This is a genomic window from Streptomyces sp. NPDC006512 (assembly GCF_040611935.1).
Lineage (GTDB): Bacteria > Actinomycetota > Actinomycetes > Streptomycetales > Streptomycetaceae > Streptomyces.
This window is the reverse complement of sequence record NZ_JBEXPG010000031.1, coordinates 1-57148: the sequence shown is the minus strand read 5'-3', so window position 1 is coordinate 57148 and position 57148 is coordinate 1. Positions and strand designations below refer to the sequence as shown.

General features: G+C 73.4%; 49 protein-coding genes (1 of these 49 cut by a window edge). 19 read left to right on the top strand and 30 right to left on the bottom strand.

Going from position 1 to position 57148, the window contains the following annotated elements; translation table 11 throughout:
* From ABZZ17_RS22380 to ABZZ17_RS22360, 5 genes are all read left to right on the top strand, one after another.
* A protein-coding gene (locus tag ABZZ17_RS22380) for a substrate-binding domain-containing protein (protein ID WP_356878059.1) crosses the window boundary here: on the top strand, positions 1-1029 show its 3' portion. It extends 84 nt beyond the left edge of the window; 1029 of the gene's 1113 nt are visible here — the last part of the coding sequence; the start codon falls outside the window, past its left edge; its stop codon occupies positions 1027-1029.
* Between the two features lie 229 nt (positions 1030-1258).
* Positions 1259-2047, top strand: coding sequence for an ATP-binding cassette domain-containing protein (locus ABZZ17_RS22375; RefSeq protein ID WP_356878058.1), 789 nt, complete (start codon positions 1259-1261; stop codon positions 2045-2047).
* Between the two features lie 50 nt (positions 2048-2097).
* Positions 2098-3354, top strand: coding sequence for a sugar ABC transporter permease (locus ABZZ17_RS22370; protein ID WP_356878090.1), 1257 nt, complete (start codon positions 2098-2100; stop codon positions 3352-3354).
* A 252-nt stretch (positions 3355-3606) separates the two neighbouring features.
* A complete protein-coding gene (gene dxs / locus ABZZ17_RS22365) occupies positions 3607-5523 on the top strand; it encodes a 1-deoxy-D-xylulose-5-phosphate synthase (protein WP_356878057.1) in 1917 nt (638 codons plus the stop codon).
* A 108-nt stretch (positions 5524-5631) separates the two neighbouring features.
* Positions 5632-7128: an amino acid permease gene (locus tag ABZZ17_RS22360; protein WP_356878056.1), complete on the top strand. Its 1497-nt coding sequence runs from the start codon at positions 5632-5634 to the stop codon at positions 7126-7128.
* Positions 7129-7171: 43 nt separating this feature from the next.
* Here ABZZ17_RS22360 and ABZZ17_RS22355 read toward each other — a convergent pair whose 3' ends face one another.
* Positions 7172-8320, bottom strand: coding sequence for an LCP family protein (locus ABZZ17_RS22355; protein ID WP_356878055.1), 1149 nt, complete (start codon positions 8318-8320; stop codon positions 7172-7174).
* A gap of 133 nt (positions 8321-8453) precedes the next feature.
* Here ABZZ17_RS22355 and ABZZ17_RS22350 point away from each other — a divergent pair, with 133 nt between their 5' ends.
* On the top strand, positions 8454-9596 hold the full coding sequence (locus ABZZ17_RS22350; protein WP_356878054.1) for a hypothetical protein: 1143 nt from the start codon (positions 8454-8456) through the stop codon (positions 9594-9596).
* On the opposite strand, the gene ABZZ17_RS22345 is transcribed toward ABZZ17_RS22350, so the two are convergent.
* The 4 genes from ABZZ17_RS22345 to ABZZ17_RS22330 are packed head-to-tail and all read right to left on the bottom strand — an operon-like array spanning position 9570 to position 13638.
* Entirely contained in the window at positions 9570-10631 is a 1062-nt protein-coding gene (locus tag ABZZ17_RS22345; protein WP_356878053.1) for a hypothetical protein, read from the bottom strand. The two genes, ABZZ17_RS22350 and ABZZ17_RS22345, sit on opposite strands and share 27 nt — an antisense overlap.
* Positions 10628-11548: an N-acetylneuraminate synthase family protein gene (locus tag ABZZ17_RS22340; protein WP_356878052.1), complete on the bottom strand. Its 921-nt coding sequence runs from the start codon at positions 11546-11548 to the stop codon at positions 10628-10630. Before ABZZ17_RS22340 ends, ABZZ17_RS22345 begins: the two co-directional genes overlap by 4 nt.
* 3 nt (positions 11549-11551) lie before the next feature.
* Positions 11552-12316, bottom strand: coding sequence for an acylneuraminate cytidylyltransferase family protein (locus ABZZ17_RS22335; RefSeq protein ID WP_356878051.1), 765 nt, complete (start codon positions 12314-12316; stop codon positions 11552-11554).
* 47 nt (positions 12317-12363) lie between these two features.
* Positions 12364-13638, bottom strand: a complete 1275-nt coding sequence (locus ABZZ17_RS22330; RefSeq protein ID WP_356878050.1) for a DUF6716 putative glycosyltransferase — start codon at positions 13636-13638, stop codon at positions 12364-12366.
* 308 nt (positions 13639-13946) lie between these two features.
* Between ABZZ17_RS22330 and ABZZ17_RS22325 the strand changes: the two genes are divergently transcribed.
* Positions 13947-14924 carry a glycosyltransferase family 2 protein gene (locus tag ABZZ17_RS22325; RefSeq protein WP_356878049.1) on the top strand — a complete coding sequence of 326 codons (978 nt, stop codon included), beginning with the start codon at positions 13947-13949 and terminating at the stop codon, positions 14922-14924.
* Positions 14921-16660 carry a polysialyltransferase family glycosyltransferase gene (locus tag ABZZ17_RS22320; RefSeq protein WP_356878048.1) on the top strand — a complete coding sequence of 580 codons (1740 nt, stop codon included), beginning with the start codon at positions 14921-14923 and terminating at the stop codon, positions 16658-16660. The genes ABZZ17_RS22325 and ABZZ17_RS22320 overlap by 4 nt, the downstream gene beginning before the upstream one ends.
* Before the next feature lie 75 nt (positions 16661-16735).
* Here ABZZ17_RS22320 and ABZZ17_RS22315 read toward each other — a convergent pair whose 3' ends face one another.
* The 6 genes from ABZZ17_RS22315 to ABZZ17_RS22290 all read right to left on the bottom strand — a co-directional run bounded on the left by ABZZ17_RS22315 (position 16736) and on the right by ABZZ17_RS22290 (position 24137).
* Positions 16736-18865 (bottom strand): 3-hydroxyacyl-CoA dehydrogenase NAD-binding domain-containing protein, encoded by a 2130-nt coding sequence (locus ABZZ17_RS22315; RefSeq protein WP_356878047.1) that lies wholly within the window; start codon positions 18863-18865, stop codon positions 16736-16738.
* Entirely contained in the window at positions 18862-20088 is a 1227-nt protein-coding gene (locus tag ABZZ17_RS22310) for an acetyl-CoA C-acyltransferase (RefSeq protein WP_356878046.1), read from the bottom strand. The genes ABZZ17_RS22315 and ABZZ17_RS22310 overlap by 4 nt, the downstream gene beginning before the upstream one ends.
* A 137-nt stretch (positions 20089-20225) precedes the next feature.
* Entirely contained in the window at positions 20226-20966 is a 741-nt protein-coding gene (locus ABZZ17_RS22305) for a ferritin-like domain-containing protein (protein ID WP_356878045.1), read from the bottom strand.
* A 158-nt stretch (positions 20967-21124) separates the two neighbouring features.
* The gene (locus tag ABZZ17_RS22300) at positions 21125-22405 is read right to left on the bottom strand and encodes a ribonuclease D (RefSeq protein ID WP_356878044.1); all 1281 of its coding nucleotides are present in this window, start codon (positions 22403-22405) and stop codon (positions 21125-21127) included.
* Between the two features lie 136 nt (positions 22406-22541).
* Positions 22542-23204: a response regulator transcription factor gene (locus ABZZ17_RS22295; RefSeq protein WP_007267191.1), complete on the bottom strand. Its 663-nt coding sequence runs from the start codon at positions 23202-23204 to the stop codon at positions 22542-22544.
* Between the two features lie 276 nt (positions 23205-23480).
* A complete protein-coding gene (locus ABZZ17_RS22290; protein ID WP_356878043.1) occupies positions 23481-24137 on the bottom strand; it encodes a DUF3000 domain-containing protein in 657 nt (218 codons plus the stop codon).
* A gap of 91 nt (positions 24138-24228) precedes the next feature.
* Between ABZZ17_RS22290 and hemE the strand changes: the two genes are divergently transcribed.
* Complete coding sequence (gene hemE / locus ABZZ17_RS22285; protein WP_356878042.1) at positions 24229-25293, top strand: uroporphyrinogen decarboxylase; 1065 nt, start codon at positions 24229-24231, stop codon at positions 25291-25293.
* A gap of 93 nt (positions 25294-25386) precedes the next feature.
* Here the strand turns inward: hemE and ABZZ17_RS22280 are convergent, their stop codons facing one another.
* Both ABZZ17_RS22280 and ABZZ17_RS22275 read right to left on the bottom strand, forming a co-directional pair.
* Entirely contained in the window at positions 25387-26766 is a 1380-nt protein-coding gene (locus tag ABZZ17_RS22280; RefSeq protein ID WP_356878041.1) for an FAD-dependent oxidoreductase, read from the bottom strand.
* A 69-nt stretch (positions 26767-26835) separates the two neighbouring features.
* On the bottom strand, positions 26836-27852 hold the full coding sequence (locus ABZZ17_RS22275) for a DUF4349 domain-containing protein (protein WP_356878040.1): 1017 nt from the start codon (positions 27850-27852) through the stop codon (positions 26836-26838).
* A gap of 140 nt (positions 27853-27992) precedes the next feature.
* Here ABZZ17_RS22275 and hemG point away from each other — a divergent pair, with 140 nt between their 5' ends.
* Positions 27993-29441, top strand: coding sequence for a protoporphyrinogen oxidase (hemG, locus tag ABZZ17_RS22270; RefSeq protein ID WP_356878039.1), 1449 nt, complete (start codon positions 27993-27995; stop codon positions 29439-29441).
* A 23-nt stretch (positions 29442-29464) separates the two neighbouring features.
* Positions 29465-30178 (top strand): hydrogen peroxide-dependent heme synthase, encoded by a 714-nt coding sequence (gene hemQ, locus ABZZ17_RS22265; protein ID WP_356878038.1) that lies wholly within the window; start codon positions 29465-29467, stop codon positions 30176-30178.
* Between the two features lie 98 nt (positions 30179-30276).
* Here the strand turns inward: hemQ and ABZZ17_RS22260 are convergent, their stop codons facing one another.
* The 5 genes from ABZZ17_RS22260 to ABZZ17_RS22240 form a co-directional block, all read right to left on the bottom strand.
* A complete protein-coding gene (locus ABZZ17_RS22260) occupies positions 30277-32025 on the bottom strand; it encodes an alpha/beta fold hydrolase (RefSeq protein ID WP_356878037.1) in 1749 nt (582 codons plus the stop codon).
* Between the two features lie 142 nt (positions 32026-32167).
* Positions 32168-32908: a TIGR04222 domain-containing membrane protein gene (locus ABZZ17_RS22255; RefSeq protein WP_356878036.1), complete on the bottom strand. Its 741-nt coding sequence runs from the start codon at positions 32906-32908 to the stop codon at positions 32168-32170.
* Positions 32909-32997: 89 nt separating this feature from the next.
* Positions 32998-34032: a TIGR04222 domain-containing membrane protein gene (locus ABZZ17_RS22250; protein WP_356878035.1), complete on the bottom strand. Its 1035-nt coding sequence runs from the start codon at positions 34030-34032 to the stop codon at positions 32998-33000.
* Positions 34029-35393 carry a DUF692 domain-containing protein gene (locus ABZZ17_RS22245; protein WP_356878034.1) on the bottom strand — a complete coding sequence of 455 codons (1365 nt, stop codon included), beginning with the start codon at positions 35391-35393 and terminating at the stop codon, positions 34029-34031. Before ABZZ17_RS22245 ends, ABZZ17_RS22250 begins: the two co-directional genes overlap by 4 nt.
* A gap of 132 nt (positions 35394-35525) precedes the next feature.
* A complete protein-coding gene (locus tag ABZZ17_RS22240; RefSeq protein WP_356878033.1) occupies positions 35526-36311 on the bottom strand; it encodes an aminoacyl-tRNA hydrolase in 786 nt (261 codons plus the stop codon).
* Positions 36312-36382: 71 nt separating this feature from the next.
* On the opposite strand from ABZZ17_RS22240, the gene ABZZ17_RS22235 reads away from it, so the two are divergent.
* Entirely contained in the window at positions 36383-37057 is a 675-nt protein-coding gene (locus tag ABZZ17_RS22235; protein WP_356878032.1) for an AIM24 family protein, read from the top strand.
* A gap of 54 nt (positions 37058-37111) precedes the next feature.
* Positions 37112-37303, top strand: a complete 192-nt coding sequence (locus ABZZ17_RS22230; protein WP_356878031.1) for a hypothetical protein — start codon at positions 37112-37114, stop codon at positions 37301-37303.
* A gap of 18 nt (positions 37304-37321) precedes the next feature.
* Here the strand turns inward: ABZZ17_RS22230 and ABZZ17_RS22225 are convergent, their stop codons facing one another.
* Together ABZZ17_RS22225 and ABZZ17_RS22220 are read right to left on the bottom strand one after the other, a co-directional pair.
* Positions 37322-38221, bottom strand: coding sequence for a polysaccharide deacetylase family protein (locus ABZZ17_RS22225; RefSeq protein WP_356878030.1), 900 nt, complete (start codon positions 38219-38221; stop codon positions 37322-37324).
* 17 nt (positions 38222-38238) lie between these two features.
* Positions 38239-39060 (bottom strand): polyphosphate kinase 2 family protein, encoded by an 822-nt coding sequence (locus ABZZ17_RS22220; protein WP_356878089.1) that lies wholly within the window; start codon positions 39058-39060, stop codon positions 38239-38241.
* 314 nt (positions 39061-39374) lie between these two features.
* On the opposite strand from ABZZ17_RS22220, the gene ABZZ17_RS22215 reads away from it, so the two are divergent.
* A complete protein-coding gene (locus tag ABZZ17_RS22215; protein ID WP_356878029.1) occupies positions 39375-42101 on the top strand; it encodes a hypothetical protein in 2727 nt (908 codons plus the stop codon).
* An 11-nt stretch (positions 42102-42112) separates the two neighbouring features.
* On the top strand, positions 42113-42973 hold the full coding sequence (locus tag ABZZ17_RS22210) for an immunity 49 family protein (protein ID WP_356878028.1): 861 nt from the start codon (positions 42113-42115) through the stop codon (positions 42971-42973).
* A 25-nt stretch (positions 42974-42998) separates the two neighbouring features.
* On the opposite strand, the gene ABZZ17_RS22205 is transcribed toward ABZZ17_RS22210, so the two are convergent.
* The 3 genes from ABZZ17_RS22205 to zapE form a co-directional block, all read right to left on the bottom strand.
* Positions 42999-44339, bottom strand: a complete 1341-nt coding sequence (locus ABZZ17_RS22205) for an alkaline phosphatase PhoX (RefSeq protein ID WP_356878027.1) — start codon at positions 44337-44339, stop codon at positions 42999-43001.
* A gap of 157 nt (positions 44340-44496) precedes the next feature.
* Positions 44497-44922, bottom strand: a complete 426-nt coding sequence (locus ABZZ17_RS22200) for an OsmC family protein (protein WP_356878026.1) — start codon at positions 44920-44922, stop codon at positions 44497-44499.
* A gap of 61 nt (positions 44923-44983) precedes the next feature.
* Positions 44984-46087: a cell division protein ZapE gene (zapE, locus tag ABZZ17_RS22195; RefSeq protein WP_356878025.1), complete on the bottom strand. Its 1104-nt coding sequence runs from the start codon at positions 46085-46087 to the stop codon at positions 44984-44986.
* A gap of 36 nt (positions 46088-46123) precedes the next feature.
* Between zapE and ABZZ17_RS22190 the strand changes: the two genes are divergently transcribed.
* The 4 genes from ABZZ17_RS22190 (at position 46124) to msrB (ending at position 49417) form a co-directional block, all read left to right on the top strand.
* Positions 46124-46906 carry a pyrimidine reductase family protein gene (locus tag ABZZ17_RS22190; protein WP_356878024.1) on the top strand — a complete coding sequence of 261 codons (783 nt, stop codon included), beginning with the start codon at positions 46124-46126 and terminating at the stop codon, positions 46904-46906.
* 149 nt (positions 46907-47055) lie between these two features.
* On the top strand, positions 47056-47523 hold the full coding sequence (locus ABZZ17_RS22185) for an indole-3-glycerol phosphate synthase (RefSeq protein ID WP_356878023.1): 468 nt from the start codon (positions 47056-47058) through the stop codon (positions 47521-47523).
* A gap of 67 nt (positions 47524-47590) precedes the next feature.
* Positions 47591-48985 (top strand): UDP-N-acetylmuramate--L-alanine ligase, encoded by a 1395-nt coding sequence (gene murC / locus ABZZ17_RS22180; RefSeq protein WP_356878022.1) that lies wholly within the window; start codon positions 47591-47593, stop codon positions 48983-48985.
* Between the two features lie 15 nt (positions 48986-49000).
* Positions 49001-49417: a peptide-methionine (R)-S-oxide reductase MsrB gene (gene msrB / locus ABZZ17_RS22175; RefSeq protein ID WP_356878021.1), complete on the top strand. Its 417-nt coding sequence runs from the start codon at positions 49001-49003 to the stop codon at positions 49415-49417.
* Here msrB and ABZZ17_RS22170 read toward each other — a convergent pair.
* The 7 genes from ABZZ17_RS22170 to ABZZ17_RS22140 all read right to left on the bottom strand — a co-directional run.
* Positions 49389-50300, bottom strand: a complete 912-nt coding sequence (locus tag ABZZ17_RS22170) for an NAD-dependent epimerase/dehydratase family protein (RefSeq protein WP_356878088.1) — start codon at positions 50298-50300, stop codon at positions 49389-49391. The two genes, msrB and ABZZ17_RS22170, sit on opposite strands and share 29 nt — an antisense overlap.
* A gap of 2 nt (positions 50301-50302) precedes the next feature.
* Complete coding sequence (locus ABZZ17_RS22165) at positions 50303-51409, bottom strand: cytochrome P450 (protein WP_356878020.1); 1107 nt, start codon at positions 51407-51409, stop codon at positions 50303-50305.
* Positions 51406-52203 (bottom strand): glycosyltransferase family 2 protein, encoded by a 798-nt coding sequence (locus ABZZ17_RS22160; protein WP_356878019.1) that lies wholly within the window; start codon positions 52201-52203, stop codon positions 51406-51408. Before ABZZ17_RS22160 ends, ABZZ17_RS22165 begins: the two co-directional genes overlap by 4 nt.
* Entirely contained in the window at positions 52200-53726 is a 1527-nt protein-coding gene (locus tag ABZZ17_RS22155; protein ID WP_356878018.1) for a class I adenylate-forming enzyme family protein, read from the bottom strand. Before ABZZ17_RS22155 ends, ABZZ17_RS22160 begins: the two co-directional genes overlap by 4 nt.
* Entirely contained in the window at positions 53726-54469 is a 744-nt protein-coding gene (locus tag ABZZ17_RS22150) for a glycosyltransferase family 2 protein (RefSeq protein ID WP_356878017.1), read from the bottom strand. Before ABZZ17_RS22150 ends, ABZZ17_RS22155 begins: the two co-directional genes overlap by 1 nt.
* Complete coding sequence (locus ABZZ17_RS22145; RefSeq protein WP_356878016.1) at positions 54466-55488, bottom strand: 3-oxoacyl-[acyl-carrier-protein] synthase III C-terminal domain-containing protein; 1023 nt, start codon at positions 55486-55488, stop codon at positions 54466-54468. Before ABZZ17_RS22145 ends, ABZZ17_RS22150 begins: the two co-directional genes overlap by 4 nt.
* A 170-nt stretch (positions 55489-55658) precedes the next feature.
* Positions 55659-57148, bottom strand: a 1490-nt coding sequence (locus tag ABZZ17_RS22140; RefSeq protein WP_356878015.1) for a GTPase-associated protein 1-related protein, incomplete at its 5' end; no start/stop codon positions are given.

The window sequence follows — 57148 nt, the reverse complement described above, 5'->3', positions numbered from 1 at the left end:
GAGGCCGGGGACGCCCCGAAGGACTCGGGAGCCGCCAAGGGTGACGCCATCAAGGTCGGCCTGCTCCTGCCGGAGAACCAGACCGCGCGCTACGAGAAGTTCGACAAGCCGCTGATCGAGAAGAAGGTTGCCGACCTCACCGGCGGCAAGGCCGAGGTGGTCTACGCCAACGCCAAGCAGGACGCGACCACGCAGAACTCCCAGGTCGACACGATGATCACCAACAAGGTGGACGTCCTGATCCTCGACGCGGTGGACGCCAAGGCCATCGCGGGCTCGGTCAAGAAGGCCAAGGACGCGGGCATCCCGGTCGTCGCCTACGACCGCCTGGCCGAGGGCCCGATCGACGCGTACACCTCCTTCGACAACGAAGAGGTCGGCAAGGTCCAGGGCAAGGCGCTGCTGGAGGCGCTGGGCGACAAGGCCAAGGACGGCCAGATCGTCATGATGAACGGTTCGGTCACCGACCCGAACGCCAAACTGTTCAAGCAGGGCGCGCACTCCGTGCTCGACGGCAAGGTGAACATCGGCAAGGAGTACGACACCGTCGAGTGGAAGCCCGAGAACGCGAACACCAACATGGCGGGCGCCCTCTCCGCGCTCGGCAAGGACAAGGTGATCGGCGTCTACTCGGCGAACGACGGCATGGCCGGCGGCATCATCACCGCCCTCAAGGCGGCCGGCCTGTCCCCGCTGCCCCCCGTGACCGGCCAGGACGCCGAACTCGCCGGTGTGCAGCGCATCGTGTCGGGCGAGCAGTTCATGAGCGTCTACAAGCCGTACGCCCCGGAGGCCACGGCCGCCGCGGAGATGGCCGTCGCCCTCGCCAAGGGCGAGAAGATCGACGGGATCATCAACCAGAAGGTCGACAGCCCGACCCTCAAGGGCGTCCCGTCCGTGCTGATCCCGGTCGTCTCGCTGACCAAGGCGAACATCAAGGACACCGTCGTCAAGGACGGCGTCTACACGGTCGAAGAGATCTGCACCGAGAAGTACGCGGCCGCCTGCGCCACCCTCGGCCTCAAGTAGGCCCCGTCGCCTCCGCTCCGGCCGAGGCGGCCCCCGCGCCTGCCCGGCGCCCCGCCCAACTTCCCCGCCACCCGCGGAGCGCCGGGCAGAAACGTTTCTCGTATGTCCCCCGCGTTCGCTGCGGTCCCCGCAGTCCCCGCTCCCCGCGTTCCCCGACCTCGTGTCGTCCCCCATCCGCCCCGCTCCTGCTCTTTTGCACGACATCCCCGCCGGTCAGGCGGCGAAGGAGATGGTTCATGTGTCCGCTGCGCCCGTGCTGGCGTTGCGAGGGGTCTCGAAGCGGTTCGGCGCCGTTCAGGCCCTGACCGACGTAGAACTCGAGATCCACTCCGGTGAGGTGGTCGCCCTCGTCGGCGACAACGGCGCCGGCAAGTCCACGCTGGTCAAGACCATCGCCGGCGTGCACCCCATCGATGACGGGGTCATCGAATGGGAGGGCCGCCCGGTCTCGATCACCAAGCCCCACGACGCCCAGGACCTCGGCATCGCGACGGTCTACCAGGACCTCGCGCTGTGCGACAACATCGACGTCGTCGGCAACCTCTTCCTCGGCCGCGAGCTCAAGCGCCGCGGCATCCTCGACGAGGTGGAGATGGAGCGCCGCGCCCGCGAGCTCCTGACCACCCTGTCCATCCGGATCCCCAGTGTCCGGATCCCGATCGCCTCGCTCTCCGGCGGACAGCGCCAGACCGTGGCGATCGCCCGCTCGATGCTGGGCGAGCCGCAGCTCGTCATCCTCGACGAGCCCACCGCCGCCCTCGGCGTCGAGCAGACCGCACAGGTCCTCGACCTGGTGGAGCGGCTGCGCGAGCGCGGCCACGCCGTCATCCTCATCAGCCACAACATGGCCGATGTGAAGGCCGTCGCCGACAAGGTGGCGGTCCTGCGGCTGGGCCGCAACAACGGTGTCTTCAGCGTCGCCGACACCTCGCAGGAAGAGATCATCTCCGCCATCACCGGGGCCACGGACAACGCCGTGACCCGCCGGGCGGCCCGCACCGGGGAGGCCCGCAAGTGAGCACCCAGAATCCCGCCGCCGATCCCCTGGGCAAGGGCCCGGCGGAGCACGTGGACCCGGTCAACCCGGCCGCCGCGGCGGACGCCATCCCCGCCGTGGACCCGCGCCTGCTCGTGCGCGAGCAGGGCTTCTCCGGGTACCTGAGCGAGTTCGGCCGCAAGATGAAGGCGGGTGACCTGGGCTCCATCCCCGTCGTCCTCGGCCTGATCATCATCTGGAGCATCTTCCAGGGCCTGAACTCGAACTTCCTCTCCCCGGAGAACCTGACCAACATCGCGATCACCATGGTCGCGACGGGCATGATGGCCGTCGGCATCATCTTCGTGCTGCTGCTCGGGGAGATCGACCTCTCGGTCGGCTCGGTCAGCGGCGTCTCGGGCGCGATCGTGGCCGTCCTCGCCGTCACCCACGGCGTCAACGAATGGCTCGCGATCCTCGCCGCCGTCGCGGGCGGCGCGCTGATCGGCGCCATCCACGGCTTCTTCTTCGCCCGCATCGGCGCCCCGGCCTTCGCCGTCACCCTGTCGGGCCTGCTGTTCTGGTCCGGCGCCATGCTGCAGATCCTCGGCAGCAACGGCACCATCAACCTCGACTCCGAGGGCGTGGTCGGGCAGCTGACCACGTACTTCTTCTCGGACGTCGCGGCGGGCTACGGCCTCGCGGCCGTCGCCGTGATCGGGTACTTCCTGGCCACCTTCTCCGACAACAAGCGCCGTCAGGCCGCGGGCGTGCCCTCCCGGCCGCTCACGGAGATCCTGCTGCGCACCGGCGTGCTGGCGCTGTTCACCTTCGGCCCGGCAGCCGTGTTCAACCAGTACAAGGGCCTGCCGCTCGCGGTCGTGCTCTTCGTCCTGGTCCTGGTCGGCACGGACTTCGTCCTGCGCCGCACCTCCTTCGGCCGCAACGTCTTCGCGCTCGGCGGCAGCGTCGAGGCCTCCCGGCGCGCGGGCATCAACGTCACCGGCATCCGCATCGCGGTGTTCTCCATCGCCGGTACCTTCGCCGCCATCGGCGGGCTCTTCTGGGCCTCCAAGATCGCGGCGGCCAACCAGAGCGCCGGCGCCGGTGACCTGCTGATGAACGTGATCGCGGCGGCCGTCATCGGCGGCACCAGCCTCTTCGGCGGCCGCGGCCGGACCTGGAACGCCCTCCTCGGCGTCATGGTCATCACCTCCATCCAGTACGGTCTGGCCCTGGAGGGGATCGCGACGCCGATCCAGTACATGATCACCGGTGCGGTCCTGCTCGCCACCGTGGTCATCGACTCGGTCACCCGCAAGACCCAGAAGACGGCCGGACGCGCCTGACCGCGCGCCCTCGGGCGTCCCCAGGCGGTAAGAACCGTCACAGTGCCCGGTGCCACTTCGCGTGGCGCCGGGCACCTGTGCGTACATGTGTGCGTACAGGTGTGCGGGTATGCGCCCGTTTGGGATGTGTGATTCCGCGACGAGGTGTACAGGTATGACAAAGGCGTGACCCTACGGGTACCGCCCGATGACCGCCCCCGCGAGCGGAACATTAGACTCGACAGACCAGCAAGCAACTGCAAGGAGGCACGGGTGCTGCTGACCCGCATCAAGGGACCGCGCGATCTGGACCGGCTCAGCCTGGAGGAGCTCGACCAGCTCGCCGCCGAGATCAGGTCCTTCCTCGTCGACGCCGTCTCCAAGACCGGCGGGCACCTCGGCCCCAACCTCGGGGTGGTCGAACTGACGATCGCCCTGCACCGGGTCTTCGAGTCCCCGAAGGACAAGGTCCTCTTCGACACCGGGCACCAGGCCTACGTGCACAAGCTGCTCACGGGCCGCCAGGACTTCGGCAACCTGCGTTCCAAGGGCGGCCTCTCCGGCTACCCCTCGCGCGCCGAGTCCGACCACGACGTCATCGAGAACTCCCACGCCTCCACGGTGCTGGGCTGGGCCGACGGCCTCGCCAAGGCCAACGAGGTGCTCGGCCGCGAGGACCACCACGTCGCCGCCGTCATCGGCGACGGCGCGCTGACCGGCGGCATGGCCTGGGAGGCGCTCAACAACATCGCCGCCGCCAAGGACCGCCCGCTCGTCATCGTGGTCAACGACAACGAGCGCTCGTACGGCCCCACCATCGGCGGCCTCGCGAACCACCTGGCGACCCTGCGCACCACGGACGGCTACGAGCGCTTCCTGGCCCGCGGCAAGGACCTCCTGGAGCGCACCCCGGTCGTCGGGAAGCCCCTCTACGAGACCCTGCACGGCGCCAAGAAGGGCCTCAAGGACTTCATCGCCCCGCAGGGCATGTTCGAGGACCTCGGCCTGAAGTACATCGGGCCCATCGACGGCCACGACATCGAGGCCCTGGAGTCGGCCCTCCAGCGCGCCAAGCGCTTCAGCGGCCCGGTCATCGTGCACTGCCTCACGCAGAAGGGCCGCGGCTACACCCCGGCCCTGGAGCACGAGGCGGACCGCTTCCACGCGGTCGGCGTGATCCACCCGGACACCGGCCTGCCGGTCAAGACCGCCGCCGCCAGCTGGACCTCCGTCTTCGCCGACGAGATGGTCAAGCTCGGCCACGACCGGCCGGACATCGTCGGCATCACCGCCGCCATGCTCCACCCGGTCGGCCTGAACAAGTTCGCCGAGGTCTTCCCGGACCGGATCTACGACGTCGGCATCGCCGAGCAGCACGGCGCCACCTCGGCCGCCGGCCTCGCCACCGGCGGCGTCCACCCGGTCTTCGCCGTCTACGCGACCTTCCTGAACCGCGCCTTCGACCAGGTCCTGATGGACGTCGCCCTGCACAAGTGCGGGGTCACCTTCGTCCTGGACCGGGCCGGAGTCACCGGCGACGACGGCGCCTCCCACAACGGCATGTGGGACATGTCCATCCTCCAGGTCGTCCCGGGCCTGCGCCTGGCCGCGCCCCGCGACGCCGAGCAGCTGCGCGCCCAGCTCCGCGAGGCCGTCGAGGTCAAGGACGCGCCGACGGTCGTGCGCTACTCCAAGGGCGTCGTCGGCCCGGCCGTACCGGCCGTCGGCCGCATCGGCGGCATGGACGTCCTGCGCACCCCGGCCGCCGACGTCACCCGTCCGGACGTACTCATCGTCTCGGTCGGCGCGCTCGCCCCGATGTGCCTGGAGATCGCCGACCTGCTCGACAAGCAGGGCATCACCTCGACCGTCGTCGACCCCCGCTGGGTCAAGCCGGTGGACGAGGCCCTGGCCCCGCTCGCCGACGGGCACCGGGTCGTCGTCACCGTCGAGGACAACGGCCGCACCGGCGGTGTCGGCGCCGCCGTCTCGCAGGCCCTGCGCGACGCCGGGGTCGACGTCCCGCTGCGGGACTTCGGCATCCCGCAGCGCTTCCTCGACCACGCCCTCCGCAAGGAGATCATGGCCGAGATCGGCCTGACCGCCCCGGACATCGCGCGGCAGGTCACGGGCCTGGTCGCCAAGCTGGACGGGCGTTTCGACAGCGAGCGGGCCGCCACCGTCGACTAGTTCGCGCGGGGTTGCACGTCACGGGCCGGGAGATCACCCTGAAGGGGTGGGCCTCCCGGCCCGTTCGCGTCCGCGTGCTGCGTACGCCACCTGTTCGGAGGTGCGTCGGTGAGTACGGATCTGAACAATCCTTTCCGCACCAAGTCGGTCGAGCAGTCGATCCGGGACACGGAGGAGCCGGAACACGCGCTCCGCAAATCGCTCTCGGCCTGGGACCTGACGGTCTTCGGTGTCGGTGTCATCATCGGCACGGGCATCTTCGTCCTCACGGGTATCGCAGCCCGGAACAACGCCGGACCCGCCACCGCGCTCTCCTTCGTGGTGGCGGGCGTCGTCTGCGCCCTCGCGGCCCTGTGCTACGCGGAGTTCGCGTCCACGGTGCCCGTGGCCGGGTCGGCGTACACCTTCGCGTACGCCTCCATCGGCGAGCTGCCCGCCTGGATCATCGGATGGGACCTGGTGCTGGAGTTCGCGCTGGGCACCGCCGTGGTGGCGGTCGGCTGGTCCGGGTACGTGCGCCACCTCATGCACACGAACCTGGGCTGGGACCTGCCCACCGCGCTGTCCGGACCCGATGCGGGCGGCACCTTCGACCTGCTGGCGTTCCTGCTGATCCTGGTGCTGACCGCCGTCCTGGTCGTCGGGACGAAGCTGTCGGCCAGGATCACCGCGATCGTCGTCGCCATCAAGGTCACCGTGGTGATGCTGGTCATCATCGCGGGCCTGTTCTTCATCAAGGCCGACAACTACTCCCCGTTCGTCCCGCCGGCGCAGCCGCAGGAAGCGGGAGGCGGCCTCCACGCACCACTGGTCCAGCTGCTCTTCGGCTACGCGCCCACCAACTTCGGCGTCATGGGCATCTTCACCGCGGCCTCGCTGATCTTCTTCGCCTTCATCGGCTTCGACGTCGTCGCGACGGCGGCAGAGGAGACCCGGAACCCGCAGCGGGACATGCCGCGCGGCATCCTCGGCTCGCTGGTGATCTGCACGGTGCTCTACGTCGCCGTCACACTGGTCGTCACCGGCATGCAGAAGTACACCGAGATGTCACCGACGGCACCGCTCGCCGAGGCCTTCAAATCCGTCAACCAGCCGTTCTTCGCCGGCGCCATCAGCCTCGGCGCGTCCGTCGGGCTGATCACGGTGTGCATGATCCTGCTCCTCGGACAGACCCGCGTGTTCTTCGCGATGAGCCGCGACGGACTGCTGCCGCGCGTCTTCTCCGTCACCCACCCCAAGTACCGCACGCCCTACCGGGCGACCATCCTGCTCGGTGTGGTCATCGCGGTCCTCGCCGGCTTCACCAGCCTGGAGAAGCTCGCGGAGCTGGTGAACATCGGCACCCTGTTCGCCTTCGTGATCGTCGCCCTCGGCGTGATCATCCTGCGCCGGACCCGCCCCGACCTGCACCGGGCCTTCCGGACCCCGTGGGTGCCGTTCATCCCGATCGTGTCGATCGCGGCGTCGCTCTGGCTGATGCTGAACCTGCCCGCCGAGACCTGGATCCGCTTCGGCATCTGGATGGCGATCGGCATCGTCGTCTACTTCCTCTACAGCCGCAGCCACAGCCGGCTGGGCCGCACGGGCCGCGACGCGGAATTCTGACGGGCCGACGGGCCGGGCCGGCGGGCGGAGCCCGCGCCCTGCCCTACGAGGACGAGGAGGGTGACGGCTTGGGCGCCGGGGACTTGGCGCCCGGGCCGCCGCCCTTGGCGGGGGAGTCCTTCGCCGAGGCGGGGACCTTCTGGTCGGTGCGCAGCGCCTCCCACAGCTGGGAGGCCTGCGGCTCGGCCACGACCACCCGGTTGCGGTCCACCTTGTCGTAGGCCACGGGCAGCATGATGGTCTCCATCGTGGCCGGGTCCACGCCCTTCATGCTCTGCGCGAAGTCGGACAGCGCGGTGAGCGAGGCCAGATCGGAGTCGGTGGTCAGCGACTTGGTGCCGGCGTCCGCGAGCTTGTAGAGCCGGGCCGGGTTGCCGAGGGCGTCCTGCTTCTTGATCTCGGACAGCATGGCGAGCATGAACTGCTGCTGGAGGCCTATGCGTCCGAGGTCGCTGCCGTCGCCGTAGCCGTAGCGGGTCCGGACGAACTTCAGCGAGGCGGCGCCGTCCAGCCGGTGCGTGCCCGCGTCCAGCTTGAGACCGCCCTTCGCGCCCGTCATCGGCTGGTCGAGGGTGACGGTGACCCCGCCGAGCGCGTCCACCAGCCCCTTGAAGCCCGCGAAGTCGACCTCGACGAAGTGGTCCACGCGGATCCCCGACAGCTGCTCCACGGTCTTGACCACACAGGCCGGGCCGGCCAGCGAGTAGACCGAGTTGAACATGACCCGCTGGGCGGAAGGAACGTTTTTTCCGTCCTTGTCCTTGCACTCGGGCCGGGAGATCAGGGTGTCGCGGGGGATGCTCACCGCGGTGGCCCTGGCCCGGCCCTCGGGTATGTGCACCAGCATCGCGGTGTCGGAGCGGGCGCCGCTCACGTCGCCGTGGTCGAGGTCGCCGTTGGCCCCGGCCCGCGAGTCCGAGCCGAGCACGAGGACGTTCTGGGCGTTCTCGACCACCTTCGGCGGACGGTTGTCCGCGCCGATCGCCTGGTTCAGGTCGACGCTGTCGATGTTCCCGTTCAAGTGGCTGTACACCCACCAGCCGGTGCCGGCCGCGCCGAGGACCAGCACGGCCGCGCTCCAGGCCAGCACCCGCCGGATCCGGCTGCCGCGCGAACGGGGCGGGCGGGGCGCACGCCCGGAGGCCGCCCGGCCCTCCTGCGGCGTCGTCGTGGCGGTGCTGTCTGAAGTCATGCCCGGGGACCGGCCTTCCGAACGGGGTGCGGGAGTCTCGCGGGCTACAAGATAAGCGCAGGAACGCGCCAGAAGGGCCCCGGGGTATCCTGAATCCGTTCGAGTGGTGAAGGGGAAGGGTTGCTGGCGGTCCATGGCAACGCGATCCACGCGCAAGGCAGGCAAATCGGCCGCCCACCGCGCACCCGCGCCGGGATCCGCAGCCGCCCCCGCACGTGACTGGGATTCCGTGGCCCTGGGCCCCCTCACCGGCCGCTGGGTCCTCGCCGGCCGGGACGGACGGCTCACCGCCTACGCGCGCACCGAGGGCGGACTGCTGCGCTGGACCGAGCGGACACCCGGCGGCCCCGCCTGGAGCGGCCCCGACCTGTTCCCCGCACCGGACCTGACCGACCTCACCGTGGGCCAAGGACCGGACGGGTACGCCCACTTCGTGGGCCGGCGCCGGCACCGGCCGCCCGACGGCGAGGGCGTCACCGTCACCTACCACCACGCGGTGCAGTACCAGACGGGCCGCCCGCTGGGCCCGTGGGAATCGCTCGGCACCCTCTACCGCAAGCCGGAGATGTCCCACCGGGGCGGACCGCCGAGCATCGCCGTGGACGCCCTGGGCGCACCCCACGTCTTCGTCCGCAACGCCGGCCGCGGGATCCACGTACGCCGCCAGGACAAGAAGGGCGCCTGGGGGGCCTGGGACGACCTGCGCGGCAGCAAGACCTTCGAAGGGACCTGCGCCGCCTCCACCGCCGAGGGCCGGGTCTGGTTCGCGGCCCCCGGCGAGAAGGGGATCTCGCTGTGGGCCCAGAGCGGCCCGGGCAGCCCCCTCGGACGGGCCGGGGACATCGCGTACCTCGCCCAGGACGGCTCGGTCGCCACCCTGGAGACGGCCCCCGGCCGCGTCACCCACTTCTGGCACGCGGCGGACGGCAGCGGCGTGTTCGCGTACCGCGAGGGCGCGGGCGTACTGGCCCTCGGCGGCGGGCCCGCCGCCGGGGCCGTGGCCGCCGCCCGCGCCGTGGTCGACGGTCACGACTGCACCGTGCTGGCCCACCGGACCGTCGGCGGCCGTACGGCACTCGCCGCGTACCCCACCGAGCACGAGGCCGCCGGGCTCTGGTGGACCGAGATCGGCGAGGAGGGCCTGGAGTCCCCGGCCCTCGCCGTCGACGGCCACGGGAGGGTGGTCGTCGCCACGATCAGCGCCCGCGGCGAACTCCTCGTGAACCGGCAGAAGGACGGCTCGGCCCTCTCACTGGGGCGCTGGCAGCGGTTCTGACGACCGCCGGGCACGCCCCTGCGGCGGGATGCTCTTCAGGCCGTGCCGGAGCACGGCCTGTGCGGAGATCCTCCGCAGGAAGTCCACCGAACGCTCCGCGGTGTCCGGGGTGATCCAGTCGTCGTCGATCTCGCACAGCTCCACCCGCACCGGCGAACCGGCCAGCACGATGGGCAGGGTGTAGGCGACGGTGGACGCGAAGGTCAGCACGGACAGGCCGATGGGCTCGGTCAACGCGGTCAGTTCCAGGGGCAGTTCGGGGTGGACGATCTCCATGCCGGTGGCGGCGGCGATCCGGTCCAGTTTCGGCCGGTCCTCCCTGCGGTGGGCCAGGTACCGGCCCGCCCCGCGGCTGCCCGCGATCCAGGCGACGGCCTCGACGTACCGGTCCTCGTCGATGACTCCGGTCTCCACGAGGGAACTTCCCGCCAGGTCGGCCCCGGCCCGTACCCGCACCGGGCCGAAGGTCTCGCGGCTCCACGCGTACGTGTTGGCCCGGATCTCGGTGCCCGGCGGGGCCTCGACCGGCATGCAGGTGAAGAAGGTGGCGCGGGCCAGGCCCTCGCGGGCCAGCCAGCGGTTCACCGGGCCGCCCTTGGCGGACGGTCTCGCCCCGCCCTGGTGCCAGCGGGTCAGCTGCCGGCCGGACGTCAGCAGGCTGACGAGTTCCGTGGTGGCCGTGCCGTCGTCCACGACGACCACCTCGCCGGCCTTGGACCGCGGCAGCAGCAGCTGGATCGTACGGGAGAACAGGTCCCCGATCACCAGGCGTTCGGCGGCCGCGACCGCCCGCCCGAGCCGGAGCAGCTCCTGGGCCCGCTCCAGGTAGCCGGCGCGGACCTCGTAGCGCCGCCACGCCACCTGGGCCTGGGAAGCGAACCGGCACAGCCGGCGGACCTGCGCCCGGGAGCGCGGATCCGTCGGCTGGAGCACGGCGACGGTGAGGGACGCTGCCTCGCCCGGGTGGACGTGGGCCCACTCCAGGACGTTCAGTAGTTGAGCCGGGCTCTCCACCAGGGCGAGGGTGCCGCTCATGCCGAGGCCGTCACGCCCTCGGCGGCGAGGACGCCCTGGACGCGGCGGAGCTTCTTCATCGGAGCGATTTCGGAGTCGTAGACGCGCTTGACGCCGTCGCCGAGGGCCGTCTCGATGGTGCGGATGTCGCGCACCAGGCGGGTGAGGCCGCCCGGTTCGACGGAGGCGGCCTGGTCGGAGCCCCACATCGCACGGTCGAGGGTGATGTGCCGTTCCACGGCGCAGGCACCCATGGCGACGGCGGCGACGGTGGTCTGCAGGCCCGTCTCGTGCCCGGAGTAGCCGACGGGGACGTTCGGGTACGCCGCCTCCAGGCTGTTGATGACCCGCAGGTTCAGCTCCTCGGGCTTGGCCGGGTAGGTGGAGGTGGCGTGCAGCAGGACGATGTTCTCGCTGCCCAGCACCTCCACGGCGTGCCGGATCTGCTGGGGCGTGGACATGCCGGTGGACAGGATGACCGTCTTGCCCGTCGCGCGCAGGGCGAGGAGCAGTTCGTCGTCGGTGAGGGAGGCGGAGGCCACCTTGTGGGCGGGGACGTCGAACTTCTCCAGGAAGGCGACGGCCTCGGTGTCCCACGGGGAGGCGAACCAGGCGATGCCGCGTTCGGCGCAGTGCGCGTCGATGGCGCGGTACTCGTCCTCGCCGAACTCCACCCGGTGGCGGTAGTCGATGTACGTCATCCGGCCCCAGGGGGTGTCCCGTTCGATGTCCCACTGGTCGCGGGGGGTGCATATCTCGGGGGTGCGCTTCTGGAACTTCACCGCGTCACAGCCCGCCTCGGCGGCCGCGTCGACGAGCGCCAGGGCGTTGGCGAGCTCGCCGTTGTGGTTGATCCCGATCTCGCCGATCACGTAGGTGGGCCGGCCCGTGCCGACCTCCTTGTTTCCGATGCGGCGGACGCGGCTGCTGTGTACCACTGTTCAGAGTTCCTTTCCGATGTGCTGCGGGGGTGCCGGCTGGGCCGGTACGTGCGGTGCGCGCTGTGGCGCGTCGAGGAGGGGGGCCAGGGCGCGGGCGCGGGCGCGGGCGAGGTCGCCGGGCTCGTCGATCTCGATGGCCCGTTCGGGGGCCGTGGGGACGAGCTGGGTCCGGCCGAAGAAGCGGTGGCCGTGCCGGCGGAAGCCGTCGGCGCGCATGGCGTAGACGGCGCCCGACTCCAGGTACTCGGGCGTACGGTCCTGGCGGCGCTGGCGTACGGCGCTGTCGTGGTTGACGCCGTGCGCGCGGTGTCCGGGCCCGGCGGCGGGCCCGGTGCCCCACAGGAACCCGTGGAAGGGCACGGCGGTGAAGGCGGAGTCCGCGCCGTCCCGTACGACGGCCAGGACGGTCTCGTCGACTTCCTCGGCCGTGACGAAGGGGCTGGTGCACTGGACGAAGACCAGGACGCCGACGGGCTCCGCGTGCCGCTCCTCCAGCCGGTCCAGGGCGTGCAGCAGCGCGGATTCGCTGGAGGCCCGGTCGGAGCCCAGTTCCGCGGGGCGTTCGACGATCTCGGCGCCGGCGGCGCGGGCCGCGGCGGCGATCGCCGCGTCGTCGGTGGACACCACGACCCGGGTGACGTGCGCGGCGGCGCGGCAGGCCAGGACGGCCCGGGCGACCAGGGGCACTCCGCCGACCTCCGCGACGTTCTTGCCGGGGATGCCCTTGGAGCCGCCCCGGGCGGGTATGACGGCGGTGACGTTCACGAGGTTCTCCCCTGGGGGTGCCGGGTGTGGTGCGCGGGCGGGGCCGGTCATACGCCGCCCCACTGCTGGATCTTCGGGGCGACCCGCTGGACGCCGAACTGGTAGGCGACCTTCAGTACGCGGCGGGAGGTGCGCCGCATCGGGCCGGCCCGGCGGGTGACGGCTCCGGCGCCGGGGGAGCCGTCGGGGTCGAGTCCTCTGCGGCGCAGCAGCGTGCCGACGTATTCGGGGGCGCTGCCGGCCGTGTAGAAGGGGGTGACGGGCGGCAGCGGAATGCCCCACAATTCATCGATCCGGGCCCGGAGTTCCGCGTAGGGATCATCGGATCGAATTCCCTGGTCGGTTGTCCAGGATTCGTGGGCGAGAGGGGCCGCGCCCTCGTCTATGGCCGTCCAGTCGGTGACGCAGCCGGAAGCGGCGAAATAGTGGTTCCCGTGGATCTCGCGTATGCCGAGATCACTCAGGATCGCGGTCGGCATGCCGCGGTGCATCGATTCGAGTGCGGCCGTGGAACTGACCGTCACCAGCAGGTCGGTGCGGTCCAGGGTTTCCGACATGTTGCCGTACACGAAATGCAGGTTCGGGGGCAGGGGTTCTTCGATCTGTTCGGCGAGGACCTGGTAGTGGTGTGCTTCCACGTGGGTGGTCGCCTCGCCCGGTCTGCTGCGGAGTTTGACGAGTACGTCGCGTCCCGGGCGCAGCCGTGCGTGGGATATCGCGCGGCGCAGCAGGTAGAGGCGGCCGTTTCGGTCGGCGGGTACCGAGGGCTGGACGGCGAAACACACCGTATAAGGGTGCCGGGCGTGGGTGCGGTTCGGGTCGTAGGGCCGCTGGTCGAGAAAGGGGAGTGCGGTCTGGACGATGCAGGAGGCGGGAATTCCCAGGGGTTCGTATATGTCGGTGAACCGGCGCCGGTCGAAAGGACTGTTGGCGAGTACGATGTCGGCGCCCGCGCGCAGGAGCAGTCCGTCGGCCATTTTCTCGTAGACGACGCCCACGTATCCGGTCATGAGGATCGGCCGGCGCCGGGCGTTGCGGAAGCGGCGGGCCAGCGCGTGCAGCGCCGCGTGCGTCGCGCCGCCGACGGTGCCCAGGATGATCAGGTCCGCGCCGTCGAGTTCGGGAGCCGCCGCGAACCCGGCGAGGGTGGCTTCCGTGAGGGAGGCGGGGGTGATGCCGACCTCCGCGAGCTGGCGTGCCGTCGGCGTGCTGCGGCCGCGGAGCATGTGGGCGTGGACCTCGCTGCCCGGAGCCAGTCCCACCGCCAGTGCCGCCCCCCATTTCCAGCGGGTGTCGGAGTCTGCGAGCACGTGGATGCGCACTGGTGATTCCTGGTCGGTCGGTCGGGCCCAACTGCCGTCGGGATAGCCGCAGCTGGGCGCGGACACAGGGCGGATTGCCGCGCGGTCCGTTAGACCTTACATGCTGATCCGATCCTTACGTGTCACGAATAGGCCTCGGCGGGCAAGGGAGTTGTACGTCACACCGCCGTGGCCGTACGGGGCTTCCGAGTGGTTCTGTCATGATGGCGGCCTGTTACTTGAACGTAGACTGGAGGGTCGTGCGGGCGGCCCTTCCGGTGGCCTCGCGGGGAAGTGTGTCGAAAATGGGGAGATGGTGAGTGCCTCCGATGGTGACCCTTTCGGTAATCGTCGCGATGTGTGACGTCCGCGACTACTGCCGGACGGCGCTCAAGTCCTTGGTGCTGAATGCCCGGGAGGATTTCGAGTTCATCGTCGTGGACGACGGATCCACTGACGGGACCTCAGAGATCCTGCGCGAGATGGTGCCGCGCATTCCCGGCGCCGTACTGATGAGTAATCAGCAGAATCTGGGAATATCGGCCACCCGGAACATCGGCCTCGCGGCCGCCCGCGGACGGTTCTTCACCTTTCTCGACGGCGATGACTGGTACGCCCCCGGATACCTCGCGCAATTGGTCGGCTGGATGAGCCAGTCGGGCGTCGACTTCCTGCGCACCGGCCACGTCCGCGTCTACGGCAGAAAACGCAAGATCGTCATGGCGCCGCTCGCCCCCCGGGCCCTCCCGCTGAATCCCGCGGACTACATAGGCCCCGTCGACACCTCGACCTTCATGGACTACCCGCAGTCCTGGGCCGGCGTCTACGACCGCCGCCGGCTCCTCGACGCCGGCGCGCTGTACTTCGACGAGAGGCTGAGGACCGCCGAGGACCGGCCCTGGTTCTACAAGCTGCACCTGCGGACCGCATCCTTCGGGGTCGTCGACCTCCACGGCATCTTCTACCGCCGTGACGTGTCCACTTCCCTCACCAAGGCCCCGGACGAGCGCCAGCTCGACTTCCTCCCCGCCTTCCGGCTCATTTTCCAGGAGCTGGCGCAACACCCCCGCGGATATGAACTGTCGTTCAAGGCGATGCGAACTCTGTGCGCCCTCATCGTCATTCACATGGACCGCGCCGAGTCCTACGAGGAAGTCACGCGGGGGCTCCTCATGGAACGCGGTGCCCAGATCCTGCGGGACCTCCCCCAGGACGTCCTCGAAGGAACACTCGCGGGAATGGACTCCGGACGCGTGAACAAGCTCAGGGCACTGTTGTCCCGGCACCAGGGCGCCGCCGCCCGATGACCCGGATATTCGCCGCCTCCACCCTCTACGGCGCCATGACGGTGGCCGCCGCCATCGACGCCGGCCAGCTCGGCCAGGACGACCGCGAGCGCGTCCTGCTCGTCTGCAACAACGTCGAGATCCCCGAGGTCGCCACCCCGCTGCACCACATGCCCGGCGCCGCGGCCGTCCTCGCGCGCTTCCACCGCGTCGTCTACTGGAACGACCTGATCTACCCCTTCCACCCCGCGCTGTGGGCCCCTCGCGACGAGGACGCCCCGCTCTGGCGCACGGTCATGGCCGAGAAGATGGGCATCCGGCCCGGCCCCCTGGAACTCGTCGTCGAATCGATCCAGGTCAAACCCGCCCAGACCCTCTGCAAGATCTTCTCGGACGCCACGCTGGCCGTCTACGCCGACGGCCTGATGAGCTACGGACCCACCCGCAACGACCTGCCGCGCCAGATCCACGGCCGGATCGCGCAGGTCCTGTACCTGGACCTGGTCCCCACCCTGCTGCCCATGCTCCTCACCGAGTACGGCACCCCCTCGCAGCCCGTCCACACCGGAGCCGTCCTCAAACTGATGGCGGAGGTCACCGACGAGTGCAGGCCGATCCTCGACCGGGTCATCCCGCCCGCGCTCGCCCGGCGCGGCCCCGATACCGCCGTCCTCCTCGGCCAGTACCTCTCCCCGCTGGGCATCCTCACCGAGGAGGAAGAGGAGGAGCTGCACCTGCGCATGTTCACCCACGCCCTCCGGCTCGGCTTCACCTCGGTGATCTTCAAACCGCACCCCAGCGCCCCCTCCAGCCTCGCCGACACCCTCGGCCTCGCCGCCCGGGAAGCGGGGGTCCCCTTCCTCGTCCTGGACGTGCCCGTCCTCGCCGAGACGGTCTTCGCGTACCTGAACCCCCGCCAGGTGATCGGCTGCTTCTCCACCGGCCTGTTCACGGCCCGCGCGCTCTACGGCATCCCCGTCGCGCAGATCGGCGCGCTGGAGGTCATCCGCAGGATGCGCCCGTACGCCAACAGCAACCGCATCCCCGCCACCCTCACCCACGCCCTGCTGCCCGACCTGGAGGCGCCGACCGGACCCCCGGCCGACCGGGTGCTGGACGTCGAGCACATCCGGGCCGAGGTCACCCCGTACGTCCAGGCCGTCGGCTACTGCATGCAGCCCAAGCGGTACGCCTTCCTGCGCCCGGTGGCCGAGGAGTACGTCGAGGCCGCCGTCGACCAGTGGGAGGGCCGCCCCGAGCTGTCCATGCACTTCAACGAGCGCACCCGGACCCGCCTGGACCTGCCCGGCCCGCGCACCTGGAAGTGGCGGCGCGGCAAGGGCTGGACCTTCCGCGGCGCCCGGGACCGCAACGAGGCGGACGACGTCCCCTTCACCGACATCACGCTCAGCGGCTTCGCCTCGCTCGTCGAGGCCAAGGACGACCGGGGCGTCCTGGAGGTCGGCGCCCGCCTCCTCGCCGAACACGAGAACCTCGACCTGCTCATCGGCATGGCCCAGGCCCACATCCGCCGCAAGGAGACCGACCAGGCCAAGCGGCGCCTGAAGCGCGCCGTGGAGATCTCCGCCGGCAGCGGGCGCGCCCTGGTGTGGCTGCGGATCGCCGAGACCGCCGCGAAACTCGGCAAGCCCGGCGACGAGCTGCGCCGCCAGGCCGCCCGCAAGGCGCTGAGCGTCAACCCCGACTCGCCCGCAGCCCAGCGCCTGGTCAAGAACGGCCGGACGGGCCGCAAGTGACACCCGGCCGGTCCGAGTGAACGCGAAGGGCCCGTCCGCACATGGTGCGGACGGGCCCTTCCTGCGTCCGGGGCGTTACGCCGGGACGCTCGCCACGCCGGGGGCGAGGAACTTCTTGCCGTTCACCCGCTCCGAGACGCCCTCACGGTCCAGGTACGGCGTCACGCCGCCCAGGTGGAAGGGCCAGCCGGCACCGGTGATGAGGCAGAGGTCGATGTCCTGGGCCTCGGCCACGACACCCTCCTCCAGCATCAGGCCGATCTCCTGCGCCACCGCGTCCAGGACGCGGTCGCGGACCTGCTCCTCGGTCAGGACGACGTCGCCCTGGACCAGGAGAGCGGCGACCTCGGGGTCCAGCTCCGGCTTGCCGGAATCGTAGACGTAGAAGCCGCGCTTGCCGGCCTTGACCACGGCCGCCAGGTTCGGGGAGACGGTGAAGCGGTCCGGGAAGGAGCGGTTCAGGGTCTCGGAGACGTGCAGACCGATCGCCGGTCCCACGAGCTCCAGCAGCACCAGCGGGGACATCGGCAGGCCGAGCGGCTCGATGGCCTTCTCCGCCGTGACCACCGGGGTGCCCTCGTCGATGACGTTCTGGATCTCGCCCATGAAGCGCGTCAGGATGCGGTTCACGACGAACGCCGGGGCGTCCTTGGTGAGGACCGCCGTCTTCTTCAGCTTCTTGGCGACACCGAAGGCCGTGGCCAGCGAGGCGTCGTCGGTCTGCTCACCGCGGACGATCTCCAGCAGCGGGAGGATCGCGACCGGGTTGAAGAAGTGGAAGCCGACCACGCGCTCCGGGTGCTGGAGCTTGGAGGCCATCTCCGACACCGACAGCGAGGAGGTGTTGGTGGCGAGGATCGCGTGCGCCGGGGCGACCGCCTCGACCTCCGCGAACACCTTCTGCTTGACGGACATCTCCTCGAACACGGCCTCGATGATGAAGTCCGCGTCCGCGAAGCCCTCGGCCTTGTCCAGGACACCGGTCACCAGGGCGGTCAGGCGGTTGGCCTTGTCCTGGTTGATGCGGCCCTTGCCGAGCAGCTTCTGGATCTCGGCGTGGACGTAGCCCACGCCCTTGTCCACGCGCTCCTGGTCGATGTCGGTGAGGACCACCGGCACCTCCAGGCGGCGCAGGAACAGCAGCGCCAGCTGCGAGGCCATCAGGCCCGCGCCGACGACGCCGACCTTGGTGACCGGACGGGCCAGCGACTTGTCCGGGGCACCGGCCGGGCGCTTGGCGCGCTTCTGGACCAGGTTGAAGGCGTAGATGCCCGAGCGCAGCTCGCCGCCCATGATGAGGTCCGCCAGCGCGGTGTCCTCGGCGTCGAAACCGGCCTGGAGGTCGCCGTCCTTGGCCGCGGCGATGATGTCCAGCGCGCGGTAGGCGGCCGGAGCGGCGCCGTGCACCTTGGAGTCCGCGATGAAGCGGCCCTTGGCGACGGCCGCGTCCCAGGCCTCGCCGCGGTCGATCTCGTCGCGGACGACCTCGGTGGTGCCGTTCAGGACGTTCGCGGTCCACAGGAGCGACTGCTCCAGGAAGTCCGCGCCCTCGAACAAGGCGTCGGCGATGCCGAGCTCGAAGACCTGCTTGCCCTTGAGCTGGCGGTTCTGGTTGAGCGAGTTCTCGATGATCACCGAGACCGCGCGCTCGGCGCCGATCAGGTTCGGCAGGAGGGCGCAGCCGCCCCAGCCGGGAACCAGGCCGAGGAAGACCTCGGGCAGCGAGAAGGCGGGGATGGCCTTGGAGACGGTGCGGTAGGTGCAGTGCAGACCGACCTCGACGCCACCGCCCATCGCCGCGCCGTTGTAGTACGCGAAGGTCGGGACGGCCAGCGCCGAGAGGCGCTTGAAGACGTCGTGACCGCCCTTGCCGATGGCGAGCGCCTCGTCGTGCTGCTTCAGCAGCTCGACGCCCTTGAGGTCGGCGCCGACCGCGAAGATGAACGGCTTGCCGGTGATGCCCGCGCCGACGATGGAGCCCGCGAGGGCCTCCTGCTCGACCTGGTCGATCGCCGCGTTCAGGTTGGCGAGGGACTGCGGACCGAAGGTGGTCGGCTTGGTGTGGTCGAAGCCGTTGTCCAGCGTGACGAGCGCGAAGCGCCCGGCGCCGAACGGCAGGTCCAGGTGACGGACGTGCGCGGACGTGACGACCTCGTCCGGGAACAGCTCGGCCGCGCCCTTCAGGAGCTCAGCGGTGGTGCTCACTTGGAGTCTCCCTCGGCGTTGAAGTTCGGGTTCTCCCAGATGACCGTGGCGCCCATGCCGAAGCCGACGCACATGGTGGTCAGGCCGTAGCGGACGTGCGGCTGCTCCTCGAACTGGCGGGCCAGCTGCGTCATCAGACGGACGCCGGAGGAGGCGAGCGGGTGGCCGAACGCGATGGCGCCGCCGTACTGGTTCACGCGGGCGTCGTCGTCGGCGATGCCGTAGTGCTCCAGGAAGGCGAGCACCTGCACGGCGAAGGCTTCGTTGATCTCGAAGAGACCGATGTCCTCGATGGACAGACCGGCCTGCGCGAGGGCCTTCTCGGTGGCGGGGATCGGGCCGTAGCCCATGACCTCCGGCTCGACACCGGCGAAGGAGTACGCGACCAGGCGCATCTTGACCGGGAGGTTGTTCTCGCGGGCGAAGTCCTCGGACGCGATGATCGCGGCGGTGGCACCGTCGTTGAGACCGGCGGCGTTGCCCGCGGTGACCCGGCCGTGCGTACGGAACGGGGTCTTCAGGCCGGCCAGGTTCTCCAGCGTGGTGCCCGGGCGCATCGGCTCGTCGGTGGTGACCAGGCCCCAGCCCGTCTCACCGGCCGCCTCGTTGGTGTTGCGGACCGAGATCGGGACCAGGTCCTGCTGGATCTTGCCGTCGGCGTACGCCTTGGCGGCCTTCTCCTGCGAGCGCACGGCGTACTCGTCGGCGCGGAGCTTGGTGATCGCCGGGTACCGGTCGTGCAGGTTCTCGGCGGTCATGCCCATGAACAGGGCGGACTCGTCGACCAGCTTCTCGGAGACGAAGCGCGGGTTCGGGTCGACGCCCTCGCCCATGGGGTGACGGCCCATGTGCTCGACACCGCCGGCGAGGGCGACGTCGTAGGCACCGAAGGCCACACCGCCCGCGACGGCGGTCACGGCGGTCAGCGCGCCGGCGCACATGCGGTCGATGGAGTAGCCCGGGACGGACTGCGGGAGGCCCGCGAGGATTCCGGCCGTGCGGCCCAGCGTCAGGCCCTGGTCGCCGATCTGCGTGGTCGCGGCGATGGCGACCTCGTCGATCTTCGCGGGGTCCAGGTCCGGGTTGCGGCGCAGCAGCTCCCGGATCGCCTTGACGACGAGATCGTCGGCGCGGGTCTCGTTGTAGATGCCCTTCGGGCCCGCCTTGCCGAACGGGGTGCGGACGCCGTCGACGAAGACGACGTCCCTGACGGTACGAGGCACGTTGGCTCTCCTCCAGGTGCGGGTGTGCACTGCTGCGCGGGGGCGGCCCGGGACGTGGTCCTGAGCGCCCGCTCACCCGGCCCATGCTACTTGTGGGTAACCAATGTGCACACCCCCTCCCCGAGGAGCGGCGAAGGTCACACTGCCAGGCGTCCCGCCACCGGCTCCGGAACCGGCCCGTCGGCCATCGCCGAGGCCATGACCCCCGAGGAACGCAGCACGTCCGCGACGAAGGCCCGGCGGCCGACCCCCAGCGCGCGCAGCGCCGGGCCGTGGTCGACGGCCACCACGACGGCCGCCCCCGCGAGCAGCCCCCGCCACCCGGCGGTCACCGCGCGCCGCACGGGCCGGGGGAGCGGGGCCAGCCCCTCGCTCAGGCGCCGGCAGTGGAAGGGGACGTGCCGCTCCTCGTCGGCCAGCAGCCGGCGCGCCACCTCCGAGGCCAGCGGATCGGGACTGCCGTCGCGCAGGGCCCGGTAGTACCGCAGGGACACCACCTCGGCGACCATCAGCACGAGCAGCTCCAGCTTCAGGCCCATCAGCCGGCGCAGCCGGACGAACGCGGCGTCGCTCCAGTGCCCGTCCAGGGTCCCCGCGCCGCCGGCGGCCAGCAGCAGCGCCAGCATCCGGGCGTGGTTCTGCTCCTCGGCGACGAACAGCCGCACCGCCGCCGCGTACGTGGTGTCGCCCGCGCGCTCCGCCTTGCCGGTCAGGGCCGAGCCGTCGCCGTCCTCGCCCACCTGGAACTTCTGGACGCTGCGGACGATCTCGGCGGGCAGCCGCGCGCCGTGCCCCCAGTCGGGATCTCCCAGCGCCGCGCGGCGCTCCCGCTCGGCCTCGAACTCGTCCACCCATGCCGCGTACCCGGTTTTGATCATGTTCAAGAAACTAGCGATTGTTGAGCGTGTTCAAAAGGCCTTGTGTGTCATGGCCGCGTAACAGAAGGGGCGGCCGGCGGGACCACGGCGCCGCGCCGGAAAACGGAGAACCCCCGGCCGGGGGCCGGGGGTTCGTGTGGGCGACGGGACGTGCGGCGTCAGGCGGTGGCCGCGAGGGCCGTCACCAGGGCCGCCGTGACCTGCTCGATCTGCCAGGGGCGGGCGCCGTGGCCGGCGAGGGCGTCGCCCACCGAGGCGGCGTCCAGCCGCTGCGGCGGCTCCCAGCACAGCCGGCGCACCGTGTCCGGGGTGATCAGGTTCTCCTGCGGCAGGTTCAGCCCCTCGGCGAGCGCCGAGACGGCCGTACGGGCGGCCGACAGCCGGGCCGCGGCGGCCGGGTCCTTGTCCGCCCAGGAACGCGGCGGCGGCGGACCCGCCGGAGTGGCGCCGGGCTGCGGCAGCTCGTTCTCGGGCAGTGCCTTCGCCCGGTCCACGGCGGCCATCCACTGGTCCAGCTGACGCCGGCCCATCCGCTGCCCGTACCCGGGCAGGGCCGAGAGCGCGTGCACGTTCGCCGGAAGGGCCAGGGCCGCCTCGACGATCGCCGCGTCCCCCAGCACCTTGCCGGGCGACACGTCCCGGCGCTGGGCGATCCGGTCGCGGGACTCCCACAGTTCCCGTACGACGGCCATCTGCCGGCGCCGGCGCACCTTGTGCATCCCGGAGGTGCGGCGCCACGGGTCCTTGCGCGGCGGGGCGGGCGGGGCGGAGGCGATGGCGTCGAACTCCTGGTGGGCCCACTCCAGCTTGCCCTGGCGGTCCAGCTCCTTCTCCAGCGCGTCCCGCAGGTCCACCAGCAGCTCCACGTCCAGGGCGGCGTAGCGCAGCCACGGCTCCGGAAGCGGGCGGGTGGACCAGTCGACGGCGGAGTGGCCCTTCTCCAGCACGTAGCCGAGCACGCTCTCGACCATCGCGCCGAGTCCGACCCGGGGGAAGCCGGCGAGCCGGCCGGCGAGCTCGGTGTCGAACAGGGAGGTGGGCGTCATGCCTATTTCGCGCAGGCACGGCAGGTCCTGGGTGGCGGCGTGCAGGATCCACTCGGTGCCGGACAGGGCCTCGCCCAGCGAGGAGAGGTCGGGGCACCCGACGGGGTCGATCAGCGCGGAGCCGGCGCCTTCGCGGCGCAGCTGCACCAGGTAGGCGCGCTGGCCGTAGCGGTATCCGGAGGCGCGTTCGGCGTCGACCGCCACGGGCCCGGTACCGGCCGCGAAGGCCGCGACCACCCGGGCGAGGGCGTCCGCGTCGGCCGCGACCGGGGGAATGCCCTCGCGGGGCTCCAGCAAGGGGGTCGGCAGCCCGTCGGACGAAACCGTGTCGTCCGGGGGGCCGCCCCCGGTGGTGGTGCGCAGGTCTGCTGCGGTCTCTTGGGCGTCGGTCACCGGTCAAGGGTATCCGTGGATGTGACGCGCCCGTCGCCGGAACGTTCCGTCGACGGGCGCGAGGGGGGAGGGGCGGGCGGTTCCCGGGGTTCGCCGGCGGTTCTCCCGGAGGTCTCCGGCCGGCACGGGAGACTCCCTAGTGGATGATCCCGGTCCGCAGGGCGACGGCGACCATCCCGGCCCGGTCGCCGGTGCCCAGCTTGCGGGCGATCCGGGCGAGGTGGGACTTGACGGTGAGGGCGGACAGGCCCATCGAGACGCCGATGGCCTTGTTGGACTGGCCCTCCGCGACGAGGCGCAGGACCTCGACCTCGCGGCCGGAGAGCTCTCGGTAGCCGCCCGGGTGGCTCGGGGCACCCGGGGGGCGGCGGTGCATGCGGGCGGCGGCGGCACCGATGGGGGCGGCGCCGGGCCTGGTGGGGAGCCCGATGTTGGTGCGCGTACCGGTGACGACGTAGCCCTTCACTCCGCCCGCGAGGGCGTTGCGCACGGCGCCGATGTCGTCGGCGGCGGACAGGGCCAGGCCGTTCGGCCAGCCGGCGGCCCGGGTCTCGGAGAGCAGGGTGAGACCGGAACCGTCGGGCAGGTGTACGTCGGCCACGCAGATGTCGCGCGGGCTGCCGACGCGGGGGCGGGCCTCCGCGATGGACGACGCCTCGATCACGTCACGGACTCCGAGGGCCCACAGGTGGCGGGTCACGGTGGAGCGGACGCGCGGGTCGGCCACGACGACCATGGCCGTCGGCTTGTTCGGGCGGTAGGCGACCAGGCTTGCGGGCTGCTCGAGAAGAACGGACACCTAGGCCTCCTGGGGGAGTGGCGGGACGGGCCGGCTCGGGGAAGGAAGCCGGTGCGAACCGTGCGGATGGTCACTGACTCCTTCGGCACGTCACCCGCCCGGCTTTAGGGAATGATCACGATTTAGTGAGTAACAATTCGGGCAATTCGGACGCACGATCGATCAGTGGGTGATCAGAAGCCCGCAACGGATGCGCTGTTCTGACACTCCGTGACGGACCCGGCCGGCCGTTCGCGGCGCGCGCGTGCGGCCGGACGGCCCCGCCGGGCACCTCGGCTACGGGTGGTGCGGACCGCGCCGCTGTGGCAGGGACACCACGCCCGTGACGGTGTCCGTCGGCCCGACCGGGGGCAGCCCCGCGATCTGGCACAGCAGCTCGCACCAGGCGGACAGGTGGGCCGAGGTGTCCGGCACCCCTCCCACCCCCTCCCGGGGCGTCCAGGAGGCCCTGATCTCGATCTGGGTCGCGGGCCGCCGCTCCGAGAGCCCCCCGAAGTAGTGGGAGCTCGCCATGGTCACCGTCCCGCTCGGCTCCCCGTACGTCAGCCCGCGGGCGTCCAGCGCGCCGGTCAGCCAGGACCAGCACACCTCCGGGAGGAGCGGGTCCGCAGCCATCTCCGGCTCCAGTTCCGCCCGTACGAGCGTCACCAGGCGGAAGGTCCCGTGCCAGGCGTCGTGCCCGGAGGGGTCGTGCAGCAGGATCAGCCGGCCGTCGGCCAGATCGTCCTCGCCGTCGACGACCGCCGCCTCCAGGGCGTAGGCGTACGGCGCCAGTCTCTGCGGCGGCTTCGTCGGGTCGATCTCGATGCCCGGGCGCAGCCGCGCCTTCCTCAAGCCCTCGACCGCCCGCCGGAACGGGAGCGGGACGGAGCTCTCCTTCGCGCTGTCCACACCGTCAGCGCCATCTGAAAATCGTCCCTGAGCCGCAGCCATGCCGGGAAGACTAGGCGGAACGAGCGCCCGTACGGCGCAGGGACACCCGCGCCGGGCCGGGCACTTCTTCATACGTGCGAAGATTCGGGTCGTGAGTGCCAACCACCGCCCCGCGGGCCCGCCGAGTCAGACGTACGATTCCGCCTTCCTGAAGGCGTGCCGGCGGGAACCGGTCCCGCACACGCCCGTGTGGTTCATGCGGCAGGCGGGGCGCTCGCTCCCGGAGTACCGCAAGGTGCGCGAGGGCACGGCCATGCTGGAGTCCTGCATGCGCCCCGACCTGGTCACGGAGATCACCCTGCAGCCCGTGCGGCGCCACAAGGTGGACGCGGCGATCTTCTTCTCCGACATCGTCGTCCCGCTCAAGGCCATCGGCGTCGACCTGGACATCAAGCCGGGCATCGGCCCGGTCGTCGCCCAGCCGATCCGCCGCCGCGAGGACCTCGCACAGCTGCGCGACCTCACCCCGGAGGACGTCACCTACGTCACCGAGGCGATCGGCATGCTCACGGGTGAACTGGGCTCCACGCCGTTGATCGGTTTCGCCGGCGCGCCGTTCACCCTCGCGAGCTACCTCGTCGAGGGCGGACCGTCCAAGAACCACGAGCACACCAAGGCCCTGATGTACGGGGACCCGGAGCTGTGGGCGGACCTGCTGGACCGCCTCGCGGAGATCACCTCCGCCTTCCTCAAGGTCCAGATCGAGGCCGGCGCCTCCGCCGTCCAGCTCTTCGACTCCTGGGTCGGCGCCCTGGCCCCGGCGGACTACCGCCGCTCGGTGATGCCCGCGTCGGCGAAGGTCCTGGAGTCCGTCGCCTCGTACGGGGTCCCGCGCATCCACTTCGGCGTGGGCACGGGCGAGCTCCTCGGCCTCATGGGCGAGGCCGGCGCGGACGTCATGGGCGTCGACTACCGGGTCCCGCTGGACGAGGCCGTCCGCCGCGTCGGCCCCGGCAAGGCGCTCCAGGGCAACCTGGACCCGGCGGTGCTCTTCTCCACCCCCGAGGCCGTCCGGGCCAAGACCGACGAGGTCCTCGCGGCCGCAGCGGGCCTGGAGGGCCACGTCTTCAACCTCGGCCACGGCGTCCTGCCGACCACGGACCCGGACGCGCTGACCCGCCTCGTGGAGCACGTCCACACCAGGACGGCCCGCTGACACCCCGCCGCCCCCCACCGGGGGCGGCACCCGCGCGCCGCAGGACACCGTCCTGCGGCGCGCCGGCGCATCCGGACCCGTCGCGCCGGAACGTCAGACGGCCGACCTGACCGCCGAGACGGCCTTGCGGGCCGCCACCAGGACGGGGTCCCAGACCGGGGAGAAGGGCGGGGCGTAGCCCAGGTCCAGGGAGACGACCTGTTCCACCGTCATGCCCGCGGTGAGGGCGACGGCCGCGGCGTCCACCCGCTTCGCCGCGCCCGCGCCGCCGACGATCTGGACGCCCAGCAGGCGGCCCGTACGGCGCTCGGCCAGCATCTTGACCGTCATCTCCGCCGCGTCCGGGTAGTAGCCCGCCGTGTTGGTGGAGGTGATGGTGGCCGTCACGAAGCGCAGGCCCGCCTCCCGGGCGTCCCGCTCGCGCAGTCCGGTCCGGGCGATCTCCAGGTCGCACACCTTGCTCACCGCCGTCCCCACCACCCCGGGGAAGGTGGCGTAGCCGCCGCCCACGCCCGAGCCGATGACCTGGCCGTGCTTGTTGGCGTGCGTGCCCAGCGGAATGTGCCGGGTGCGGCCCGCCACCAGGTCCAGGACCTCCACGCAGTCGCCGCCCGCCCAGACGTCCTCGTACCCGCGCACCCGCATCGAGAAGTCCGTCAGGATGCCGCCCGACGTGCCCAGCGGCAGTCCCGCCTCCCGGGCCAGGGCCGTGCGCGGCTCCACGCCCATGCCGAGCACCACCACGTCGGCCGGGTACTCCTCGCCGGCTTCCGTGGTCACGGCGCGGGCCCGGCCCTCCCCGTCCGTCAGGATCCCCGTCACCGCGGCCCGGGACACCGTACGGATGCCCATGCCGTTCATCGCGGTGTGCACCAGGCCGCCCATGTCCGGGTCGAGGGTGGCCATGGGCTGCTCGCCGCGGTGCAGGACGGTGACCCCGAACCCCCGCCGGACCAGGGCCTCGGCCATCTCCACGCCGATGTAGCCGGCGCCGACGACGACCGCCCGGCGGCCGGGCGCGCGTTCCAGGTCGGCCACGAGGCGCCGGCCGTCGTCGAGGGACTGCACCCCGTGCACGCCGTGCGCGCCGATCCCGGGCAGCCGGGGGCGGACCGGCCGGGCGCCCGTCGCCAGGACCAGCTTGTCGTACTCCGTCCACGATTCGGTCCCGGAGTCCAGATCGCGGGCGCGGACCCGGCGCCCGTCCAGGTCCAGCTCCACGACCTCCGTGCGCATGCGCAGGTCGATGTCCCGCGCGCGGTGCTCCTCGGGGGTGCGGGCGACCAGGTCGTCCCGCTCGGCGACCAGGCCGCCGACCCAGTACGGGATCCCGCACGCGGAGTACGAGGTGAAGTGCCCGCGCTCGAAGGCGGTGATCTCCAGCTCCGCCGGGCCCTTCAGCCGCCGGGCCTGTGACGCGGCGGACATGCCCGCCGCGTCACCGCCGACCACCACCAGTCGTTCCGTCGCCATCGTCCGCCCCGTTCCGTGCCGTTCACCCCGTGCCGCGCTGACGGGGACACGCTACGGGCGGCCGCGCGCTCAGCGGTCCACATCCGCCTCCGTCCCGGTGGAGGCGGGGCTTCCCGCCGGCGCGGCGGGGGCGGCGGGGGCGGCCGGCGCGGCCGGGGTCTGGCGCGGGACCCAGGTCGGGGCGGGGCCCGTCCGCGGCTTCGCCGGCCGGATCCCGCGGTACGCGCGGAAGGCGAGCAGCAGCAGGGCCGCCGTCACCGCGAACGGCAGGACGGCGGCGAGCGCGATGAGCACGTACCGCAGGAGGGTGGTGAACACCGACCATCCTCCGGCCAGCGCGTCACCGAAGCCGGTCCGCTCCTTCTCCTTCTTCTTCTCCGCCGGGGCGGCGGGCTCCGACACCGCCACGGTGATCGTGCCGAGCGCGGTCTGGTCCTTCAGCGCGTTCTGCTGCGCCAGCAGCGACTCCAGGTCGGCCTGGCGCCGGCTCAGCTCGCTCTCCAGCATCACCACGTCGCTCAGCGCCGAGGCCCGGTCCATCATCTCCCGCACCCGGACCACGCTGGCCTGCTGGGACTTGACCCGGCTGTCCACGTCGGCGACCTTCTCGGTGACGTCCCGCGCCTCGACCTTGCGGTGCAGCAGCTTCCCGCTGCCCTCCAGGGCGCCGATCACCGCGTCGAAACGCTCGCCGGGCACCCGCAGGGTCACCGTCGAGGTCATCCGGCCGTCCTTGCCGCGCTCGGTGGACTCGTTCCCGACGTAGCCGCCCGCACCCTCCGCCGCCGTACGGGCCGCCGCCAGGGCCTTCTGCGGCTCGGCCGTCTCGATGCCCAGCGAGCCGGTGCGGATGACGTGCGGGCGGACCGCGACGGGCGCCTGCGGGGCCTTGGCGTCCGCCGCCGCCGGGGGAGCGGCCGCCTCGGCCCCCGGCTTGCCGGCGGCCTCGGCCCCCTTCGGCGCGGCCACGGCCTTGTCCGAGGAGGACGCGGCGCCGTCGGCCCCGCAGCCGGTCAGCGCGAGGGCCCCGGCCAGGGACAGGGCGGCGACGGCCGCCGCCGTACGGTGTCTGTGGAGCGTGCGCATGGTGAGTACCCCCCGAGGGATCGGCCAGTGTCGCCGGTTCGACGTACAGCGTCCCGTTCCCGGTTTCGCACACGCGGTCCCGAGCCGGTCCCGATGAGGTCACGGTCCGGCCTCACCGGCCGGTCTGAGACGATGTGTCCATGCACGAAGCGGACACGCGTACGGACCGGCCGGGAGCCCCGGCCCACGTCGTCGTCATCGGGGGCGGGATCGCGGGCCTCGCCGCGGCCCACCGGCTGCTCTCCGACGGCCTCCGCGTCACCCTCCTGGAAGCCGGACCACGCCTCGGCGGCAAGCTCCACGCCGGTGAACTCGCCGGCCTCCCCGTCGACCTCGGCGCCGAATCCGTGCTCGCCCGCCGCCCCGAGGCCGTGGAACTGGCCCGGGCCGTGGGCCTCGCCGACGCCCTCCAGCCGCCCGCCACCGCCACCGCCCACCTGTGGACCCGCGGCGCCCTGCGCCCCATGCCGCGCGGCCACGTCATGGGCGTCCCCGCCGAACCGGGCCCGCTCGCCGCCTCCGGGGTGCTCTCCGCCGAGGGACTGGCCCGCATCGAGGCCGAGCACGCGCTGCCCCCCACCGAAATCGGCGAGGACGTCGCCGTCGGCGAGTACGTCGCCGCCCGCCTCGGGCACGAAGTCGTCGACCGGCTCGTGGAACCCCTCCTCGGCGGGGTCTACGCCGGCAACGCCTACCGCATCTCGATGCGGGCCGCCGTGCCCCAGCTCTTCGACGCCGCCCGCGCGCACCCCCTGCTGAGCGAGGCCGTACGGGACGTCCAGGCCCGCGCGGCCCGTCAGCCGCAGACCGTCGGCCCCGTCTTCGCCGGCATCGACGGCGGCATCGGACGCCTGCCCGTGGCCGTCGCCGAAGCCTGCCGGGCCGCCGGGGCCGACCTGCGCACCGCCGCCCCCGTCCGCGAGGTCCTGCGCACGGCCACGGGCTGGCGGGTGGTGACCGGCACCGAGACCGTCGAAGCCGACGCCGTCGTACTGGCCACCCCGGCCGGCCCCACCGCCGACCTGCTGTCCGGCCTCGCCCCGGCGGCCGCCGCCGAACTGCGCGGGGCCGAGTACGCCTCCATGGCGCTGGTCACCATGGCCTTCCGCCGCTCGGACCTGCCCGCCGCCGTCACCGGGGGCGAGGCCAGCGGATTCCTCGTACCGCCCGTCGACGGCCGCACCATCAAGGCGTCCACCTTCTCCAGCAACAAGTGGGCCTGGGCCGGGGCCGATCCGGACCTCTTCCTGCTGCGCACCTCCGTCGGCCGGCACGGCGACGACCACGACCTGAAGCGGGAGGACGCCGAACTCGTCGACGTCTCCCTCGCCGACCTCGGCGAGGCCGTCGGCCTCGGCGCCCGGCCCGTGGCCTCCACGGTCACCCGCTGGGACCGCGGACTGCCCCAGTACCCCGTCGGCCACCTCGCCGGCGTCGCCCGGATCCGCGCCGCCGTCGCCGCCCTGCCCGGCCTGGCCGTGTGCGGCGCCCTCTACGACGGGGTCGGCATCCCGGCCTGCGTCGCGAGCGCGGGGAAGGCCGCCGATGTGGTGATCGCCTCGTTGGCCACCCCTGGCGCAGACCACTGATCAGCACACGGGACAATGGACACATGACTGCACCGGAGAAGATTCCCAACGCGGGGAAGAAGGCGAAGGACCTCAACGAGGTCATTCGCTACACCCTGTGGTCCGTCTTCAAACTGAAGGACGTCCTCCCGGAGGACCGCACCGGCTTCGCCGACGAGGTCCAGGAGCTGTTCGACCAGCTGGACGCCAAGGACATCACGGTCCGCGGCACCTACGACGTCTCCGGCCTGCGCGCCGACGCGGACGTCATGATCTGGTGGCACGCCGAGACCGCGGACGAGCTGCAGACCGCGTACAACCTGTTCCGCCGCACCAAGCTGGGCCGCGCCCTGGAGCCGGTCTGGTCGAACATGGCGCTGCACCGCCCCGCCGAGTTCAACAAGTCGCACATCCCGGCCTTCCTGGCCGACGAGGTCGCCCGCGACTACGTCAGCGTCTACCCCTTCGTGCGCAGCTACGACTGGTACCTGCTGCCCGACGAGGACCGCCGCCGCATGCTCGCCGACCACGGCAAGATGGCCCGCGGCTACCCGGACGTGCGTGCCAACACCGTCGCCTCCTTCTCCCTGGGCGACTACGAGTGGATGCTGGCCTTCGAGGCCGACGAGCTCTACCGCATCGTCGACCTCATGCGTCACCTGCGTGCCTCCGAGGCCCGTATGCACGTCCGTGAAGAGGTGCCCTTCTACACCGGGCGCCGCAAGTCCGTCGCCGATCTGGTGGCCGGACTCGCCTGATACCTCCCCTGGGGGGAAGGACCGGAGGACTCGACCTCCTCCGGGGATCGGGAGGCACTGCCCCCGAATCGACGCAGCCGGAGACCCCGCCCGGAAGTTCAGACGACTGGCGGCAGCAGCGCCCTGGGAGCGCTTGCTGCCCGGTCGTCCAGCGACACCGGTGCGGGCTCCGGATGCGGCGCACACGCGGTGCGCCACCCCGGAGTGGCGCCCGTCAGCAGGTACCGCTCCACCCGCCGGTCCACGCACGCGTTGCGTCCGCCGGCCACCCCGTGCGCGCCCGCCCCCACCTCGGTGACCAGCGCCGCCCGCGGCCCGAGCCGCCGTTGCAGCTCCAGCGCGCCCCGGTGGGGCGTCGCCCCGTCCCGCTCCGCCGCCACGATCAGCGTCCCGGGGAGCCCGGCCGGCGGGGACCCGGCCCGCGCCGCCGCCGGCGCCCCGACCGCCACCGGCCGCTGCCGTTCCGGTACCGGCCAGAAGGCGCAGGGCAGGTTCAGGAAGGCGTTCGCCCAGGTCTCGAAGGGCGCCCGGACCGCCAGCTCGGTGTTGTCCCGGTCCCAGGTCTCCCAGTCGGCGGGCCAGGGCGCGTCGTTGCAGAGCACCGCCGTGTACACGGCCGTCGCGTTCGCCGCCTCCGCCGCCGACTCCGGGCGCGGGCCCGCCTGTTCGGCCAGCGGCCCCGGATCGCCCCGCAGGAAGGCCGCCAGGGCCGCCGCCCGGTCCGGCCAGACGTCGTCGTAGTAGGCGGCCTGGAGGTACGCCGCGTGCAGTTCGCCCGTACCGACGACCCCGCCCGCCGGAGTCCGGGCCACGGCCGCGCGGACCCGCTCGTAACTCGCCTGCACGGCCCGCGCGGTCGCGCCGAGCCCGTACGCGGCGTGGTGGCGGGCGGCCCACGTCCGGAAGTCGGCCCAACGGCGCTCGAAGCCGGGGGCCTGGTCGAGGTTGTTGCGGTACCAGACGCGCCGCGGGTCCGGATTCACCGCCGAGTCGAACACCATGCGCCGCACGTGCCCCGGGTACAAGGTGGCGTACACCGCCCCCAGGTAGGTGCCGTACGAGGCCCCCATGAAGGTGAGCCGCTCCTCGCCGAGCGCGGCGCGCAGCACGTGCAGGTCCCGGACGTTGTTCAGGGTCGTGTAGTGCGCCAGCGCTCCGCCGGCCCGCCGCCCGCAGCCGAGGGCGTACGTCCGGGCCGCGGCGACCCGCTCCCGCTTGTACGCGGCCGACGGCACGGCCGGGACCTGGGTCGGGCCGGCCGGCCGTGCGTCCGGGTCCCGGCAGGACAGCGGGGCGGAACGGCCGACCCCGCGCGGGGCGTAGCCGACGAGGTCGTAGGCGGCGGCGACGCCCCGCCAGGCCGGGACCCCCGCGAACAGGGGGAAGTGCATCCCGGAGGCCCCGGGGCCGCCCGGGTTGTAGACGAGCGCGCCCTGCCGGGGGACGCCCCCGCGGCCGGTCGCCGGGACCCGGCTGACGGTGAGGGTGATCTGGGGGCCGTCGGGGCGCGCGTAGTCGAGGGGGACGCGCAGGGCGGCGCACCGCACCCGGTTGGGGAGTTCCTCGACCGGGGCGCAGGGGCCGAAGCCGAGCCCGCCGCGCCCGTCCGGGGCGTCGGGGGCCGCGCGGCGGGCGGCGAGCGCGGCCCCGGCGTCCTCGGCGGCGGTCCCGGTGGCTTCGGCACCGGCCCGGGCTCCGGCGCCGGCTCCGGCTCCGGCTCCGGTCCCGGCTCCGGCCCCGGCCGGGCCGGGCGGCGGGGCGGGGTCCGCGAAGGCCGGGGCGGGCAGGCACAGGGCGAGGGAGAGAGCCGCCGCGGCGGCTCCGTAGCGTCCGGGCGTCGTCCGCATGGCGGCTCCTTCGTCTCATCGGCTGGTCCGATGAGATGCCGGGCCGGCCGCCCTGTACAGGCGCACCGCCGGACGCCCGGCGCAATGCCCCCGTTGCCTCCCGATCCGCCCCCGGTTGCCGTAGGCGGGGGCGGCCCGGCCGTCAGGCGAGGGCCGCCCGCAGGCCGGGATCGGTCACGGCCCGCACCCCGTGCACGGCCACCGCGGTGAGGGGGTCCGCCGGGCCGTCCGCGCGCTGCAGTTCGACGAGCAGCCGCCGGCCCGAGGGGGACGCCCACGGGGAGTGGCGGTGCCCTTCGAAGCGGGCGACGGCCAGGCAGGTCAGGGTGAGGAGCAGCGGCAGCGAGAACCACCACAGCACGGTCGCCGTGGCGCCCGCGCCCGAGGGGGCCGCCGCCAGTGAGGCGGCGGCCAGGACGAGCACCAGCCCGGTGGCCCGGCGGACCGCCCGGAGGCCGTCCGCGAGGGCGCCCCGCACCGCGTCGGAGACGGTGAGCCCGGCCGAGGCCAGCCGGTCCGCGAGGTCCCGTACGGCCCGGTGCCCGGCCGCCGCCGCCCGCAGCGCCCTGACCGGGGACTGCCCGTCGGGGCCGAACGCGCCCAGCAGGTCCCGCTCGTGGGGGTCCCGCCCGACGGGATCGACGACGGTCGCCCACCCGGTGTGGGCGAGCAGCAGCCGCCGCCGGCGCTCCATGGACAGCAGCGTCACCACCGCGACCCGGTCGGGGCCGCCGGCCAGGTAGGCGGCCTCGTACAGGCTCAGCCGGTGGTCGACGACGACGCTCCCGTCGGGACCGGCGGCCTCGGTCGAGGCGCGCAGGAGCCGGACGCAGGCCGCCAGTACGCCGGCCCACGCCAGCAGGAGGAACAGGACCCAGAACATGCTTGATTTCTACAGGGCGTTGACGCCCCCGGGCAGGGGTGGCGCGCTCCCGTGAGCAGCCCGTGACGTCCCGGTGACGGGCCGGACCTTCAGGAGCTGCTGCTCCCGCAACTGGAGCTGGAGGAACTGCCACAGCTGGATCCGCCCGACGAACAGCTCGAACCGCCCGACGAACAGCTGGATCCGCCCCCGCCCCCGCCCCCGCAGCCGCCGCCCGAGGACCCGCAGCCCCCGCCCGAGCCGCAGCCGGATCCGCCGCCGCCCCCGCCGCCGTCGGAGGCCGCGCACCAGACCACCGGGACCACCCAGGCGTCGGAGGGCCCGGACGAGGAGTGCGCCCGGTGCGGCCGCGCCCCGGACTGGGCCGCGGCGAGCCGCGCCTCGCGGGCGGCGGGCACCAGGTGCGAGCGCAGGTACGGGTCCTGAAGACCGCGCAGCCCGAACAGGGCGGTCTGCACGTGCGGGGCGGGGTCGCCCAGGTGCTGTGCCCGGACCTCCCGGAGCGCGGCCTGCCCGGCGGGGGTGATGCGCAGGCCGGCCCGCTTCGCGTACACGACGCCCGTGACCAGGCCGCCGACCAGGACGGGGAACACGGCGAAGGCGAACGGCACCCCGCCACCGGCGTCCAGGGCGATGGCGACGAAGGTGACGACCGGTGACAGGAGGACCAGTACCCCGCACGCCACGGCCTGGACCACGCCCCAGCGCCGCAGGCCGCGCCCCGAACCGGGTTCGGCGACCAGGCCGCGGGCGGCCAGCGCGTCCCCGGTCTCCTGCACGGCCGGGTCGAGCATGGCGGCGTAGCGCACCTGGTAGAGCCACCCCGAGGGGGCCGCCCGCAGGGCCAGCAGCACGGCCCGCTCGGCCGGGTCGTTGGCCCGCGCCCCGGACCGGGCGTGGACGATGCCCGGTCCGCCGATCACCAGCCGGCCGTCGCCGAGCAGGGACACGAGCGCGGCGTCGACGACGGCGCCGGGGCCGCCCGCCAGGAAGGCGGCCTCGGACAGGTCGTGCAGCCGCGGCGCGGGCCCGGTCACCGGGGGCCGGGCGCGGCGCAGGGAGCGTACGAGCAGGACGGTGGAGGTGACGACGGCGATCCAGACGGCGGCGGCGAGGACGTTCACGCGGATCTCCCCCCCAGGGCGCGGGCCCAGCGGACGATGCGGCGGGGCGGCCGCGCCCCGGAGCGGTCCCGCCACCAGGAGGTGAGCCGGCGGCGGGCGGCCGGGTCGGCCGGCAGGTCCTGGATGAGCAGGTGCTCGGCGAAGTCCAGGGCGTCGCGGCGGTATCCGCCCGTCATCGGGCGGTGCCGGGCGTAGGCGAGGAAGGCCGTGCGGTAGGCGTCGGCGCCGCCCAGGATCCCGGGCAGCTCCGGTGCGATCTTCGCGATCACCGAGGCGCGCTTGGCGGCCAGGGCCCGGGCCTGTACGCGGATCCGCTGCCGGTCGAAGCCCTCGGGTACGGGCGTTCCGGCGACCAGCGCCGACAGCAGGGCCGCCTGACCGAGCCCCACTCGGGTGCGCGCGGCCCCGGTGTCCCCGTCGGCGCCCTCCTTCGCGGGGGCCGGCTCCTTCGCGGGGGCCGGCTCCTTCGCGGTGGCGGGCTCCTCCGTGGCGGCCGGCTCCTCCGTGGCGGCCGGCTCGGCCGGTGTCCGCGGCCGCCCGGTGCCCGCGCGGTCCACCACGTCGCGGATCCGCTCCAGTTCCCCCGCCAGCTCCGCCTCCGGCGGGAAGTCGTCGTCGCGCTCCAGCAGGACCCCCGGTGGGGCGACCCGCTCGCGCAGCTGCGCGAGCACGTCGAGCACCACCGGCGGCACGGGGTGCGCGTGGGTGTCGTGCCAGACGCCGTCGCGCTCCACGCCCCCGGCGACGTGCACGTAGGCCAGCGCCTCCAGCGGGATCGCGTCGAGGACGGCGGCCGGGTCCTCGCCGCGGTTCACCCGGTTCGTGTGCAGGTTGGCGACGTCGATGAGGAGCCGTACGCCGGTCCGCTCGACCAGCTCCGTCAGGAACTGCCCTTCCGTCAGCTCCTCCCCGGGCCACGAGACGAGCGCGGCGATGTTCTCCAGCGCCAGCGGCACGGGCAGCGCGTCCTGGGCGATCCGCACGTTCTCGCACAGCACGGCCAGGGCGTCGCGGGTGCGGGGCACGGGCAGCAGGTGCCCCGCCTCCAGAACGGGCGAGGAGGTGCGTACGAAGGCGATGTGCTCGGTGACCAGCGGCGCCCCCAGCGCCACCGCCCGCTCCCCGAGGTCGGCCAGCTTGCGGACGTCGGGACGGTCGGCTCCGCCGAGCCCCAGCGAGACCCCGTGCGGGACGACGCGGACGCCGCGCTCGCGCAGTCGCAGCAGGCTGGGGTGCAGGTGGCCCGGACAGGCGTTCTCGGCCACCACCTCGACCCAGTCCAGGCCCGGCAGCCGTTCGACCGCCTCCGCGATCTCCGGCCGCCAGCCGATGCCCACCCCCAGGTGTGCCATGGGCTTCATGTCCCCCCGCCCCCTTTCGTCCGATCCCCCGGACCGTGTGTCGGTGTCATGGCCCGGACGGAGCCCGGCCAACCCGCCGGAGGGGACGTTCAGAGCTACATTTGAGGTTCCCCCGGCCGTCTCGGGCGGTGTCTACGCCGTGCCGTCGAGCCGTGCCCGCAGCGCCGGATGGTCGGCGACCACCGTGCAGGACCCCGGCGCGATCTCCGTGAACCCGGCGTCCCGCACCACCGGCAGCCCGCTCCCGCCGAGCTCGGCCCACCGCTCGCGCGGTGCCGTCCGTACGGCCAGTGCGAAACCGGAGTCCCGCCAGGCCGTCCGTTCGGCCGGGGTCAGCTCCCACCAGGCCAGCTGCGCCCCGTGCCCGGCCTGCGCCATCGCCTTGCCGGCCGACATGCCGAGGTCCGGGTTGAGCCACAGCACCGGGAGCCCGGAACCCGCCGGGGGGACCGGCCCCGGGTCGTCCAGGTCGGTGCCGGACACCTGGAGCTTCGCCAGCTCCTTGGGCCAGCCGTCCAGCGGCACCGGCGGGAACACCCGCACCTGCGAGGAGCCGCCGTGCACGGTGACGCCCGGCAGGGCCTCCGCCTTGCGCCACTCCGCCCCGCGCGCCCGCCGGACCACCTTGCGGATCCGGGCGTCCTGCCAGTCGCGCACCGCCCCGGCCCACTCGCCCTCGCCGTGCGACCGCTCGTCCGACAGCAGGACCAGCACCGCGCGGGCCGCCGTCTCCAGCGCGTCCGTCCGGGCCGGCGGCTCGGCCTTCTCGATCCGCACCACCAGCGGCAGGACGAACTGCGGGGCCTCGTCGCGTCGTACGTGCTGCTGACGGAAGGGGCTGTCCGCCCCGACCGCGGGTACCTCACCGGGCACGTCCGGGGATACGTCTGCGGTCTCGTTCGTGTGCGGGCTGCTCATCCTGCCAAGGATGCCAGCCTCCGACTTGAGGAGGATGTTCCGGGTCCGTCCGACGGGCGAGGATCTTCTCCATGAAGAGCGACCTTTTCGCGTCCGAGAACCTGGCCCAGCAGTCCGCCGCGCCGGGCATGACCCTGCAGAACGCCAAGTCCGTCAAGTACACCGTGAACGGAGAGGTGCTCGCCCGTCAGGGCGCGATGATCGCCTTCCGGGGGAACCTCCAGTTCGAACGCAAGGGCCAGGGCATAGGCGGCATGCTCAAGCGGGCCGTCACCGGCGAGGGGCTCGCGCTGATGTCCGTACGCGGCCAGGGCGAGGCCTGGTTCGCGCACCAGGGCGGCAACTGCTTCATAGTCGACTTCGAACCCGGCGACGCGCTGACCGTGAACGGCCGCAACGTCCTGTGCTTCGACCCGACGCTCTCCTACGAGATCAAGATGGTGAAGGGCGCCGGCATGACCGGCGGAGGCCTCTTCAACAGCCTCTTCACCGGCACCGGGAAGCTCGCCGTCGTCTGCGACGGCAGCCCGATCGTCATCCCGGTCACCCCGCAGGCACCGGTGTTCGTCGACACGGACGCCGTCGTCGGCTGGAGCGCCGCGCTGGAGACCGGCCTGCACCGCTCCCAGTCGGTCGGCTCCATGATCCGCGGCGGCTCCGGCGAGGCCGTCCAGCTGAAGCTGAGCGGCGAGGGCTTCGTCATCGTCCGCCCCAGCGAACTCACCGAATCGACGACGTCCCACTGACCGGCGCGCTGGCCTGCCTCGGTGGGGGGCGGCGGGGTGAGTAGGCTCGTACGCATGGAGCAGCCGCAGGAGAACGCGTCGTACTGTCCCGCCCCGGCCGCGCCCGCCGGGCGGGTGCCCGGGCCGCCGTACGCCGACTGCGTGGAGTGCGGCGAGCCCACCGAGTACGGGGTCGCGACCCCGGGCGTGGTGCTGTGCCCGGTGTGCGAGTGGCAGGACGCGCAGCGCACCGCCTGCTCCGGCTGACCGGGCGGCGCGCCGCGGCTACTTCCCGATCAGGTCCGAGACCTTCACGAAGCGGTACCCGCGCTTGCGGAGCTCCGGGACGATCTTCTGGACGGCCTGCTCGGTGACGGGGGCGGCGCTGCGCGTGCAGTGCATGACCACCACCGAGCCGGGCTTGACCCCGGCGAGGACCTGCTCGGCCACCGCGTCGGGGTCCCGCGCGAAGGCGTCCCCGCTGACCACGTCCCACTGGACGGCGGTGACCTTGGCCGCGCTCAGGGAGCGCAGCGCCCGGTCGTCGTAGCAGCCGCCGGGGAAACGGAAGTACGGCACCGTGTTCACCGCGCCGGCCGTGCGGAACGCCGCGAAGGCCCGGTCGACGTCGGCCCGGGCGGCCTCGTCGTCGAGCGCGGGGAGTCCGTAGCAGGGCGACTTGAAGGCGTGGTGGCTGTACGAGTGGTTCGCGATCTCGAAGTTCGGATCGGTGCCGATGGCCTGGGCCTGGTCGGGGTACTCCTCGGCCCAGCGGCCGGTCATGAAGACCGTCGAGGGCACCTGGAGCCGACGCAGGGTGGAGATCAGCTCGGGGTTGTCGAAACGTTCCCCCGAGGCGGCGCGCGGCCCCTGGTCGGAGGTCATGTCGGCGTCGAAGGTCAGGGCGACGGTCTTGTCGCTGCGCTGCCGCGCCCGCTCGAAGACGGGGGTCAGGCCGTTCGGGCCGGGGGCCATGGTCGGGGCCCTGCCGGGCGGGCCGGGCTGCGGGGAGACGCCGGGAGAGACGCCGGGAGAGGCGCCGGCGGAGGACGAGGGGGCGGTGGCCGCGGGGCTGCCCATACGGGCCTGGCCGCCGCCCGGGGACGGGGCGGCGCCGCCCGCGCATCCCGCGAGGGCGGCACCGAGTACGGCCACGACGGCCGCGTTGCGCACAGAAGTGGTCACGTAGGCAAAATATATGACTATGTGGCAATCAGACGGGTACGGCACTCCTCCACGTCGAAGTCACCCGGCGGGTACGCCGGGGCCATCTCCTCCAGGTGCTCCAGCAGGAGCGTGCTGACGGCCCAGTTCCGGTACCACTTGCGGTCCGCGGGGACGACGTACCAGGGCGCCTCCCGCGTCGAGCAGCGCCCCAGTGCCAGCTCGTACGCCTGCTGGTACGCGGGCCAGGCGCTGCGCGCCTCGATGTCGTCCGGACTGAACTTCCAGTGCTTGTCCGGATCGTCGAGCCGCGCCAGGAGCCGCTCGCGCTGCTCCTCGTAGCCGAGGTGCAGGAAGACCTTGACGACGGTCACCCCGTCGTCGGTGAGGTCCTGCTCGAACCGGTTGATCTCGGCGTAGCGGCCCTCCAGCTGACCGGGCGGCACCAGCTCGCGCACCCGGGCCACGAGGACGTCCTCGTAGTGCGAACGGTCGAAGATGCCGATCTCGCCCGGCAGGGGGAGGGCCTTCGCGACGCGCCACAGGAAGGGGTGGTCCAGCTCCTCGGGCGTGGGCGCCTTGAAGGCCTTGATGCGGCAGCCGGACGGGTTGAACAGGCCGATCACGTGCTTGACCGTGCCGCCCTTGCCGCTGGTGTCCATGCCCTGGAGGACGAGCAGCAGCCTGCGCCGGTCGCCCGCCGTGCTCGCCGCGTACAGCCGCTCCTGGAGGGAGGCGAGCCGTTCGGCCATCCGGGCCGTCGCGGCCACTCCCGTCGCCTTGTCGGAGGGTCCGGCGGGTCCCGCCGCCGTACCGAGGGCCGCCAGGTCCACCCGTCCGCCGGGCGGCACGCGCAGCAGCGGGCCGAGGGCCTGGCCGGAGCCCCCGTGCCGGACGGCCGGGTGCCCGCCGCTCTTCCCGTCCGACCCCGTTCCCTTGTCCTTCTTGCTCACCGTCACCTACCCCAATCCCGTCGGTTGCGTCCGATCCTCCGGCAGGGCGAACGGGTCCGCGACACGGCGGGACGGGGCCGCGGGCGATGCCCGGCCACAACGCCGTTGTGGGAAAGAGGGTTTGAATTCGTGACTCCGATTGGGTAGACAGGTGGACGATTGCACGATGCGAGTGCGAAGAGGCGACGACTGAAGATCGATCTTCCGGGGGCGGATCAGAAGTGACGGACCACGTACCGATCAATCCGTGCACGATCCCGCAGTTCACCGGCGACCTGGCGTCGCTGGAGCTGGACAAGGCGAAGCTGACGACGGCGGCGGGCACGTTCCGCGATGCCGGGTCGAACGTGGATTCCGAGTTCCAGGGGCTGTCGGCGTTCTACTCGGCGCCGGAGGCGGCGAAGCTGTTCGCGACGACGAAGCCGGTCAAGACGGACAGTGACTTCTTCGCGGACCAGCTGGAGTCGGCGGCGAAGGCGCTGGGCGAGTACGTCACCGAGGCGCGGCCGATCGTGGCGCGGCTGAAGGAGCTCCAGGCGAAGGCGACGGCCTTCACGAGCAAGATCAGCGGGGACGAGCACTGGAAGGACGACGGGGACAAGATCGACGAGAACAACGATCTGATCCACGACGTCAACGCCGCGGTGTCCGCCTTCTGGGCCGCCGAGCGGACCTGCGCCAACAAGATCCGGGCCCTGTACTGCGCGCCGCCCCTGACGGCCGACGACGGTTCGCACGGCGCGAACATGTACGGCTACAAGGGCGAGGACCTGAACAAGGCGCAGGACCTGCCGTGGGGTTCGCAGCTGGAGGAGACCCACCGGGCCTGGGAGGTCGGGTACTGGGTCAAGTCCTTCGTATGGGACGGCCTGATCGTCGACGGCATCTGGGGCACGGTCCGGGGCCTGGGCACGCTGGTCGGCGTCGACGGCTGGGACGCGGCGGGACAGGCCTGGACGGGTCTGGCGAAGCTGGCGACCGGTCTGGCGATCACCTCGATGCCGGGCGTGGGCACGGCGTTCTGGACGGCCGACGAGAAGGACCTGCCGGGCTGGCTGCGGGATTCGCGTACCGCCATGAAGGAGACCGGCAAGGCGCTGGTGGCGTGGGACGAGTGGGGCAAGAACCCGGCCCGGGCGGCCGGAGCGGTCACCTTCAACGTCCTGACGACGGTCTTCACGGGCGGCGCGGGCGCGGTGGCCAAGACGGGTGCGGTGGCGAAGGTCATCGGCGTCGCGGGCAAGGCCGGCAGGCTGATCGACCCGATCACGTACATCGGCAAGGCGGGCTCCCTGGCGAAGCTGAAGATCGGCGACCTGTTCGCGAACTTCGGCAAGGCTGACGGGGCCTTCCCGAGCGTCGACGATGTGGTGTGGCGGGACATCCCGAAGGCGCAGGCTCCCGAGGGCGTCACCTTCCCGCACCCGGACGACACGGTCCGGCTGCTGGACGACTCCCTGGGCCGGCCGCAGTACTACGACAAGACCACCAACCAGCTCCTGGACCACACGGGCGCCCCCAAGCAGGACCTCACCTCGGTCCCGAAGGGCCCGGACCACCCCCTGGCCGAGACCCCGGCCCGCGAGCCGGTCCCGGTCGGCGCCCCGGCCCACTCGGTGGCCGGCACGGCCGACAACGCCGCCCACGCCCCCGGCGGCGCGGCCACCCACACCCCGGGCGGAGTGGCCACCCACACCCCCGGCGGAGTGGCGGACAACACCCCCGGCGGCCTCGCCGACAACACGCCGCGCAACAGCCACACCGAACCCGGCGGTGGCGGCGGCACGCACGGCGGCGGCCGGGACACGACCCCCACGGGCGGCGGCGCGCACCACACCGACACCCCCTCGACGGGCGGCCGCGGCGACGGGGTTCCGCACCAGGGCGGCGCCGGCGTCCCGGACGGCCTCGGGCACGGCCCGGGCGGCGGCGGGGGCATCCCCCACCAGGGCGGCGGAGTCCCGGACAACCTCGGCCACGAGCCCGGCGGCGGCGCGGGCCACGGCACCGACGGCGCGGGTCCGGCGGCTCCCGGCCACGGCGAGCCCCCCGCGCTCCCGCCGCACCGGGACAACGCGCACGACTACACGACCGCCGAGCGCAAGCAGATCATGGAGTACCAGGTCCACCGGGCGAACGACCCGACCGACGGGTACCGCCAGCAGTACTACAACAAGCTCGGACACCGGATCCGGATCGTGCCGGACCACACCGGACTCGTCCCGCCGCAGCTGGTCGAGGTCTCACCGGGCAAGTGGGTCCCGAAGTCGGAACTGCCGCCGCCGGTCCCGCCGAACTACCTGACCGACGCCAAGACGGTCGGGCACGAGCACCCCACGGTCACCAAGGAGATGACCGACAAGCTCGACGCGGCGGCGAAGGAGCGCCACGACGCCATGCAGGCGGACCGCAAGCCGCACACGGAATACACGGACGCCAAGGCGGCGCACAAGGCGGCGCCCACCGACGAGACCCTCGCCGCGATGGAAGAGGCCAGGGCCCGCCACAAGCCGTTCCACGAGGCGGTCTCGAAGAGGAGCGAGGAGTTCGGCGAGGCCATCGCCCGCGAGCACGCGATACCGAAGGAGTTCCCGGGCGCCAAGGAGGAGACGGTCTACGGCCCGGCCAACGGCAACGACCAGTTCGACCAGGTCTACCGGCACGGAGACCGGTACGTGGTGGTCGAGGCCAAGGGCAACGTCGGCACCGAGCTCGGTGAGCGGCGCATCGGCGCCGACCGGGTGTCGCAGGGCACCCGCGCGTACTTCGAGGACATCCTCAAGCAGATGGAGAAGCGCGCCAGGAAGGACCCGCGGGAGCAGGCGCTCTTCGACAAGCTCGACGCGGCCCTGAAGGCGAACAAGATCGACTACGTGGTGGTCAAGGGCGCCGACAACACGGGCACGTACACCGGGCATACCATCCAGCGGTTCGACATCAGCAAGTGACAGGGGAAGAGATGACGGTCATCGTGGAGAGCCACGCCGGCCCCGAGCCCGAGAGCGCGGACTGGGTCAGGAGCCAGGACGAGCGGCTGGTCGCGAACATCGAGGAGCTCGACGCGCTCCCGGGCCAGCTCGGCCGGGTCTGGAACCAGGCCGACCTGCACGTGCAGTCGCGCACCCTCGTCGATCCGACCGCGGCCGAACTGACCACGTGGGAGACGGTGGTCGACGCCGCGCAGCTGGGTTCGGCGCTCTTCCGTACGGCGGGGATGACCGAGGGCACGACGCGGTGCCGCATCCACCACGCGCTGCGGACCCTGCCCGCGACGGGTCCCGGCCACGACGCGCGCCCGTCGACGTGGCTGCGCGCGTTCTGGTACGCGGTCATCACGCGCGACCAGCCGCGGATGACGGAGCTGTGCGAGCTGCCCCTCGACGTGCTGCGGGCTTCGGGCGCGGAGCACGACGACTACCAGTACCACTGGGTGGCGGCGCTCCAGGCGTACTGGCTGAAGCGGCCGGAGCTGGTGGAGGAGCTGACCGCCACGTTCGACCGGTCGCATCCGGACGTGGCGGTGATCGCGGGCCGGGAGTACATCCAGCACGTGGAGTACCCGCCGATCAACCTGTTCTACAAGTTCCTGCGCAAGGACGAGGAGGGCTTCCGGGCCGCGCTCGTCGAAGCGCTGGAACTCCACAAGCGGTACTGGACGGCCACGCCCGAGCGGGCGGAGGACATCGAGGGCCGGGTGCCGGTCGCCGTCCTCGCCGTCGCCTGCCTCGCGTACGACGGCGGGATCCCGGTCGGGGTCGAGTCCCCGTACCTGCCCGAGCACCTGCTCCGGCGTTCCTGGCTGGGGGAGTTCGAGGTCTGACGGGCCCCGGCCGGCGGGTTCCGGTTCACCGCCAGGGGCCGGTCACCGCGAAGGTGGTGCCGGGCGTGTAGGCGTTCACGAACATGGTCCGGCCGTCGGGGGAGAAGGTGACCCCCGCGAACTCCCCCCACTGGGGGTCCCCGGGCGTCCCCACGTCGTCCGCGTTCCGGGCCACCGGGTAGACGTCCCCGGCCGGCGTCACGCCGAACACGTACTGGTCCCCGCCACCGTCCTCGCACACCATCAGCCCGCCGTCGGGGGCCAGGCAGATGTTGTCGGGGGAGTCCCCGGGCAGCGCGGTCCCGGCCGCCGGGCCGAACAGCACGTCCAGCCGGAGCCGGCGCCGCGACGGATCGTAGAACCAGACCTGCCCCTGGTGGTCGGCGGCCGCGCCCTCGCGGCTGCGGGCGTAACTGGACACGAAGTACACGCCGTTGCCGTCCCAGTAGCAGCCCTCCAGCTTCTGCGCGTGGGTGATCCCGCGCGGCCCGAAGTCCTGGAGCCGGACCGGCGTCGTACCGGCCGAGGGGTCGGGTACGGGGACCCACTCCACCGGGAACTCGGCCCCGGGCCGGTCCACCGCAGCCAGGTCCGCGAGCCCGGGCACGCGCAGGGCCTCCAGCGCCCCGCCCGCCCGCAGGGAGCCGCGCCCGCCGAGGGGCCGGGCCGGCAGGAACCGGTAGAACAGGCCGAACGGCTCGACGAAGGCGTCCTCGGTCTCGTACACGACGCCCCGGTACGGGTCGACGGCGACGGCCTCGTGGGCGAAGCGCCCCAGCGCGGTCAGCGGCACCGCGCCCAGGCGGTGCGGCTCGGCGGGGTCGACCTCGAAGACGTACCCGTGGTCCCGGGCGTATCCGGCGGTGCCGGCCCGGTCCTCGGTCTCCTCGCAGCTCAGCCAGGTGTTCCAGGGGGTCCGGCCGCCCGCGCAGTTGACGGCGGTACCGGCGAGGGCGACGCGCTCGGAGACGGGCCCGCCCGCCGGATCCAGTTCCAGGACCGTACAGCCGCCCAGCGCCGCGGGATCGTAGGTGAGGCCGTCGACGGCCGGGACGCGCAGCGCGGCGGTGGTGCGGTTCTCGTGGTTGCGGACCAGCCGGATCCGGCCCCCGCCCGCGCCGAAGGCGGCCATGCCGTCACAGTTGCCCGGTACGGTGCCCTCGCCGGAGCGCAGTGGCTGCCCGGCGCGCGAGAGCACGCGGTACGAGAATCCGGCGGGCAGGTCGAGCAGCCCGCGCGGATCGGGCAGCAGCGGGCCGTAACCGCGGTCGGCGCGGGCGGGGGTACCGGTCGCGAAGAGCGCGCCCAGGGCCCCGCTGAAGGAGACCGCGCCTGCCGCCAGCAGGCTGCGTCGGGTGACGGACATCGGCAACTCCCCGCTGATCCGCTGGAGATGTGACCGGCCCGTGGTACCACGCCGTGCCCGCCCGGGGGCGGCGGCGCGTGCGCCGGCCCGCGCCCGTCACCCCACCGGGCCCGGTGCGGTGCGCACACGGGCCCGGCGGGTGGAGCGGCGGGGCCGCTCAGACGAGTTCGGCGCTCAGGGTGATCGTCGTACCCGTCAGGGCCTGGCTGACCGGGCAGTTCTTCTTCGCGTCCTCGGCGGCCGCGGCGAAGCCCTCCGCGTCGAGGCCGGGGACCTCGGCGCGCACGGTCAGGTGGATGCCGGTGATGCCCTCACCGGGCTGGAAGGTGACGTCGGCCTTGGTCTCGACCCGGGTGGGAGGGGTGCCCGCGCCGTCGAGGCCGTGCGAGAGCGCCATCGAGTAGCAGCTGGAGTGCGCGGCGGCGATCAGCTCTTCCGGGCTGGTCTTGCCGTTCGCGGCCTCGGCGCGCGAGGGCCAGGAGACGTCGAACGAACCCTGGCCCGAGGAGTCGAGGGTGACGACGCCGGAGCCCTTGAGGAGGTTGCCTTCCCAGACCGTGTGGGACGTGCGCGTGGTGGCCATGGTGGATCCCTTCGAAGACGTGGAAACGGCCGGGCCCCAGAAGCGCCCGGCCGTGCCAAACCTACTGGGCCACCAGGGGTTTCGCGTCACGGGCGAGCGCGGTGAGCCGCGATATGGCTCGGAAGTACTTCTTCCGATAACCGCCGTTGAGCATTTCTTCACTGAACAGCCGGTCGAAGGGGACTCCGGAGGCGAGGACCGGGACCTCGCGGTCGTACAGCCGGTCCGCCAGCACCACCAGGCGCAGCGCGGTCGACTGGTCGGGGACCGGGCCCACGTCGGTCAGGCAGACCGCCGCTATGCCGTCCGTGAGCGCGCCGTAGCGGCTCGGGTGCACCTTCGCCAGGTGGTCCAGCAGGCCCGGGAAGTCGTCGAGGCTCGCGCCCGGGGTCGCGTACGCGGCCTTGGCGACCTGCTCGTCCGTGAACGGGGCGGGGGCCTCGGGCAGGCCGCGGTGGCGGTAGTCCTGGCCGTCGATCCGCAGCGGCCGGAAGTGCGCGGACAGCCCCTGGATCTCGCGCAGGAAGTCGGCGGCCGCGAAACGGCCCTCGCCGAGCTTGCCGGGCAGCGTGTTGGAGGTGGCGGCGAGCGCCACGCCCTGTTCGACCAGACGGCTGAGCAGCGAGGACACCAGGACGGTGTCGCCCGGGTCGTCGAGTTCGAATTCGTCGATGCACAGCAGCCGGTGCCCGCCCAGGGTCTGCACGGTCTGCTGGAAGCCGAGCGCGCCGACGAGGTTGGTCAGCTCCACGAAGGTGCCGAAGGCCTTGAGCGCGGGTTCCGCGGGGGTCGCGTGCCACAGGGAGGCGAGGAGGTGGGTCTTGCCGACGCCGTAGCCGCCGTCGAGGTACACCCCGCGCGGACCGGCGGGGGCCGCCTTGGGGGCCTTGGAGAACCAGCGGCGCTTGCCGGAGCCGCTCGCGTGCGCGCCGCCCAGGCCGGCGGCGAAGCCGCTCAGGACCGTGACGGCCTCGGCCTGGCTCGGCTGGGCCGGGTCCGGGTCGTAGGTGTCGAAGCGCACCGAGTCGAAGCGCGGCGGCGGCACCATCTCCGCCACCAGCCGTTCGGCGGGCACGCGCGGTTCGCGGGCGCACAGGGCCAGCGGGCCCGCGTCGGCTATCGGGTGCCCGGAGGCAGAACCGGAGGTGGAGAGTGATGTTGACACAGCTCTTAACTCTACGGGGCGTGGCACACTGCACCGATGCGACGCCTGTTCCCTGTGACCGATCAGACATCAGCCCCGTCCCAGGACCCGGCCGGCCACGAGTGGTCGCTGGACGAGATCGCGGACGCCTACGCCTACCCCGAGCTCGCCCCCGGCGCGCACTGGCTGCGGGCGAACATGGTCTCCACCCTGGACGGGGCCGCCCAGCACGACGGGCGCTCGCAGCCCATCTCCGGTGAGACCGACATGCGGATCTTCGGCACCCTGCGGGCGCTGGCCGATGTGGTGGTCGTCGGAGCGGAAACGGTTCGTCAGGAGGGGTACCGTCCGGCCCGGGCGCGGGAGGCCTTCGCGGCCCGCCGCGAGGCGGCCGGGCAGGGGCCCGCCCCCGCCATCGCGGTGATCACCGCGAGCATGGACCTGGACTTCGGCCTGCCGCTGTTCACGTCCCCGCTGGAGCCGACCCTGGTGCTCACGGGGGCCGCCGCGCCCGCGGACCGGGTGGAGGAGGCCCGCAAGGCCGGGGCCGAGGTGGTCGTCGCGGGCGAGGGGGCCGTCGTGGACCCCGGCCGGGCGGTGCGGGAGCTGGCCGGGCGCGGGCTGCGGCGTCAGCTCACCGAGGGCGGGCCGAGGCTGCTGGGCCAGTTCGTGGCCGCCGACGTGCTGGACGAGCTGTGCCTCACGATCTCCCCGATGCTCACGGCGGGTGACGCCCAGCGGATCGCCGGCGGCCCCTCCGTCACGGTTCCGCACCGGCTCGTGCCGGCCCGCGTACTGGAAGAGGCCGGGTTCCTGTTCACGAGCTACCGTCGGATCTGACAAAGAGGCGGAATTTGTCGTTCCGCTTTGCTTCCGCCGGGCACATACCTGGGCACACATATCTGCGCAAGGCTCCGCGGGACAGCGGGGCAGGATGGTTTCCGCAGGGGCCGGCCGACCGGCCTCGGCCCATGAAGGAGAGGGCGTCCGTGTTCACGAGCGTATTGATGATCGAGCAGCCGCTGACCACGGTGGACGTGGACTTCGTCACCACCCTGCACGGAGACGACCAGGTCTCCTTCGTCGTCCTCATGCAACCCCGGGGCGACCAGGACCGACTGCTCCGTGCCATCGACGACGTAGCGCTCGGTGAGCTTCCCGAGGCCGTCCACGAGGGTGACGAACCCGAGGGGGACCAGGCCAGGGGGCCCGCGGCCGTGGCCCTCGAACACTCCCTGACCGCCCTGCGCGCGAAGGGGGCCACGGCCGCCGGCCAGATCGTCGAGGACCATCCCCTCGACAAGCTGAAGGCCGTCGTGGACGAGACGAACGCGGACGAGGTGATCGTCCTGACCGCCCCGCACTTCGTCGAGGAGTTCTTCCACCGGGACTGGGCCTCCCGGGCCCGGCACAAGGTCGGGGTTCCGGTGCTCAAGCTCTTCGCCCACAACGAATAGGCTGGGGCGGTCACACCGCACAGCCCCGCACACGACGCACCCCGCACACGATCCTGGAGCGACCTGAATGAAGCCCGGCCTGCCGACCGCGATGGAACGGCCCCACTTCATCGGCATCGGCGGCGCCGGCATGTCCGGCATCGCGAAGATCCTCGCGCAGCGCGGCGCGCGGGTGGCCGGCAGCGACTCCCGTGACTCCGAGACCGCCCAGGCGCTGCGCGCCCACGGGGCCACGGTCCACGTCGGGCACGCCGCCGGCCACCTCGCCGACGACTCCACCTGCGTGGTCGTCTCCAGCGCCATCCGCGCCGACAACCCCGAGCTCGCCCGGGCCGCCGAGCTCGGCATCCCCGTCGTGCACCGCTCGGACGCCCTCGCCGGCGTGATGGAGGGCCTGCGGCCCATCGCCGTCGCCGGTACCCACGGCAAGACCACCACCACGTCGATGCTGGCGGTCTCCCTCTCGGCGCTCGGCCTGGAGCCCTCGTACGCCATCGGCGGCGACCTGGACGCCCCCGGTTCCAACGCCCACCACGGCGACGGCGACATCTTCGTGGCCGAGGCGGACGAGAGCGACCGCAGCTTCCACAAGTACGCCCCGCAGGTCGCGATCATCCTCAACGCGGAGCTCGACCACCACGCGAACTACGCGTCGATGGAGGAGATCTACGAGTCCTTCGAGACCTTCGTCTCCAAGATCGTGCCCGGCGGCACCCTCGTCGTCGCCCACGGCCAGGCCGGCGCCGCCGAGATCGCCGCCCGGGTCGCGGGCAACCCCGGCCTCCAGATCGTCACGTACGGCGAGGAGGACACCGCCGACGTCCGCATCACCAAGATCACCCCGCGCGGTCTGACCAGCGAGGTCACCGTCGTCCTCCAGGACCGGATGCTGACCTTCACCGTCTCCGTCCCCGGCCGGCACTACGCGCACAACGCCGTCGCCGCGCTCGCCGCCGGCGTCGCCCTCGGCATCCCGGCGCACAACCTGGCCTCCGCCCTCGGCAAGTACACCGGCGTCAAGCGCCGCCTCCAGCTCAAGGGCGAGTCGGCCGGCGTGCAGGTCATCGACTCGTACGCGCACCACCCGACCGAGATGACCGCCGACCTCGAAGCCATCCGCGGCGCCGCCGGGGACTCCCGCATCCTGGTCGTCTTCCAGCCCCACCTCTTCTCCCGCACCCAGGAGCTCGGCAAGGAGATGGGCCAGGCCCTGGCCCTCGCCGACGCCTCCGTGGTCCTCGACATCTACCCGGCCCGCGAGGACCCGATCCCCGGGATCACCAGCGAGATCATCATCACCGCGGCCCGGAACGCGGGCGCCGACGTCACCGCCGAGCACTCCAAGGAGGCCGTCGCCGACGTCATCGCGGGAATGGCCAAGCCCGGTGATCTCGTTCTCACGATGGGCGCGGGCGACGTCACGGATCTGGGACCGCAGATCCTCGCCCGCCTGTCGAACTGAGGGAGCGGGAACGTCATGGCGTACGAGGTCCAGAAGACGGACGAGCAGTGGCAGGCCGAGCTGACCCCGTCCGAGTACCAGGTGCTGCGCCTGGCGGGCACCGAGCCGGCCTTCCGCGGCGAGTACACCGACACCAAGACGGAGGGCGTCTACTCCTGCCGCGGCTGCGGCGCCGAGCTGTTCCGCTCCACGGAGAAGTTCGAATCGCACTGCGGCTGGCCGTCCTTCTTCGACCCCAAGGACACTGAGGCCGTCGAGCTGATCGCGGACACCTCCCACGGGATGGTCCGCACCGAGGTCCGCTGCGCCACCTGCGGCTCCCACCTCGGCCACGTGTTCGAAGGTGAGGGTTACCCGACCCCCACCGACCAGCGGTACTGCATCAACAGCATCTCCCTGCGCCTCACGCCCGAGGAGCCCGCAGCGAGCTGAGGTGGTCCTCCAGGGTCCGGCGCGGGGTCCACCCCCGCGACCGGGCCCTGCCCACGTCCAGCACCACCGGGCGGGCCAGCTGGTCCACCGCGTACCGGCTCAGGAACGGCTCCGAGCCGCCGAGCCGCGCCGCCGACTCCGCCGCCCGGGCCACCGCGAACGCCACCGGCAGCGGCAGGTGCCGGATCCGGGCCCGCACCCCGTGCGCCCGCAGCACCGCCCCCACCGCCGCGTCCCGCCCGTACGGCTCCGCGTCCGCCACGTTGTACGCGCCCGGCGCCCAGCCGGCCGCCACCAGACAGGCGTCCGCCAGGTTCTCCACCGCCGTCAGGCTCAGCCGCACGTCCGGGCCCGGCAGCCACAGCGTCCCCGCCCGGACCTTGGACAGCAGCCGGGGCAGCAGCTGCGTGTCGCCCGGCCCGTAGACCGCCCTCGGACGCAGCACCACGGCGCCCCCGGCCAGCGCCAGCGCTTCGCCCGCCGCCTTCGTACGGCCGTACGCGTTCAGGTGCCCCGCCCGCGGATGGTCCTCCGTGACCCGCTCCCGCGACCGCCGCGGGTCGTACACGCTGGCGCTGCTCACCCACACCACCGGCCGCCCCGCCGCCGCCCGCAGCAGCCGCGCCGTACCGCCCTCGTTCACCGCGCGCATCGCCGCCTCCGCCCGCGAGCCCGGCGCCGGATCGCCCACGGCCGCCGCGCAGTGCACCACGAAGTCCGCACCCGCCAGGTCCGGCTCCTCCCGGGCCGCATCCCAGAACCGGTGTTCCCCCACCGGCCCCGGCCGACGGCCCACGCACACCACCGAAGCCCCCGCCGCGGCCGCCGACCGGGCCACCTGCCCGCCGCAGAACCCGCTCGCCCCCGTCACCGCGATCCGCATCCTCACGCCCCCGCCCGCACCGTCAGCGACCGCCAGCCGGGCAGCGCCGCCCGCCGGTCCACCCGCGCCCGCGTCACCACCGGACGGTACGGAGCCAGCTCCTCCAGTACGTCGCCCAGCAGGACGGCCGCCAGCCGCGCCCCGGGACACGCGTGCGGCCCCGCCCCGAACACCAGCCGCGCCGCCCCCGGCCCCGCCGGATCCCGCGCGTCCGGGTCCCGCCGGTGCGCCCCCGCCGCGTGCCGGGCCACCAGCACCAGCCGGTCACCGCCGCGCACCGGACAGCCGCCCACCGACCCGGCCGCCGCCGCCACCCGCGGCAGCACCGGCGAGGCCGCCGTCACCCGCAACAGCTCCTCCGCCAGCCGCGGCCGCAGCTCCGCGTCCGCCGCCTGCCCCCACAGGCCCGCGTCCGCACACCAGGCGACCGCCCGGGGCACCGCCGCCACCGTGGTGTTCACCGCGGCCACCGCCACCATCGAGGACAGCGCGTCCCCGCCCCCGAGCAGCGTCCGCAGCCGCTCCGCCTCCCGGACCGCCGCGGCCGCCGCCCCGGGGCGGGGCGGGCCCGGCAGGTGGCCGCGCACCGAAGCCGCCGCGGCCCGCGCCGCGGCCTCCGCCAGCGCCACCGGCTCCGCCTCCGACCCCAGCAGGGCGCCGGCCACCGTCCCGGCCGCCTCCCGCGCGAGCGCCACCACGTCCACCTCCCCGCCCCCGGCCAGCGGGGCGCACCCGCGCTCCAGCAACGGCCGCCACACCGGCCGGAGTTCCGCGATCCCCTCCGCGCCCAGCCGCCGCGCCAGCGACCGCCGGTCCGCGCGGTGCCCCGCGCCCTCCTGGTCGAACAGCACGTCCCCGGCCCCGCGCAGCGCGGCCCGCGCCGCCCCGCCCGTGGTACCCGCGGCCGCACGGTCCAGCGGCAGCCGGGTCAGCGCCTCGCGGTACGCGTCCGCGTCGTGCACCAGCAGCGTCCCGCCCAGCCGGCGCACCCCCCGCCCCCGGGTCGCCGCCAGCAGCCCGAACAGCAGCGGATGGCTGCGCAGGTAGACGAGGCGGTCCCGGCGCCGGGCCTTCGCGTGGCCGGTGGCCTCCGCACGGGTGGTGCTCATCGGACGTGGACCTCTTTCGTGTCGGCGGGCCGGTAACGCCGGTCCCAGTACCACAGGAGGGTGCGCCGGGCACCCCAGGACCGCAGCCGCCGCAGACTGTTCTCCACGACGAGCCGCTCGACCCGTACGATCCGCGCGCTGTGCTGCCGGGCCCGGTTGAGGAGCTCCACGTCCTCCGAACCCTCCTCCAGCGGCTCCCTCGGAGCACCGCCGCAGCGCAGGTACAGACCGGCGGTGATCCCCAGGTTGTGGCCGTGGCACAGCACGTACGGGGCCCGGTAGCACGGATCCCGGTGCGCGGCCCGGTAGCGCCCGTACAGGGACGTCAGCCGGACCAGCGCGGGCAGCAGCCAGGCCTCGGCGAAGCCGGGCCGCTCGTCGCGGCGCGGCACGCTGCGCCCGCACAGCATCTCGCCGCCGCGCCCGAACTCCGCCCGGGCGACGGCCGTCCAGTCCCGGGCGGGCAGACAGTCCGCGTCCGTACGCAGCAGCAGGCGCGCCCCGCCGCGCACCGCGTACCGGAAACCGGTGTCGGCGGCCGTCCCCGCGCCGGGCTCGGACTCGGAGACCAGCACCACCGGGAAGGGCGCCGACCGGGCGAACTCCCGTACGATCCGGGCGGTCCCGTCGGTGGAGGCGTTGTCGACGACCACCAGCGAGAAGCCGGTGTCGTCCTGGGCGGCGAGCGCGGCCAGCGTGGCCCCGATCGCCCGCTCCTCGTTGTACGCGGGCACGACCACCCACAGGTCCGGCCCGGTGTCCGCCTCCCGCGGGCCCCGGTGCGGCGCCCTCATCCGCGGCCCCGGCCCCGGCCCCGGCCCTGCGCGCCGGCCGTACCCCGCACGCCCAGCCGGGCCGCCGCCAGGGCCGAGGCCGCCGCCCGGTCCGGTTTGCGGGAGCGCCCCGACAGCGGGATCCGCGCGAACAGCAGCGCGTCCGGCCGGGCCGAGCCCATCCGCCGCAGCGGGCCCGACAGGGCGGCGCGCAGGGCCGGTTCGGCGACTCCGCGCCGCGGCTGGACCACCGCGACGAGCCGTTCGTCCCCGTCGCCCGCCGGAATCCCGACGAGCACGCCCAGCTCCACCCCGGGCACGTGCAGCGCGGGCTCGTACAGGCCCGGGTAGATGTTCTCCGCCCGCCGCAGCACCATGTCCTTGCAGCGGCCCTCCAGGACGATCCGCCCGGCCGGGTCCAGCCGCGCCCGGTCTCCCGTACGCACCCACGGATCGGGTTCCTCCCCCAGGTAGCGGTGCCGGGCCGCGGGCCCGGTCAGCAGCAGCTGACCGGCGTCGTCCCGGACGGCCCGCACCCCGGGCAGCGGGGCGCCCACCAGGTCACCGGCCCCCTCGAAGGCGGTCTTCTCCCGGGACTCCACCGCGGCCGCCGGGAACAGTTCGGTCAGCGCGTACACCCCCCAGGCCTCGTCCGCGCCCGCCTGCCGGACCCGGTGCAGCAGCCCGGCGCTCGCCGGAGCCGAACCCGTCCACACCCGGCCCGTGAACAGGGCCCCCGCGTCCAGGGCGTCCCGCAGCTGCGGCGGCGTCAGATAGGTGTCCTCGGGCCGCAGCCGCGCCAGCTGCCGGGCCAGCACCCGCGGCGAGCGGGCCGGCAGGGCGACCGGCGCCCCGCGGGTCAGGGCGGGCACGAGCACGAAGAACGTCCCGCCCAGCACCGGCGCGTCACCGCCGCCGGAGCCGGGCGCGAAGAGGGCGGACACCGTCTCCATGCCCGCGCCCAGCCCCGCCCGGCTGTGCACCACCGCACGCGGCCGGGACGTGGTGCCCGAGGTGAACACGATCACCGCGTCGCCGTCCGCGTCCCGGGCGGCCGGCACCCCGGTCCGGGGCGCCCCCGACTCCAGCGCGGGCGCACACCCCGGCAGCCGGCGGCCGACGGTGGCCACCGGCCCCAGACCGGACAGCTCCGGCAGCTCCAGCCCCGACCGGCGGGCCAGCGGCCGGGCCCACCCCGCTACCGCCTGCGCGGCCGCGTCGGCGAGCACCAGGCCGGGCCGGGCCAGCGCGAGCCGGGCCCGCAGCACCTCCGCCCCGGCCCCCGGGTCGAGGACCGCGCCGCGCAGCCCGAGCCGCCACAGGGCCAGCAGCACCGCAAGGGCGCGCGGCCCGGGCCGTACCGCCACCCCGACGGTGTCCCCGGCCCGCAGGCCGCGCGCGTGCAGCGCGGCGGCGTACGCGTCGGCCAGGTCGGCGAGTTCGCCCCGGGTGGCACGCACCCGGGTGGCGCCCGTACGGCTCGGGGCCAGGACCGCCGGCCGCTCGGGCCGGGAACGCAGCGCGTGTCCGAGCCGGTCCAGCATCAGCGCGGGTCCGTTCCGTGCGCGCCGCTGCCCTGGTCGAGGTACCAGCGGGCCGTGCCGGCGATCCCGTACGCCCTGATCCGGCGCGTGGAGTTCTCCACGACCATCGACCGGCAGCGGCTGATGCGGTCGGTGTGGCGGCGCACGGCGTTGAGGAAGAGCCGGTCCGTGGGGGAGGGGCGCCGGGGCATCCCGCCGACGGCCAGGTACAGCTCGGCGGTGATCGCCATGTTGTTCCCCGCGTGCATCCGGTACGGGGCCCGGTAGCCGTTGCGGCGGGCGTGCCCGGGCCGCAGCCGCCCGAACAGCGCCGCCACCGAGACCAGGCCCGCGAACACGGCCCGGCCGAGCGGGCCGTGCTCGTCGCCCCGCGCGACGATCCGCCCGCACACCAGCCCCGGCCGCTCCCGCAGCGCGGCCCGCGCCGCGCCCGTCCAGCCGGGCCGGGGCAGACAGTCGGCGTCCGTCCGGGCCAGCAGGCTCGCACCGCGCGCGATCGCGTACCGGAAACCGGTGTCCACGGCCGAGCCGACCCCCTTGTCCGGCTCCTCGATGACCTCCACCGGGAACGGCGCGTCCGCCGCGAACGCCCGCGCGATGTCCCCGGTGCCGTCCGCCGAGGCGTTGTCCACGACCAGCAGGGTGAAGTCCCGGTCCCGCTGCGCGGCCAGCGCCCGCAGCGTCCCGGCCAGCCGGAGCTCCTCCTCGTGCGCGGGCACCACCACCCACATGCGGGCGCTCACGACTTCTCCCAGACCATCGTCATGATGCTGATCCCGCCGCCGAGACCGACGAACAGCACCCGCTCGCCCGGGGCCAGTGCGGCGAACACCCGGTCCAGCTGCACCCCGATGCTCGCGCTCGCCACGTTCCCGAGCTCCGGGACCGTGACCACCAGCTTCTCGGCGGGCACCCCCGTCAGCTCCGCGAACCGCTCCAGGTAGGGCACCGTCACCTGGTGCACGAGCACCTTCGCGAAGCCGTCCCAGTCCGTGCCCGCCCGGTGCAGCGTCCGGTCGACGACCGCGGTGCCCACCTTCTCGAACACCCCGCGCAACTCGTGGCCGTCGCCCTGGAAGTACGTGTACGAGTCCCCCCGCGGGTGCCGCGAACCGCCGCCCGGGATGCCCCCGACCTCCCAGTGCTCCGAATGCGTCTCGGTGTCCACGTCGAGGATCCCGCCCCGCTCCACGGCCTCCACGACCACGGCCGCCCCGGCATCGCCGAAGGTGTAGCCCGCGAACCCGTCGCGGAACTCCGCGAAGTCCGCCGGAGCCTTCCGCACGGCCCGGCTCGGGGTCTCCCCGGTGACCACCAGGGCCCGGTGCGCCCGCCCGGCGAGGACCATCGTCCGGGCGAGGTCGATGCCGTTGACGAAGCTGTTGCAGGCGTTCGTCACGTCCAGGGCGTGGGCCCGAGAGCCGAGTTCGGCCTGCACGATGTGCGCGGTGGCCGGCTCGACCATGTCCCGGGACGCCGAGGCGAACACCAGCAGGTCCACGTCGTGCGGGGTCAGACCGGCGGAGTCCAGGGCCCGGCGGGCCGCGCCCGCGGCCAGCGTGGACGCGTACACCCCCTCGGCCGCGACGCGGCGGGAGACGATTCCGGTGGCCTTGGTCAGGATCCCCGGCGGCAGCGCGAGACCGCCGGGGCGGGCCACTTCCCGCTGGAGGTCGTCGGAGGTCAGGACGTCCCCCGGCAACAGGCTGCCGACGGCGGTTATCCCGGCGCGCGGAGGCGGATCACAGGGCTGAATGAGCATGCCCTCACGATGACAAGGCGGCCGCGCCGCGGCCTGAGTACGGATGCTCAGATCCCTTGCGGGGCCGCTGAGTAGGAGCCCCGGGCTCCGCCCGCCCGGTCCCACCGGGACGGCAGCACACCGGGCTGGCCGGCCGGCCCGGGGCGGGCCCGGGCCCGCCGCCGGGGGCGTTACGTGGCGGGCCCGTCCCGCTCGGGGTTCCGGCGGCGGGGGGTGATCCCGGCCCAGTCCGCGCCGGCCGGGCCGTCGGGGGCGGCGGCCGCGGTGCCGCGCTCCGGTGCGGGGGCGGGCGGGAGCCGGCGGCGCCCGGTTCCGGACAGCCGGGCGCGCAGCCCGGCGCGCAGCCGGGCGAAGGGCTTCGGGCGGCACCAGGCACGGAACTCCTCCGCCCGGCGCCCGCCGAGCCCCGCCAGTTCCTCCTCGGCTTCGGCGAGCGCCGCGGGCGGCAGGTCCCGTACGGCGGCCCGGAGCACGCCGGACAGCAGGTCCTCCCGGGTCTCCTGCCAGCGCGGGCCCGCCTGCGGATGCGAGGACCACACGGCGAAGCAGCCCGCGAGGTAGCGCGGCGAACGGCGCAGCAGCTCCCCGACCCGGGGGTCCCGCGCCGCCTGCCGGTACGCGGCCAGCAGCGCGGCGTCCTCGCTGTCGATCAGCGCCCGCACCGCGGCCGGGTCGGGCGGGTCCGGCGCCAGCAGCCGGGCGGCGGCGAGCGCGAGGGCGTGCTCCCGGGTCCCGGGTCCGGGTTCCCGCGGCGGGGGAGCGGCCTGCCGTACGGGGGCGGGCGTCGCCCCGGCCGCCGCCGGCGTTCCGGTCCGGGCAGGGGTTCCGGTCCCGGCCGCTGCCTCCGCCGTCGCCCGCAGGGCCTGCCGCAGCCGGTCGGGGAGTTCCGCCCCGAACCGGTCCAGGACCTCCCGCGCGAGGTCCGCCGCCGTCGGATCCCCCGCCGGGGCCCGGGTCGCGGCCTGCGCGAGCAGCTCCCAGGTGCCCGCGTCCCGGTGGACCGGCGCGCCCGTCGTCGCCAGCACCAGCAGGGCCTCGTCCGCCCCGGGCGGGTCCCCGTCCCACACGAGCCGCATCCCCGTGCGCAGCACCAGCGGTTCGGCGTACAGGGAGACCCCGCAGGCCCGGAGCAGGGTGTCGAGGGCGACGACCCGGTCCGGCTCGTCCCGCGTCACCTCGGCGGCCCGCGCGCACAGGCGCAGGTGCGGTACCGCCTCCGCGGCCCCCAGCCGCAGCCCGGTACGGGCGAACAGCCGGACCCCGGCGGGCGGATCGCCCGCGGCGAGGGCGTCCAGCCGGTCGAGTACGAGGACCCGGAGCGCGGGCAGCTCCGTCAGCCCGGCCCGTACGTCCTCCCCGTACGCCCGCCGCGGATCGCCCAGCAGCGCGAACGCCAGCTTGCGGGCCACCTCCGGCAGCGGCGCGGCCGGGTCCGCCCCGAGGGCATCGGCCACCCGTGCGAGGCGGCCACCCGCCCCTTCCGGGCCGTCGCCTGCGACCGGACCCGCCGCGGGCAAGGCCGGGCCGGGCGCGCCGGCCGGGCCCGCCGCCTCGCGCCGTACGCCGCCCGCGGCATCCCGGTGCCCGGCGGCTTCCAGCGGGCCCGCCGCCCGCTGCGGCGGGCCGCCGTCCGCACCCGGCGCCGACGGGCCCGGCCCGG

What these genes read in the sequence shown, in the direction of transcription:
- ABZZ17_RS22205 (WP_356878027.1), bottom strand. Translation starts at nt 44,339, where the DNA reads ATGTCCGTCACCCGACGCAGCCTGCTGGCGGCAGGCGCGGTCTCCTTC.
- hemG (WP_356878039.1), top strand. Translation starts at nt 27,993, where the DNA reads ATGCACGAAGCGGACACGCGTACGGACCGGCCGGGAGCCCCGGCCCAC.
- ABZZ17_RS22190 (WP_356878024.1), top strand. Translation starts at nt 46,124, where the DNA reads ATGCGACGCCTGTTCCCTGTGACCGATCAGACATCAGCCCCGTCCCAG.
- hemQ (WP_356878038.1), top strand. Translation starts at nt 29,465, where the DNA reads ATGACTGCACCGGAGAAGATTCCCAACGCGGGGAAGAAGGCGAAGGAC.
- ABZZ17_RS22245 (WP_356878034.1), bottom strand. Translation starts at nt 35,393, where the DNA reads ATGAAGCCCATGGCACACCTGGGGGTGGGCATCGGCTGGCGGCCGGAG.
- ABZZ17_RS22165 (WP_356878020.1), bottom strand. Translation starts at nt 51,409, where the DNA reads ATGAGCACCACCCGTGCGGAGGCCACCGGCCACGCGAAGGCCCGGCGC.
- ABZZ17_RS22375 (WP_356878058.1), top strand. Translation starts at nt 1,259, where the DNA reads ATGGTTCATGTGTCCGCTGCGCCCGTGCTGGCGTTGCGAGGGGTCTCG.
- ABZZ17_RS22275 (WP_356878040.1), bottom strand. Translation starts at nt 27,852, where the DNA reads ATGCGCACGCTCCACAGACACCGTACGGCGGCGGCCGTCGCCGCCCTG.
- ABZZ17_RS22200 (WP_356878026.1), bottom strand. Translation starts at nt 44,922, where the DNA reads ATGGCCACCACGCGCACGTCCCACACGGTCTGGGAAGGCAACCTCCTC.
- ABZZ17_RS22145 (WP_356878016.1), bottom strand. Translation starts at nt 55,488, where the DNA reads ATGCTCATTCAGCCCTGTGATCCGCCTCCGCGCGCCGGGATAACCGCC.
- ABZZ17_RS22260 (WP_356878037.1), bottom strand. Translation starts at nt 32,025, where the DNA reads ATGCGGACGACGCCCGGACGCTACGGAGCCGCCGCGGCGGCTCTCTCC.
- ABZZ17_RS22320 (WP_356878048.1), top strand. Translation starts at nt 14,921, where the DNA reads ATGACCCGGATATTCGCCGCCTCCACCCTCTACGGCGCCATGACGGTG.
- ABZZ17_RS22255 (WP_356878036.1), bottom strand. Translation starts at nt 32,908, where the DNA reads ATGTTCTGGGTCCTGTTCCTCCTGCTGGCGTGGGCCGGCGTACTGGCG.
- ABZZ17_RS22240 (WP_356878033.1), bottom strand. Translation starts at nt 36,311, where the DNA reads ATGAGCAGCCCGCACACGAACGAGACCGCAGACGTATCCCCGGACGTG.
- msrB (WP_356878021.1), top strand. Translation starts at nt 49,001, where the DNA reads ATGGCGTACGAGGTCCAGAAGACGGACGAGCAGTGGCAGGCCGAGCTG.
- ABZZ17_RS22290 (WP_356878043.1), bottom strand. Translation starts at nt 24,137, where the DNA reads ATGGCTGCGGCTCAGGGACGATTTTCAGATGGCGCTGACGGTGTGGAC.
- ABZZ17_RS22325 (WP_356878049.1), top strand. Translation starts at nt 13,947, where the DNA reads ATGGTGACCCTTTCGGTAATCGTCGCGATGTGTGACGTCCGCGACTAC.
- ABZZ17_RS22230 (WP_356878031.1), top strand. Translation starts at nt 37,112, where the DNA reads ATGGAGCAGCCGCAGGAGAACGCGTCGTACTGTCCCGCCCCGGCCGCG.
- ABZZ17_RS22355 (WP_356878055.1), bottom strand. Translation starts at nt 8,320, where the DNA reads ATGACTTCAGACAGCACCGCCACGACGACGCCGCAGGAGGGCCGGGCG.
- ABZZ17_RS22155 (WP_356878018.1), bottom strand. Translation starts at nt 53,726, where the DNA reads ATGCTGGACCGGCTCGGACACGCGCTGCGTTCCCGGCCCGAGCGGCCG.
- murC (WP_356878022.1), top strand. Translation starts at nt 47,591, where the DNA reads ATGAAGCCCGGCCTGCCGACCGCGATGGAACGGCCCCACTTCATCGGC.
- ABZZ17_RS22170 (WP_356878088.1), bottom strand. Translation starts at nt 50,300, where the DNA reads ATGCGGATCGCGGTGACGGGGGCGAGCGGGTTCTGCGGCGGGCAGGTG.
- ABZZ17_RS22210 (WP_356878028.1), top strand. Translation starts at nt 42,113, where the DNA reads ATGACGGTCATCGTGGAGAGCCACGCCGGCCCCGAGCCCGAGAGCGCG.
- ABZZ17_RS22345 (WP_356878053.1), bottom strand. Translation starts at nt 10,631, where the DNA reads ATGAGCGGCACCCTCGCCCTGGTGGAGAGCCCGGCTCAACTACTGAAC.
- ABZZ17_RS22160 (WP_356878019.1), bottom strand. Translation starts at nt 52,203, where the DNA reads ATGAGGGCGCCGCACCGGGGCCCGCGGGAGGCGGACACCGGGCCGGAC.
- ABZZ17_RS22350 (WP_356878054.1), top strand. Translation starts at nt 8,454, where the DNA reads ATGGCAACGCGATCCACGCGCAAGGCAGGCAAATCGGCCGCCCACCGC.
- ABZZ17_RS22305 (WP_356878045.1), bottom strand. Translation starts at nt 20,966, where the DNA reads ATGATCAAAACCGGGTACGCGGCATGGGTGGACGAGTTCGAGGCCGAG.
- ABZZ17_RS22280 (WP_356878041.1), bottom strand. Translation starts at nt 26,766, where the DNA reads ATGGCGACGGAACGACTGGTGGTGGTCGGCGGTGACGCGGCGGGCATG.
- ABZZ17_RS22235 (WP_356878032.1), top strand. Translation starts at nt 36,383, where the DNA reads ATGAAGAGCGACCTTTTCGCGTCCGAGAACCTGGCCCAGCAGTCCGCC.